This window comes from Antribacter gilvus, assembly GCF_003946865.1.
Lineage (GTDB): Bacteria > Actinomycetota > Actinomycetes > Actinomycetales > Cellulomonadaceae > Antribacter > Antribacter gilvus.
In genome coordinates this window covers 1-55181 of sequence record NZ_QXTH01000015.1, presented here as the reverse complement: position 1 = coordinate 55181, position 55181 = coordinate 1, and the positions used below count along the sequence as shown (strand labels likewise).

Sequence of the window (55181 nt, the reverse complement as noted above, 5' to 3'; positions counted from 1 at the left end):
GCGCCCGGACCGTCGCCGCCGGCCACGACGACAAGGTCGGGCAGCCCCGCATACGGCAGCAGCCCGCCGCCGGTCCGTGCCCGCGAGTCCGGGCGCAGCGACTCGAACAGCACCAGCGCCGCGTCGACCGCCTTGGTCGAGACCGGAGACAACCGCAGCCCCGTGATCGACCGGGAGAACAGGTCCATCGCGATCGTCAGCTCGACCCGCACCCACCGCAACGTCACCGGCTCCATCGCGAACACGTCCAACACCGTGGTGTCCAGCAGCAGGTACTCACCCGGTCGTGTCGGACGCAACCGGCCGTAGACGCCCTGCGGGCGCCCCGCGACCGACCGCTTGCCCTTCGTGCTACCGGTGAACGCGTTCGAGCCCCGGGTGATCTCACCCAGCACCACCCGCGCCCTGCTGCGCCCCGGCTCAGGCACCACGCCCTGCCCGTGCTCAGCGGCCAGCCGGGCGCTCACCCGAGCCAGGACCAGGTTCCGGGTCGGGCGGGCGGCGTCGGTGTGCTCGGCCAGGACCATCCGGCACATCGCCAGCCACCGCTCGTCCACCCCCGCCAGCGGATCGGTGACCCGCCGGCCGCGCCCGTCGAGCAGCCCCGCAGGCCCGGCCTCCCGGAACGCGGCCACCCACCGCTCCAACGTCCTGACCGTGACGCCCACCTCGGCCGCCCGGGCGGCATACCGGTCGGCCATCGCCAACCCCGGGTCGAACCCCGATCGCGGCTCACCGTCCCGCGCAACCGACGCCGAACCCGACGCATAGCCGGTCAGCAGCTCGTTGACATGAGCCAGACGCTCATCCAGCTGCGCCCGCTGAGCGGCCGTCAGGTTCTCCAGCACCGGCCCCAGCGCCTCGACCGGCCCGCTGTCCCCGCCCTCGATCGTCGTCGACGGATCGGCGAGCAACGCCGCGGTGCCCCTCAGCACCACCCGACCACCCCGGCCCCGCAGGCGAAGCACCTGGTCCTCGATGCCCAGCACGACGAAGGCCTCCCCGTCGTGCCTCAGCCGCGTCCCGACCGTGATCGCCGTGGTCGGACCCAGCGCGCTCACCCGACCCGCTCCAGCCTCGTCGCCGCTGAGAACGGCGTCTCCAGATCGACGCGGAACACACCCCGCCAGACCAGGTGCAGCGCCGCAGCCCGCACCCGCCCCGCCCGGTCACCGGCCTCCAGGTCGCCGAGCAGCGCACCGGTCCTGACCTGCCCGGCCAGCCACGACACCGTCGCCGCGTCGACCCGGTCCGGATACCGGTAGCCCGCCAGGAACCGGACGTTCGCCAGCACCACCGCAGGCGCCCCCGACCACACCTCGTGCCTCCAGCCCCGCCCCGCGAAGACCTCACCGGCCCACCCCAGCGCCTCGGCGACCTCGGGACGGTCGAGCTGGTCGGCCGGCTTGACGTTCACGACCGTGACCACGCCGTCGGACCCCAGCAACAGGAAGTCCGGCACGTGCCGACGACGGACGCCCTCGACCTCGGCCGTCACGCAGAACGGCTGCGCCGCGATCGCCACGACCCGCCGATCCAGATCGGCCAGCAGCAGACGCGCCAGCTCCAGACGGCTCTCGTAGACGACATGCCCGCCCGTCGTCGCCGACCAGTACCACCCCGAGTAGTGCGCCTGCCCACGCCGCCACCGGAACACCCGGAACGGTGAACCCGCAGCAAGGACGCCCGGATCGACCACCCCAAGGTCCGCCGACGACTCCCGGCCAGCCGCGTCCTTGAACCTGACCGAACTACCGGCGCCCATGGCCAGTCCCTCCGTCGCGAGACCGCCCACACGGCGGGATCCGCAACGTACCCAGACGGGCGAATCGGCCCTAATCACCGGCAGTGAACCGACACGAAGACCAGCCGACCGACAACTCGCCGACAACTACGCAGGTCGAACCGACATGTTCAACCGGCCCCTACAGTGCAGACCATGGTCACACCGACTGCCCGACGGACCAGAAGAAGTTCACTGCGGTCACCGAGGCGCCGCAGATGATCGCGGCGCCGAGCGCTACGAGCACGCCGGTCTTGCCGCGGCCGGCGAGCTGCGGGTTGGAGGAGTTGGCTCCGAGCGCCCAGACGATCGCGGAGATGATGACGCCGAGGACGGCGCAGATCAGGCCGACGGTCATCAGAGCGCCGACGATCGTCTGGAGGGCGCCGATGCCGGGCAGGCCGTTGGTGTTCGGGTCGATGTTGATTGCCGTGTTCATGGTCGGGCCTTCCGTCTTAGAGGTGGTTGCCGAGCTTGAGGAGCCAGGTGCCCCAGCCGAGGGCGGCTCCCGCGAGGGCAGCGCCGCCGAGGGCGACGAGGACTCCGGTGCGGGCCTTGGCAACGGTCTGCCAGCTGCCCGCGGAGGCCGCGACGGCCCAGGTGATCGCCGAGGCGATGAGCACCGCGACGGCGGTCAGGAGCGTGAACGTCAGCAGCGCGCCGACGACCTCGCCGAACCCGGTGCCCGCGACGGCGGAGAAGTCCGGCCTGACGGCGCTCATGCCCGGGCCCCGCGGGGCTCGGGCTCGGTTTCGGGCTGGTAGGTCACGCCGGTGAGCTCGACGGGCGGCAGGTGCGGCCCGGTCGTGGTAGCGGTCCACCCGTCCTGGCCGCGGTGGAGTTCGAGCCCGAACAGCGCGTCGTCCGGGCTGAGCCGGACGGTGGCGCCGTCGTGCTCGCCGGCTGTCGTGGTCTTCGTGTTCATCGGGATCCTCCGCTCGAGCAGGCCGCCGGGGTGGCGTTCGTCAGGTGCTCCGGGCTATGGGCGGCGAGCCATGGTTCGGGGTCCGTGGGGGAGTACCAGCCGCCGGGGTGGACCTCGAGGTGCAGGTGTGGGCCGGTTGCCGCGCCGGTGGAGCCGACGGCGGCGATCTGTTCACCGGCCGCGACGACGTCGTTGACCTGGACGGTGACCGACCCGTCCTGGAGGTGGGCGTAGGCCGTCTCGAACATCTCGCCGCCGATGTAGTGCAGGAGGACGACGACGTTCCCGCCGCGTTCGTCGCGCAGCACGTGGGTGACGATCCCGTCGGCCAGCGCCAGGACCGGTGTCCCGGCCGGGGCGGCGTAGTCGACCCCGGCGTGCAGCATCGTGGTCCCGTAGACGGGGTGGACCCGGTGCCCGAACCCGGAGACCCGCCGCCAGCTCCCCTCAGGGAGCGGGAACACGATGGGCGAGGCCGGGAATGCTGTGGCGAATGCGGCCTCCACAATCCCGGCCGGCGGGGAAGCCTGGGATGCTGTGGCCGTCGGGGTGGTCAGTGCGGTCAGGATCGCTTCGGCGACCGGCTCGTAGGCGGCGTACCGGTCGGGGTGGGCGGAGACCTCCACGGCCTGCGCTGCGGCGCCCTTGGGCATCGACTCCCAGCCGGGGATGTCGAGCAGCCCGCGCGGCGAGCCGTCGTTCGGGCCGGGGCGCCCGCCGAAGAACGCCCGGGCCTGGTACACCGGGTCCATGAGCTCGGCGACCGAGCCCCACCCGGCGGCCGGGCGCATCTGGAACAGGCCGAGGGAGTCGTGGTCGTGCCCGACGCCGTCGTGCGGGTACGTCGCCGAGTCCGGGTAGACGGTGTTGGCGAGCATCCGCAGCCGCGACTCGGTCAGCGCCGCCATGAGCGCGATCACGACGCCGTCGCGTCCCACACCTTCGGTCGCGGCGCCGATCCGCATGATGGTCGCGGCGTGGGTGAGCTGGACCTGGTCGAGCCGGACCGTGATGCCGTCGGCCGTCGTCGCTGAGAGGGTGCCCGGGACCGTGGTCACGGCCGGCGCGCAGGCTGTCGGTCGGGCCATGGCGCTGACGATCGTAATGATGACGAGCCCGACGGTCGGCCCGATCAGCAGGACCGGGAAGACCAGGTAGGGGAGCAGCTTGCGCATTGTGGCCTCACTCCAGGACCTTGCCGGGTGCGCCCAGGCGCAGCAGCCGGCAGTCGTCCGTGGCCGGTTCGCACAGCACGAACACCGTGAGAACGACCGGGTGCGTCGTGGCTTGGGTGCGTCCTGCGACCGTGCCGGAGCGGTGACGGACTCCCCGGACGGTGACGGCCGTCGTCCCGGGCCGCAGGTCGCCCAGCTGCCCGGCGCCTGCTGCCGCGGTCCACGCGGCCGGGACCTCGGCGACGTCGATGTGCAGCCACTGGCGTGTCTCGTACTCGCGCAGCCGTTGCCACCACGCCTCGTCGGGCAGGTACGCGGGCAGGTCCGCGAGCAGACCGGGGGTCTCCTCACCGGTCGGGTCGGCGACCGCCAGCAGCTGGGTGGTGACCGATTCCGGTGTGTCGGCGGTCGTGTCCCAGTCGAAGACGATCGACACGGCACGTCGCGCGAACCCCTCCGCCTGCCGGGCCGTGCCCGACGCCGGGTCGTTGCGCATGGCGTGGGGCGTCGGTGCCCGCGGTGTCGACCGTGTGGTTGCGGGCGTCGACGCCGCGGTCGAGGAAGGCTCGGCCGGTCCGGCCTGCGGCCCGCCCAGGACGAGATGCAGCAGTACGGCGACGACTACGGCTCCTGCGGCGAAAAACATGACGGCCAGCCGCCACTGCTCGGGCATCGTCCGGTTCATGACCGGGCTCCGATCGCGATGACCGGTGCGAGGGGCTCGGCGGTCTTCTCGGTCGTGGAGTGTTCGCGGGCTGCGCGCATCTGTTCGACCATCGTGTCCAGCCGTTGGCGCATGTCGCAGATCGCCTTCCAGTCGTCCGGCGGCAGGGCAGGTCCGAGGATCGCCGGGTCGTGCCGGTCGAGCAGCTGGGAGACGCCCTCCCACGTCGCCGCCCACGTCCGCAGCGCATAGAGGCTGACCGGACGCGCGACGACCGGCTCGCTCGGTTCGGGCGCCAAGTTGCTGTGTGCAGCGGGATCGGTGGTCACGCCGTGCTCGCGCAAGGCGGCCTGGACGGCGTCCCATTCGGGGGCGACCTTGCCGCCGCCCTCGATCCGGTTCACGGCATCCGCGGCGAGGTCGCGCACCGTGGCCGGGAGGCCGGGTTCGACGGCGAGGTCCATGAGCTTGCCGATGCGTTCGAGCGCCTGCCAGGACTTCCGGCCGGTGGCGAGCATGGCGGCCTGGTCCCGGGTGTCACCATGGCTGGCGAGTGCCTCCGGTCCCGTTGAATCAACGAGTCCCGGAATGGTCGAAGCGTCCGCCTCCGTGGCGCCGGTGTCAGCACCGCCGTCGTTGGGCTCGGGGCGGAACCTGGAGGCCTCCTGACGGCGGCGGGCCTCGCCGGCCAACACCTCCTTGAGCTCCCGGTACAAGGTGGCCTGTTCGGTGCGGGTGTAGGCCTGACGCAGGGCGTTCTCGTCGTGCTCGGCCAGGAGGCGCCCGGCCTCGTCGGACAGCCCGGAACGGACCCACACACGCACCTCGTCCCACCCCAGGCGCTTGACCGCCTCCAGACGTCGCCAGCCGCAGACCAGGACCCGCGCGGGAGTGATCGTGATCGGCTGCAGCATGCCGAGCTTCGCGATCGATGCGGCCAGCGCGTCGAGGTCGCCGACGTCCTTGCGGTGCCGGACCCCGACGATGATCGAGTCGACGGCGACCGACAGCGCTCCGATCCGCTCCCGGGCCTCAGGCATGACGCACCCCCTGCGCAGGTGCCGTGCGGCCGAGCGCCGCCATCAGGCGGGCGTCCGCCAGGAGCAGTACCGGGCGGGCACCGAGGACCGCGCGCTCCAGCAGGCCGGGGCGCCCGGGCTCGCCGAGCAGGGCCCGGCACAGGTCGGTCCAGGCGCGGTGGCTGATGTCCAGCAGGTGCAGGGGAGTGATGTCCCGGCGCAGCGCATCCAGGGCGGAGACGGGGTTGCCGTGCTCGGACAGACCGTGACAGACGTACTCGACGACGACCCGCGCGTCGTCGGGATGCCAGCTGGCCATCGAGAGCAGGGCGCGGGCGGTGATCATCCCGAGCCGCACGTCCCTGCTGGTGAGCGAGTCCCGCGCGGAGGCCGCACCCGGCACGGGTTCGGTGCCCTCAGAGGCTGCGTGCGCGAGCCCCGCGGCTCGTTCGACAGCGACAGGGACCGCCATGTCCTCGGCCAGGTCGCTGAACCGCTCGACGTGATGGTCCAGGTCCGTGGCGCGGCGGGCGCGGTCGACCGAGCAGAGCAGCCGGTCCGCACGATCGGCGGCCTGCATGGTGCGCTGCACCGCGCGGGTGACCACGGCCCACGGGTCGTCAGCGTCCAGCGTGCTCGGCAGGCGCAGCACCTCGAACGCCGCCACAGCGGCGTCCCCGGCCGTCTGCCCGTACCGGCGCGCCAGCAGCTCGTACTTCTCCTCACAGTACGCAAGCAGCGCCGGGACGTCCGGTTGCGTCCGCCAGCCCACCCGGTAGACATCCAGCAGCAGACGCCGGATGCCGTGCGGGCAGGCGAACCACGGCTGCGGCCCGCGATCGGAAAGCCCGCTGGAGACGCCGGACGGGACGGCCTGAGGCGTGGTGGTGTCGGCGAGCGCGGTCATGACGGCTCCACCTCCTGCCGGGTCGCAGCGCGGACGGTGCGGTGGGCCGGGACCGCAGGGGCCAGGCCGCGGGCAGCAGCCTTCGCGGCGCGGACCGGTGCCCGGCGGATGCCCCGCATCAGGTGCCCGTACAGGTCGACGCCGCGGACCAGGCCGCCGACGACCTTCGGGTCATGGTGCAGGTCGGTGAGCCGGGCCCACCGCAGCCCGCGGCTGTTCTCACTGCCGGGCGCGGCGTCGCGCCGCCCGGACGGGTCGCCGTGGACGGCGAACGGGTTCGGCCCGTCCGGGACCAACGCCTTCGAGATCCCGGTGCGGGACACCGGGGTGTGCTCGTCGTTCATGAGATCGCCACCTCAGGAGGGTCCAGGCGGCGCCCGCCGCCCGAAGGATGCGGGGAACCGGCCCGGTCAGGAGCCGGGTGTGCGGCGCGCGTAGCGCGTCGGAACGCCGACCGGATCGTCGCCTCGGTCTCGCGGGCACCAAGTCCCGCATGCAGGGCGGCATTGCCGATCGTGGACAGTGCGGTGCCGAAGTCGTGCCCGTGCTCGGCCAGGCGGCACGCGGCCCAGAAGAGGCCGGCGTTGCGTCCGCCCTTCGGCCGGGAAGCGACCCAGTCCGCGAGCCTGACTGGGTCAGCTCCCCGGCGGACCCCCAGGGGCGCGGTCCGGGGAAACGCGGCCACGTCGTCGCGCGGATCGAGGAAGGCGCGCAGTGCCCGCCCGTCGACCGGGCCCGGGATCTGATTGGCGACCTCGATCACCTCGTAGCGGCCCGATGAACCGTCCTCGTAGGTGACCCTCGACGGCGGCACAACGACGTAGCCGCCGTCGGTCCGGAAGTCGACATGCCTGCCCGGCACCTGCCAGCAGGACTGCCGGGTCACGTTCGGGAACCACGCGTGCAGGCCGCCCGAGGGTGTGCGGACCTGCAGCGCCCAGCGCGCCGACAGGCCCCGCTGGACGGCCTGGGCGAACGCCGCGCGGCCGATGGACTCGTCGTCGTGGACGTCGACGTCCACGACGTCCCAGCCGGAGGAGGCGCCGGTCGGGATCGCGACGTTCGCCTCGGGCCAGCTGCGCCACCACCGGGCGAGCTCGACCGGGTCCGTCGTCGCGTCGTGGAACCCGTGCTCCGTCGCCGGCCGCTTGGTCAGCGGCACGCAGGGGAAGACCGGCACCCCGGCACGGGTCAGGAGCCGGACCGTCTCGGCCACGGTCGGCGCAGCGAACGCGGCCACCAGCCCACGGGTGCGGTGGCCCAGACGGGACGACTGTCGCGTGTCCATGCCAGCCACGCTGACGCCCGGAAATCGAGCCAATCGCGCGCGCGAAACCGCGCACGAGAAACGCGCCCCAGCCAGCACCGCAGGTCAGAAACGCGCAGTCCGGATCATCTCAAGCTGTCGCGGATGCTCTCGCCGAAAGTTCGGGTCGGGCACACCCCGCACTGGGCCAGCGAACTGAAACAAATCTCGGGCACACATTGCCCGATGGCGGGCGGGTTTGTACAGTTACGCCCGCTATGTACCCAATGTAGGGGGAAGCATGCGCTGGAATCAGCGACCGTTCCGAATGGCTGTGGCAGCTCTCGCCACCACGGCCTTGATGACACCGTTCGCGGCAGGTGCTGTGGGCGCCAACGAGCTGCCCCTGTGGCAGACGGAGATCGCGAAGATCCCCTCGACCCAGTACAGCCGCGACGCGTTGGCTTACATGACGGAGGGCACCGAGGCGCTCAGGCCTTGGATCGACGAGGAGGGCCTGGCTGCCAGCCGGTTGGAGCCGGTACTCGGCGACGTCGCGTCGGCCTACTTCGACGGTGCGAGGTTCACGGGGCGTGCCCAGGCAGAGGCCGCGTTTGGCAACTTGGGGCACTTCGAGCAATACCTGAAGTCCCGTATGACCGGTGCGTCCCCGCCCAACGGTGATGCCGAGGCCGGGCATGTGACCGCGCTGGTCAAGTCAATGACCGGTATCCGGCTTCTCGCGGATGCGACGGTCCAGGACGGCCATGCGGTCATCGATCCCTTCGACTCGCCGCATCGCCCTGCCGACCTCAAGCTACCGGCCGGGCTTGAGGCGGCACGCGCCCAGCTCGCCGACTCCGAGGCGAACCTGGCCAAGACTGACGAGTTCTTCATCAAGGCGAACATCCAGCCCGCCACCATCAACGCCCAGCGCGCCTGGTCCAGCGGATTCGCGGTCCTGGAGACCTTCGGGATCGTCTACGACGGCGACCACGACGGTGACGGCGTGATCGACGTGGTTGAGCTCCGGATGGGATCCAGTCCGCTGCTGGCCGACTCGGATTTCGACGGGTTGACCGACGAGTTCGAGATCAGCGAGCTGGCCGGCTGGACCTGGCCCGCGAAGTTCGACTCGGACGGCGACGGTGCCGACGACGGGGCCGAGGACGTCGATGGCGATGGGCTGTCCAACCTCCGGGAGCAGGAGCTCGGTACGTCGCCGACGAATCCGGACACGGACGGTGACGGCGCGAGCGACGGTGCAGAGGTCGCCCAGGGGACGAACCCGCTGGTCAAGGATCAGCCGGTGGTCATCGTCACTCCGCCGGCTGGGTCGCTGCCGCCTATCGAGTCCACTCCGACGATCGTGGACAGCGATGGTGACGGTCTCGAGGACTATGACGAGACCACCGAGTGGCTGAGCGACCCGGCCAACGTCGACACCGACGGTGACGGGCTCGGTGACGGTGACGAGATCGACATGGGGATCGCTCCGATCACCACGGACACCGACGGTGACGGGCTCGGCGACGCATACGAGGTCCTCCACGAGGAGGACGAGGGCCTCGACCCACGCGTCTTTGACGAGAGGATGAGCGCATGGGACTACGCCACTGACGCCGCGATCGGTTTCGTTGCGGGCGAGTTCATGCCCCGAGACTCAATCGCTTGGCTCGCCGGAAACATCTGCTCGGGGGCGCTGAGCTTCATCCCGATCTACGGCTGGATCGCCGGGGCCATCACCGACCTACGTGACACGATCGGCGCGGCTATCCACGGGGACTGGGTCGGCGCCGGCCTCAGCATCATCGGCATCATCCCTTATGCCGGAGACGCTGTCTCCATCCCGGGCAAGATCGTCAAGTGGGTGCTCGGGTTCGGCACCTCCTCGGTCCAGGCCACTGCGTACAACCCGAGGAAGCTCAAGCAGGCCCTACGACTGTTTGCCAAGAGTGACGTCTTCACCGTGGCGCAGCGCGCCACAGTCATCAAGGCGGTCATCGGTACGCTAGGAATCTCCGTCGAAGCGTTGACCAAGGCGGGCATGACCGACGAGGCGCTGGTGACACTCGCGAAGTACGCCACGAACGACCTGGAGGTCCTCGCGCGAGCGGTCGACAACACGCTGCACCAGGTCGGTGCAACGGCCCCTTGGATCGTCAAGTCCACGAACCCGACGGTCGCGGCGAAGACGAATGCCGAGAAGTGGGTCGCGCAGACAGTCGGGCCGAACGCGGTCCACAAGGGTTCGCCGTTCAAGCTTGACGGACAGGCTGAACGGCGACCGGACGTCACCGAGACCCGTGCAGACGGGAGCAAGGTGATGCATGAGTCGAAGCTTGGGGTGATCACGCATCCGGTCTACAACAACCACGCCTTGGACGAGTGCGCCCGCGACGCTGCGCTGAAGGCTGCAGGCAAGCTGGGCGACGTGGTGTGGCACTTCGTGCCTACCGACAGTGGCAAGAGCCTCGGTGCTCAGCAGGCCATCTTCGACTGCCTGCAGAACAACGGGATCAAGTACACGATCCACATGCCGAGCATGACGACCTGGCCGTAGACGGGCGATTGCCCGTGCCCCTGCCCCCGCCCAGCGAGGGCAGGGGCACGGGCAGTCCCGATCAGGGAGAACTCTGATCGGTGAGCCCCGCGAGGCCGGCGATGACCTGCAGGAACGCAACCTGCGTGTCTACAAGGCTCAGGTCGGTCCTCAGCTCGAAGTACCAATCGTCGAGCATGTCCAGGTCGTCATGAAATCTTTCGAGAATCGACGGGTAGAACGACTCGGCGTCGAGACCGGTGGCGGCCTCGACCCGCTCGTTGATGAACACCATCGTGTTGTAGTACTCGTGGTCCTCCGGCGTCTCGAGCACGGAGATGGCATCGGCGATGGCCCGCAGCCGTTCCCGTGCTCCCGGCGAGTTGGCGATCCGGTCGATGGCTGACCCGACCGGGTCGTCGCCGGTGGGGGCCATCCTGACGGGCCACGGAACTCCCTCGGTATAAGGCATACGAAGGACCCTACTCGGCACGCCACCGGGCCGGCCGTTCCGCTGTGGAAGCCCCGCCCCCTCTCGGGGCAGCGGTGCGCTATACAGACCCGTTGCGGCGGGCACGACGGTGGGCGGCGTCGATCGCACCGCTGCGCTTGCCGGGGCCGCCCGGGCCGGTCTCGTCGTCGAGCCGGGTCAGGAGTTCGTTGGCGATCTCCTTGGCCTTCTCGGGGTGTTCGTCGGCGAGCTCGACGAGTGTGTGGTCCTTGGCGAGTGCTTCGTTGCCGGGGTCGGCGAGCCTCCAGGTCTGGATCGCGCGTCGTGCGAGGGGGACGTCGTCCTGCCGGAGCGCGCGGGTGATAACCAGGTGGGCGACGTCGCCGACCAGGGCGGTGTACTCGTCACGGAACCGCTCGTGGTGGAAGGCCCAGACCCATTGGTCGTACTTTTCCTCGGGCACGGTGAACGGTACGCCTTGGACGAGCTCGAGGGCGGCGACGAGGTCCTCGAGCCCGTCGGCGCCGCGTCGCAGGGCTCGTTCGTAGAGCCGGCGGAGCAGGTCGGTGTCCAGGAGGATCTCGTCGATCTTGTACAGGTGGCGCGTAGGCGGCGCGCCCTTGCGAGGCCGTCCGGGGGTGCCCCGGCCGAGGCGCGGCTTGCCGTCGGGTCGGTTGCCGACGTAGCCGCGCAAGACCGAGAGCCTGCTGCGCACGTCACCGTCGACGTTCTCGTTGAGGACTGCTGAGACGTCCTCCAGGGTGACGCCCTGGGGGTGCAGCGCGAGGTAGGCCGCGAGCATGACGAACAGCGGCTGGAGCCCGTTGCCTTCCTGCCCGTCGGCGGGCCCGGGTCCCCAGAGCGTGACGGGTCCGAGGAGCTCCAGGCGCGGGCGCCGGCACGCCGGCTCGTACCAGTCGGCCAGGTCGTCATCCAGCCTCGGATCAGGGTCGGGGTCCGTGTCGGCGGCATCGCCGGGGCGCTGGACGACCGGTGCGAGCCGGGCGACGTCCTCGCGGGTGTTCGCGGTGCGGGCTGTGTAGACCTCGTCGGGCTCGGGCAGCAGCGACAGATCACCGGCCGCCGTGGCGGCGTCGGCCGGCCGGTCCGTCGTCCGAACCAACGGGGGGTCCTCGGTTCTGGGGGCCGTGGTGGCTGGCTGATCTGCGGTGTCCCGGCCGGTGGCGTGCTCGACGAGCGAGTTCGGGACGTCGGCGGGGTTGCGGGTGAAGGCGACGATTCTTCTGCACGCCTCGAGCTCCTGGACGCTCATCCGTGCGGCGTCGACGTCGATGCCCAGGACGTCGACGCGCAGCCGCCCGCCCTCGATCCGCAGCTCGACATCTTCGGCGCGGGGTGGCTGGGCGACCCTTACCACGGCCGCGCTCGACCGCCCGGGGTGCGTGCCGATTTCGTCGGCGAGCTCAGTGATGCCGGGCAGCGGGGCGGCGGCCACGACGATGTGGAACTCCTCATGGTCCTCGCCGTCCGGGGCCGCCTCGGCCGACTCCTTGACGTAGACCCCGATGTCTGTCGCGAAGGTGTCGTCGTGCTCCTCGATGACGCGGTGGAGTGACAGTGCTCCGGCGCCCTCGGCGACCCCGACCACGTGGGTCGTGAGGTTCGCGGTCCAGGGGTTGAGCGCGAGCTCTGCCACGACGTGACGGGCGAAGGCCGAGACCTCCTCGGCGTCACCGGTGACCGCAACGGTGCGCAGGTGTTCCAGGTCCAGGAGCACCGCGGTGCCGTTCTCGCGCTGCCCGACGGCGGTGAGCATCGGGTACGGGACCAGCTCGTCCGAGCGTCCGGGAGCAGACGGGAGCGGTGCCGACCAGCGGACGCCGTCGCCTTCCCAGGGCTGGGGAAGGTGCGCCGGTGTCGCGAGGTGCAGGGTCGCTGTGTCGTCCGTGAGCTCCACGGCGACCAGGGCCGGGCGTGGCGTGTGGTGGCGCAGGTTCGGCCCGGCCAGCTCGCGCAGCAGGTTGTCGAGCCGGCGGACGTCGGGTGCGCGCCGGCCGCCCACGACCCGGGCGCTAACCGCCGCGCTGACGGTCTCTTGCGGGATCGGGGCGACGGCCCGTCCTGGGCTACGTAGTCGTTCCTGGCGTGCTCGCCCTCGAGTGATCGCCAGGTGCAAGCCCGCGGCGAGGACCGAGCCGCCGGATGCCAGACCGGGCAGGAGCCACGACGGAGCCTGCGCAGCCTCGTCCGTCGCCGGGGCGTCGTCACTGCCGACCGTCGTGTCCAGCACCTCGGTGCTTCTCGGCGTCTCCTCGCCTGCGTGCGGCGAGGGGTCTGCCGACGGTGCACCCTCTTGGCGTGCGGTCCCCGTGGCGGTCGCGGCGCCGGCGGTCCCGCCGTTGCCTCCGTCATGGTCGCTCGGAGCGTCCGCGTCCGCGTCCGCGTCGGCGTCGGCGCCCGTGGGTGCGTCGACGTCGGCGGGCGGCGGTGTGGCCGAGCTGGCCGCCTGCCCCGTGACGCCTTGGAGAGGGTCTGATACCGGTGTTGCGGCGCCCGGCACGGTCAGCGTCCAGCCAGGTTCGATGTGGTCGGGGTCGGTGAGCCGGTCGCCGTCGGGCTGGACGGTGTCGGAGGAGGCGTCGGCGATGTCGGGGTAGCGGTCGGCCTCGCCGAGTGCGTCCAGGGCGATCTGGGAGAGAGTGTCGCCGCGCTGGACGATGTAGGTCGTCGCTGAAGTTGCCTCAACGCCGGCGACGTCGGTCGAGGACGCAGGCGAGGTGGGGACCCGGACGGTCTGGCCGGGGGTGAGGAAGTCGGGGTCGGCGAGGTGTGGGTTGAGGTCGGCGATCTCGGTCCAGCGCCGGGCGTTGCCGAGCTGTTCGCTGGCGATGCGCCACAGGGTCTCGCCGGGTTGGACGACGTGGTCGACCGACGCGGAGGGCTGCGTCGGTGGGGCGCCAGCAGCGGCATTGCCCGACGGCGTGGCCTGGTCGCCGTCGGTCACCGGGCCGCTGTCAACGACGGCGCCGGCCGCCGTAGAGAGCGACCGACCGCGATGAGCGTCGCGCGCGTCATCAAGCATCGTGGGGACGATCACCGTGGGCACGGGCGCCGCGGCGCTACCGGCGCCGGTCTCGGGTGCGGTGTGGACGACGGCGTGCGCCGTGCCTGGGGACTGGGTCACGGCCGGGACGGCGGCGAGGGCGAGGGCGGTGGCGACGACGCGGCGGGCGAAGGCTTGGGGGAGCCCGGGCAGGTGGGGCGCGGGCGCGTGCCGCAGGGCGGCGATGATCTCGATGAGGACGGTGACGGTGAGCCAGGCCCACAGGCCCCAGAGGACGACGATCAGGCTCATCGCGAGCAGGGTGCCGTTGTCGGGTGAGTCCAGGCGCAGGCGCAGGTCGTCCCAGGTGGTGACGGTCCATAGGTACCGGTGCGCGACGACCAGGAGATAGGGGATCCCGGCCAGCAGCCCGGCCAGGCCGAGCAGCGCGAGCACGGCGGCAGCCCGCCCCCGCCGGGCGGCGGCGGGCGCTGGGCGCTGGACAGGCTGGTCAGGTCGGGGGCGGGTGGTGGTCATGAGCGGTTCCCTCCGACGGTGCGGACCAGGTGCGCGGAGGCCGTGGCGCTGACGTGCAGCGGGCCGATGCCGACGGCCCCGAGGATCACTGGCTCGTAGGTCTCGTGGACCGTGACGGTGACCTGGTCGGTGCTGGTCTCGACGGTGCCGGTGACGCCGGACGCGGTGAGGTAGTCGGTGGCGGCCCAGTAGGCACCGGCGGGGTCGACGGTCAGGGGTCCGCCGGTCATGGCGCCTGGGGCGACCTGTTGGGCGCCGGTGCGGGCCGCTTCGGCGGCGATGTCGTGGGCGCGCTGCTTGGCGTGGATCTGCCCGCCGAGGTCGACGGCGAGCCCGACGCACAGCGTGAGCACGACGGCGCTGAGCACTGCCCAGGTGCTGATCGACCCTTCCTCGGAGCGCTCACTGGGTGTCATGGTCGTTCCCGGTGCTGGTCGACAGCCGACGTCATGGTTGCGGTGATGGTCCGGCTGCCGGGGATGGGCAGGCCGAGGTCGGACACGTCGAGGTGGCAGGTCACCGTGGCGGACACGCTTGACGGGGTCCCCACGGGTGTGGTCAGCCCGGTGGTGTCCACGGTGACGTCGGTCGCGGTGCACCGGATGTCCTGGTCGGCCAGGCTGGCCTGTGCTGAGGTCACGGAGTCGTCGTGCGCCTGGATCGGGTCGCGGGCCAGGGACGCGGTGCGTGCTGCCTGGAACGCGGCGGTCTGGACGGACTGGTGGGCGATCGCGACCCGCCCACCGAACACGATGAGCATGATCATGAGCCCCAGGACGGGCACGATGATCACCGCTTCTATCGTCGCCGACCCGGACTCGGGGTCGTGGACGGGTCGTCTTCTCATGGGGCGGTGACCTCCTCTCGGGCGACGGTGGAGCTGTGCCGGATCTCGGGGGTCCAGAACGGCACGATCGACAGGGAGACCCCGGTGACTGTGACTCTCGCTGTCGTGTCGGTCATGGTCGCCTCCACGGTCCAGGTGCTGAACGCGTCGTCGCCGGTCCCAGCGAGGAACGCCTCGGCGGCGGCGATCCCGGCGCCGGCGGTGCCGTGCTCGGCTCCGGCAGCGCGTGCCCCGGTGGAGGCAGCGGCGATCGACAGGCTGCGTGCCTGGTGCAGGAGCGCTGTCTGGACGCCGAGGAACAGCAGCACCAGGAGGATCGGCAGCAGGACTGCCATCTCGACCGTGGCGGAGCCGGCCTCGGACCGGCTACTGGATCTTGCCGACCTGGGCATCGAGGTAGGTCCTGATCGCGCCGGCCACCAGGGTGACGAACCCGATGGCGATGCCTACCCACATGACCTGCTCGAGCGTGATGGCGCCCTCCTCCGGGTCGCGGTCGGCGGCCCGGGCGCGCTGGTAACGGTCGGTGAGGCTGTGGTGGAACCGGTGGCCGAGGAGGGCCAGGGTGGTGAGCAGGTACAGCATGGTGATCACTCCTTGAGTGGGGGGTCTGTGGTGGTGGGCCGGGGCTCGCCACCGGTTCTCGGCGTGGGGGCTCCTTCCTGTCAGGTGCTCGCGGCCATCCGCAGAAGGAACGGCGCCATGACCAGGACGATGAACACCGCGCCGAGCAGCGAGCCGGGGATGGCGAGCTGCTCGCCGAGGCCGTTGGCGCGGGCGAGGTCGTCGTTGAGGATCGCTGACCGCAGCCCCGCCGATCGGGCGGCGAGGGCTTGGTAGGCGGCTGAGCCTTCGGCGCCGGACAGGCGCAGGACGTCGGCGATGTCGTGCAGCTCGGGCAGCCCGAGCTCGTCGGCGAGCCCGGCCAGCGCGTCCCACGGTGGCAGCCCGGACCAGCGTGACCGGGCCAGCTCCTCGGCCAGGCGGGCGAACACGCGGGTGTCGGTGGCCCTGGCGGCGTTCTCCATCGCCTGGCGCACCCCGGACCCGGCGGCGCGTTCGAGCGCGACCAGGTCGGCGAACGCGGCCAGCGCGACTCGGAACTCGCCGCGCAGCGCGGTGGCGCCGGTGTGTGCGTTGTAGTTCGGCGTGAAGAACAGGATCACCGCCAGCAGCAGCCCCGCCCCGACCGGGACGACGGCCGCCACGGGTAGCCCCGCGACCGTGGCGCAGGCAGCGATGACCTGGGGCATCAGGAGCCCGACGACGGCGAACTGGACCTTCTCCCCGTAGAACCGGGCGAGGGGGATCTGCAGCAGTGCGAGCTCACGGCGCGGCGTGCGCGCCCAGACGGCGGAGGGCAGGGTCCGCGCGGCCCAGGCGCCGAGGCGTTCGGTGCTGTCCGACGGCGTACCGGCCGCCTCGGTCGACGTGGCCCGGCCCGGGTGCCGGGCCGGGGTGACCCGGCCGATGGCCTCGGCCAGGTCGACGTGCGCCGGTAGCAGCCGCACCACGAGCACCGCCAGCGCGAGGCCGACGAGCGCACCGGAGCTGATCGCCAGTGCCAGCGGGCTCATGACCGGCCCCCGTCCGCCAGGAAGTCATGGGAAACCCTGACCAGGCGGACGGGCTTGGGCCCGGCCGACAGCCGTTTCATCCACAGCAGCGCCGCGACGTAGGCGGCGAGCAGGAGCAGGAGGAGGAGCTGCCCGGCGGGGGTGCGGTACGGGTCGATGAAGTCCCCGGTCAGGGTCAGCGCGCCGAGGATGATCGCGGAGATCAGGGTGACCCAGCGGGCGGATGCGCGGGACTTGGCGCGTTCGGCCTCGACCTGGCGGCGTGCCTTGACCTGGTCGGCGACCGACTCCGCGATCCGGGTCAGCAGGGCGACCAGGCCGCCGCCGCGGCTGCGGGAGGCGGTGATGAGCTGGAGGGCGACCTGGTCGGCGGTGGTGTCGTCGAGCTCTTCGGCGAACGCCCGCAGCGCACCGGCAGTGTCGTGCCGGGACGCGATCCGCCCGGCAAGGCGCTGCACCTCGCCGGCGATCGGTCGCGGCGCGGACCGCACCGTGGCGATCAACGCGTGCTCCAGCCCTTGCCCGGACCCCAGCACCCCGGACAGGGACCGGGTCCACTCCTCGAGCGCCTCGAGGCGGGCGATCTGCTGGGCCGGTACCGGGTCGGACAGCAGCCACGGCAGCCCGACCGCCGCCAGCGGCCCCACGACCACCAGGACCGGCAGCCCGGTGACCTGCCACCCGACCACCCCCGCCGCCAGTCCTGCACCCGCCAGGACCCAGGAACGCTGCGCGACCCGGGCCATGCGCGCGGGGCGGCGGCGGGCCGCATGGCGGGGGACGAGGTCCCACCCGTACCACCACGCCACAACGAAGAAGACGGCGAGGCCGAGCAGGGTCCCCGACAGGACGGCGAGCTCCATCAGGACACCTCCTGCTCGGCGGTGAACGCGGCCAGGTCGAACCCGTCAGTGGCCAGCACCCGCAGCGGGTCCGGAAGGACGTGGGGGCGCAGGACGCCGTCGGGCCCGGCCTTGAACACGTGCGTCGTGGCCGGTGTCCCGGGGGAGTCCCCGGGCTCGACGGCGACGATCTCGGCGACCCGCCGCACCCGCTTCTTCGTGCCGTCCGGGCCGCGGACGACCTTCATCTGCAGGTGGACCACCAGGTCGATGGTCGCGGCGAACGCGTCGGTCAACGTGGCGTGGGAGTACTGCGGCCCGGCGGTCTGTGCGCAGTTGACCAGCTTGGGGATCACCGCCCCGGCGTCGCGGGCGTGGGTCGTGGAGATCGACCCCGTCCCGTTCTGCATCCCCAGCAGCAGCGGCAACGCCTCCGGTCCGCGGACCTCGCCGACGATGGTGCGCTGCACGTTCAGCCGGACCGCGGCCATCACCGCCTGCATGAGGGTGTACTCCCCGGCCTGACGCCCGTCCGGGCCGTACTCCCCGGTGCCTTGCCGGGCTTCGATCGGCAGCACGTAGGGCAGCCGCTCCTGGAGGAAGAGTTCGGCCTCGGACTCGGCGGTCACGATCTGCTCGTCGGGGTCGATCTCGGCGCACAGACCTCGCACGACCGTCGTCTTGCCCGACCCGGGCGACCCCGACACCACGATCGAGAGCCCTTGCCGCACCGCCGCGGCGAGGAATCCCGCGGCCAGCCGGGGCATCAGGTCCAGGCGCACCAGGTCGTCCAGATCCACGACCACCAGCCGGTGGCGGCGGATCCGCAGCTGCGGGCGCGGGGTCACCCACGCGATCGCGGTCAGCCGCGACCCGTCGTCCAGCCGCAGGTGCAGCTCCGGGCTCGCCTCGGAGAAGGCCCGGGCGCTGGACTCGGACCGCGAGGAGAGGAAGGAGACGAACTCGACCAGCTCCTCGTCCGAGTCGGCCACCGCGAGCCCCGGGACCAGGGTGCCGTCGGTCAGCTCCAGGATCACCCGGTCGTGACCGAACACGAGGATGTTCTCCACCCGGTCGTCCTCGATCAACGGCTGCAACCGGCCCAGGCGGAACACCATGTCGAACGCGGCCCGCGCCAGCCCCTGCTGGGCCGGTGCCGTCGGGCGCGGGCGACCGGAGGCGACCTGGTCGGCGACATGCTCACCGATGAGGTCGACGATGATGTCCTTGCCCGCCTGCTCCTTGTCCCGGGCGCTCATCGCCGGGGACGCCGTCGACACGACGTGCGACAACCGCTCCGAGACTCGCGTCCGCAACAGCTGGACCAAGCCCCAGTCGACCGGCGGCCCGAGACGGATCACGCCCTCGGCGGCAGGCGTGAGGTCCCCGAACGGTGAACCCGGCCCGGCGGCTCTCGCTGGTGCGGGGGCTGCGGCGCTCCAGGGGTTCGCGTCCGGCTTCGTCCGGCCAGCAGCCGTGGGCACCTCGAGCGGGGCCGGGGTGCGCAGGAACGGAACATCAGCAGGGTCGACGCCGGCGAAGTCTGCGTCGGCGAGGTCGACGTCGGTCAGGTCGCCGGGGTCCTGGATCGTCGTCACGCCCGCGCCTCCTCGTTCTCGTCCGGCCTCGACGGGTCCGCGCCGTCGTCGGCCCGGCCGCCACCGCGCAGCAGGGCGGCACGCTCGAGCAGAGCGGCGACGACCGGGCCCTTGACCGACGGCGCCTGGCCGCGGCCGCGAGCCACCGCGGCCAGCAGCACGTCCGCCGCCGCAGTCAGTCCACGCCGGTAGCCGCTGGTCTCGAAGCGGCGCGGCGGGGCAGCCCCGCGGTGATAGACGGCGGCGCCGCCCGGGTCATCAGGCAACGTCGCCAGCACCGGCAGCCCCAGCACCCGGGAGACTTCCCGCGGCCCGTACGGGTCACCAGGGCCCACGACGAGCAGGCCGGGGTTGGCCCAGAGCCGGTCACGACGCACCAGCTCCGCCCACGCCCGCGCACCCGCCACCGCGGGCAGGTGCCCACGCAGGACCAGCGAGGTCAGGTCCGCGCCGGCCAGCAGTGGGTCAGGGGCGCCCGGCGCGCCCAGACGACCCGCGTCGACGAGCACGTCCTGCCCCGTCTCGTCCAGACCGGCCAGCGCACCGGCCAGCGGCGACCACAGGTCACTCAGACCCCGCGCCTGGACGTGCGACCGCGGGCCTGCGACGAACCGTGCCCGTGCCTCGGGGTCGGCCTCGTCGAGCGGGACCGCGACGCGGGGCAGCAGGTCGGCGACCGGCTCGGCGGTGAACGCCAGCTCGATCAACCCTGCCTCGTAGTCCCGGGCGCCCTTGAACCAGCCTGTCAGAACCCCGGACGCACCGGTCGGGTCGGCCTCCACGAGCAGCACCGGACGCGGCCACGCCAGCGCGAGACCGACCGCCGTCGTCGTCACCCCAGGTGAACCCTGCGCGGAGCACAGCGCGATGACGGCCATCTCAGCCCGCCTCCCGCGAGTCCAGGATCAGCTGCGCCGTCCCGGCCGCCAGGCCACCGGTCAGCTCCAGCGCCTCGCCGTGCGGGAGCAGGACGTCCACCACCGTCTGCTTGGTCGCCTGGTCCACGTGCACAGTGACCACCTCCCCGTCGGCGAACGCCGGCAGGCCACCGGGCTCGGTCTGCGGTGTCGACGGCGTCACCACCACCCGGACCTTGTCCCCGGGCGCCAGGCGCGTGCCCAGCTCGGTCGTCAGCGGGACCGCGACGATCGACTCACCAGCCGCCGGGACCACGACATCGGTCACCGCGTCCGGCGAGATCGACGAACCAGCCGCGATGTCCAGAGCGGCACGCATGCCCACCACCGACCCGGCCGCATCAGCGCCGACCGCCGACAGGCCCGTCCCGGAGCCCACACGAACCCGGCGCAGGTCGTCCGCGTCGATCACGGTGCCCCGCGGGATCGTCCGGGCGGCGACCAGCACCTCCCGCGCGTCCGACGTCGCCGACCACGCCAGCCCCGCCCCGACCGCTCCGGCGACCGCCAGGGCAGCGGCAACCAGGAGGGCGATAGGACGACGTCGGACCTTCGGAGGCGGCGCAGAGCGGGCCGGGGGCGGCACCTGTGGTGTCGCCTCAGGTCGGGTGGCTGTGTTCGTCATAGGTCGCCCCCTCCGCGCCGGGCCCGTCAGCTCACGAGCACCTGCGCCTCTCCGATCGTGACGGCGACCTCGCTGGTCAGACCGTCGAGCGTGATGGTTCCCTGCTGTCCGGCGCCCTCCCACTCCACGACCCAGTGCGAGGTCGCGGACACGGTGAAGGTGCCATCCGGCTGGTCGCCGGAATCCTGGGTGTAGGTGTGCCCGCAGTCCGGGCTCCCGTTCTTGCCGAACCGGGCCTCGTACGGGGTGCCCGCCGACGCACACCTCACGACCGCCCCGTCGCCCATGTCCCACACGACCTCACGCACACGCGCAGTAGCGGTGACCGAGACACCCCGCACGGTCGCGGTCCGCGTGACCGGGCCGAACGTCGTCGCGTCCACGCCGTCGGCCCACAGCCACGTCGGCAGCCCCACGATCCCGACCTCGCCCGGGCCCGGCGTGATCCCGATCCGGATCGCCTGGAGATCCATCTGGGCCACCGCTTGGCGCGCGACCTCGCCCGGCGAGGGCAGCGGCGGGCCCGCCTCGGGCGGGTTCGGCGAGTAGACCAGCGACACCTGGACGCCCGCCACGTCGAAGCACGGGTACACCGCCCCCGTGTCAGGGCCGCTGTTGAACTCCCGCTCGAAGTGCTCCCACATCGCCGTGCCCTCCGCCGGCTGCGGGTTCGCCGGCGTCGCCGAGATATAGCACCCAACGTCCTGCCGCCAGAACCCCTTGTCCGTCGAGCAGGGCACCGGCTGACCGGCGTTCAGGCACACGGGCGTGCCCACTTCGTCGGGCGCGGCAGCGCTCCCACGGTCGGCGCCAGCCTCCGGCCGCCGCGTTGGGTCGCTAGCCGGAGCGTCGTTGCCGACGCCACCGACGCTTCCCGGGCCGACCGCTTCCACGACGCACGTGCCCGTCGTCGGGTTCACCAGCGTGCACGACGCAGGATCCGCCGAAGCAGCGTCGGCGCAGAGCACCGTCGCCGCCAGTACGACGAGGGCTGTCGTCACGGTTCCGCGCACGGTTCCTTCTCCAGGGTCTCGCCCGCGGTGACGCGCCAGTCGTCGTCGGCGAAGTTTGTGCTGGTCATCGTCAGACGGGACCAGCCGCGGTCAGGACGCTCGGCGGGAACTACCGAGGCGCCCGACGCGTCGACTACGTCGACCTCGCTCACGTCGTAGCAGGTGTCGAACACGGCGGTCGCGCTGCCGTCGGGAGATGTGGTGACACCCTGCGTCGTCACCGAGACGACGCGGGTCCCGCCCTTCTGGGTCCAGCCGTTGTTGCGACTGCGCTCAAGCTCGGCACGCCAGGCCTCGAGATAGCCGCCAGTGAGGCCCTCGTCGAGACGGGAGAGCGGCTGAGACCCATCCGAGGCGAGGTCGTCGAGGAGTGCGTAGTACCTGTCGACGGTCGCCCGAGCGCTCTGCTCGGCACGCTCGCGATCTGAGGTCGGGCTGGGGGCAGGTGATGGGGAGACAGATCCAGAGACCGTCTGGGTCGGATCCGAAGTCGGATCGGTTGGACCGGTGCAGGCGGCCATCAAGGACAGCAGCAGCGCTCCGGCCACGACTGTGGCCAAGCGGTGTGCGACTCGCATGACGGACCCCCTCGCCAATGGTGCGGGCGCTCGTTTCGCGAAAGTTGTTGCCGTCGTGAAGCACAGCAACTGTCTTTCGGCGATTCCAAGAGTGCACCAAGGTTTTGCCTGCTGACAACCGCATTGGTCGGAGCTCCTCGAGTTAGAGCTCTCCGAACGCGGACCAGGTGACGCCGGCCCGACGGTGCCCAGACTGCCACGCACGCCGATGGATACCGCGCAGGCGGGAAACGCGCACACGGAGCGGAGAACGTTCCGGTGCAGGTCAGAAACGTGCACGTGCTCGCCGGGCGGGCCTTGTGCGCGGCCGCACTTCCATGTGCAGGGTCCCGGGTCACGTCACACGGGATCGGCCTCGATTGCCAGATAACGCCTGCGGAGCGTGTCGAGCGTCGGATGGGTCGTCTTGTACTGTGCCGCGTCGATGGCCGAGATCGCCCGCACTCCGACTGCGGCGTTGGTCGCGAATGCGAGATCGAACGCCTTGAGGTCATCGCAGGCTATCCGCCGGGTGGGGTGACCTCCTTCGAGTGCGAGGAGGTCCAGCGTCACGCCGTGGAGCATCTTGCCTTCGGGCCAGATGACGTCCGTCCCCACGACGAAACCAACGTTCCAGGTGGCACCTTCGGTGATCGTCCCGTCAGGTGTCGTGAACAGTGCATCGTCGTACCCGTCGAGACGAGCCGCTCGGCGGTGCGCGATGGTTGCGAACAGCCCTGTCGACTTCGTGGCAGGCAGGTCGCGCTCATAGATTCGGGTCTGAACCCGGAGAGGCGGCAGATCTAGCGCCCCCGCGGGACGCGTCGTCACGAGTACACGTGGCCGACGGACCTTTTCGGGCTCGCCAAGGGTCAAGTCTGGGTCGAAGACTGTCACCCTGACCACGACCGATCCGTCCGGTGGCGCAGCCTTCCGGACGAGGCGACGCACGTGGTCGATGTCGAGGTCGGTCCCGAACAGGGTCTCGGCGTCACGAGCGAGGCGCTGCAGGTGGAGCGTGAGCCCTCGGACTCGTCCGCGGTCGACGCGCATCGAGGTGAAATGCCCGTAGCCAGTCAACGCCAGCGCTTGAAGGTGCTCCGCAGTGACCGGGTGTCCGTCGAGTTCGGCTGCCATGCCGCCAGTCTGCCGTCGTGTGTGACCTGAAGTCAGCGCCACACGATTTGGCCGTTGGCGCTCCCCGAACTCATCTCATAGCCACTTGACGCCGCTCGTCCAGGCGTGGAGTCAGGAGCCCTGCCGAGCGTGGTCGACGAGGGCACGCGGTCCGTGGGTGGCTACGCGAGTTCGTCTCGGTCGTGGTTGATTGCTTGCTCGACGAGGCGGGGTCCGGGGAAGTCTGCGGGGATGGCGTCCATGAGGATCTCGTCGGCGGGTTGGCCGAGCCACATGTTGGACTGGCGGCGGGTGCCGATGGTGCGGAATCCGGCCTTCTCGTAGGCGCGGACGGCGGCGGTGTTGTTGGCGATGACGGACAGGTATACGTTGCGCAGCTGGGTGACGTGGAAGGCCCAGTCGAGGACCATCGTGGTGGCTTTCGTGCCGACGCCGTGGCCGCGGGCTTCGTCGCCGAGGTAGATGAAGAACTCGGCGGTGCGGTAGCGGTGGTCGATGACGAGTGAGGTCATCCCCACGGGAGTCCAGGTGCCGTCCTGCTGCCGGTAGACGGTGAAGCGGGTCTGTCCGTCGGTATAGCGCATCTGTGACTGGAGGCCGTCGGTGCGACCGGTCAGGGACTCGGGGGTCTGGCGGCCGTAGCCGGCCATGACGGGCAGGGTGTTCTCCCACCGCCAGTAGGTCTCGGCGAGGTCGGCGCGTAACGGGCCGAGTCCGACGCCGTCGTGGGTGAGCCAGAGGTCCGGCTCGGTGATGTCGGTCATTCTGTCTCCTGATGGGGTTCGGGGATGGTGCGCAGGGTTGTGAAGCGGCTGGTCGAGGCCGGTTCTGCGACAGGGGTCCCGTCGCATTCGATCCAAGCGTGGAGGCTGTGGGGGTCGGTGGCAACGCCATGACACCAGGTCACCCCGGCGCGCGCGAGGGCGAGGGCGATGACGGCCGCGACGGACTCTTCCAGGCAGGCGACGCGGACGGGGACCCAGCGTGCGACAGCGCGGACGGTTTGCACGGCCGCGGTCGCCTCGGCGGGGGTGGCCGGGCGTCGTGTGGTGCGGTGCGCGCGCTCGACCAGGCGGAGGAGGCGGGCCATCGTGCCCGGCGTGGGTCCGGCGCCGCGGACGGTGAGCGTGAGGATGAGCGCCAGGACGGCTCTCAGGCCGAGGGCGGTGGGGGCTCGTCGCTGGTGTTCTGCGGTCCCGGCTTGGTACTCCTCGGCGCCGAACGACAGCTCGGTGGCCTTGCCCGGTACCGGTGGGCGGCGTGATCCGCGCTCGGTGAGCAGCCCGGCGTCGGCCAGCCGGGCGTGGGTGGCGGTGATCGTCTCGGCACCGTCGGTCGCGGTCGCAGCCCAGATGCGCGCGGTCTGCCCGGTCAGGGCATGGACCGTCCCATGGCGGTAGTCGACGACAAGGGTGACGTGGTCGAAGCGGGCGCCCCGGAAGTGCTCGGGGACGCCGAGTCGTGCCGGGCTCACGGGGTCGTCACCGCCTGAGTGCTGTGGGTGGGAGCGGACCAGGTAGGGGCGGGCTCGGACTCCAGGGCGCTGATCCAGGCTTCGATGCCGAGGACAGTATCGAGCCTGTAGAGGGGGACGGCGGCTCCGGTGGCGGCTGACCGGAGAACGGCGCGGAGCCGGGCGGCGTCGACCAGACCGTGGTCGGCCAGGCGGCCGCCGGCGAGGTCGAGCAGGGCGGGAAGGTTCGCGCGAAGGCCTTGGAAGTAGTCGGAGGTGAAGGCGCCCTTGGTCGTCCGGGCCCTGAGCGACTGCGGGTACAGGCCTGCCAGGGCGTCTCGGAGGACGGGCTTGTACTCGCTCGGTCCGGGCAGATCCGGCACGGAGACCGAGAGGCAGGCGTCGAGGACGCGGGAGTCGACGAACGGGTTGTGCAGGGTGATCCCGTGGTGATCGGCGAGCTGCGCGTCAGCGAATGCCGTCCGTCCGACGTCGGCGGCTGCGTTCGCGATCAGGTGGCGACTAGCGTTCCCCGGCGCAATGGGTTGAGCGTCATAGGCCGCCTGGTCGGCGATATCTGCCGCGAGGCGGCGGGTCTCGTCGGTCAGCCAGGCTGGGGTGAGGGCCGGGGCGATCCATTCCCGGGCGGTGCGGGAAGCTCGGGCGGAGACGCGTTCGCCGCGCCAGATCCGGGCCTGGACGCTGAGAACATCGCCGGGCTGGGGTCGTACGTAGGCGGCCGCGCGCTCGAGGATCGCTCGCGGTGTCGTCTGCCGGATCCGAGCGAACCGCACGGCTTCGGAGACCGCACGCGCGATGAGGCCTCGGCTGAGCAGGTCGCCGATCCAGGCGAGCGGGGTCATGAGCACGGCGTCGCCACCGTCGCCGGTCAGGTGCGCGTCACTCGCCACGAGGTCGTGCATGGCGTCGAGCTGGAACGCGAACCGGGCGTAGGCCTTGGCGGACGGTGCGGGTTCGTCCGTGGGTGGCAGCTGGTTGAGCCGACCGTAGGGCTGCTGGTCGGCGGGGAGCGGGAGCGGGTGGTGCCGGATCCCCGGCCGCGTCGCGGCGTCGAGAGCATAGAGCAGGTCACCGGCGGGGGTGTGGGTCTGCCTGTGCACGGTGAACGCTGCGACCGACCGGTCGGGGCTCAGTGCCTCGGCCGCGAGGAGCGTCAGGGCGGTCGAGTCCAGCCCGCCGGACAGGTCGGAGCTCGGAGACGTCGCGCCCGTGACGCGGAAGCGCACGGCGCTGGTGAGCTCGCGGCGTAGGGCCACGGCGGCGTCGACCGGTCGGGTGATCGGAGCCCAGACCGCGCGTCGATGGGCCGTCCGGCCGGAGACTCGTGCCCGGTGGCCGGACGGGAGCAGGCGGACGTCGTCGAAGTACGACCGGTCCGCGGACAGCAGGGTCGAGGCCGGTGCGAGGAGTTCTGCCGCGATGCGGGGTAGGTCGAGCCGCCCGGTGGTCAGGCCGGCCAGGTGCCGGGAAGAGGTTGCCCAGTACAGGCCGTCATCGGCCTGGTGAACGTAGATAGGGACTGCGTTCGTGAGGTCGGTCCAGATGGTCGTCGCAGCAGCGGTCCGCTCCACGACGGCGTACGCGCCCGACCAGCGGGTGACGACATCGTCTGGGACACCGTGCGAGGCGAGCCTGTCGAGGTCATCGTGGCCGGCACTGCAGGCGCCGATGATCAGGACATCCCTCACCGGGGTCGATGCCGCTTGCAAGACTGCGCCCGGGAAGGCGCCGACCGCCCAGGCGCACGAGTCACCCACCGCCCAGAGCTGCTGGCCGTCGAGCGGGCGCCTCGGCTCCGGTGACGTCCCGTGAAATCCGGCGAACCAGCGCATAGCGTTCCTCCCTCCGAGTGGTGCGGTGGGGCCCGGCGTCGCGGGGCCCCACCGGGCCTGTCACTTGTAGGCGTACCGCTTGTCCTCTGTGCCGGCCTCCGGCGAACCGCCGAGCGTCAGCTCCACGACGTCACCGATCACGGTGACCTCCTCGAGGGTGCTCGCGGTCTCGGGCTGGTGCTTGATGTGTCTGGCGGCAGGGAATCCCGCCCGCCTAGGGTGTGACCAGCCGTTCTGCACGACGCCGGGCGGTCCTGGCGCCACCGGAGCGGCCGTTTCGAACAAGTCGATTCAAGCCGTACGAGACCCGCGGTCCCATGCACCTGCGATGCACTCGCAGTGCACCGGAGCCGCACCAGGGATCTGCCGACAGGGAGGCCGGATGACCGTCGTCGCCGAGTGGACCGGCCAGCACGCGATCACATTGCGGCGTGCGCTACGCCTGACGCACGAACGGTTCGCCGAGGAGCTCGGCACCGCGGTCCGGACCGTGGCCAAGTGGAGCGCTGAGCCCACCGTCGTCCCCACCCCAGAGATCCAACGAGCACTGGACACCCTGCTGAGCAGGTCGTCCGACGACGACCGGAAACGCTTTGCCCTGCTCGTCGCCAGCGCCGAACCCATCCCAGTCGGCGAAGTCCCGATCGAGAACCTCGCCGCGCTGGACCGCCTAGACACCGACCCCGGCCTTCGCGGTGCACTCGACTGGATCGACCGCCTCACAGGTAACGCGAGCGGCAGCGCGAGACGACTCGTGATCGGCGCCATGAACGCCGGACCCCGACGATCCGGCGATCGGGCCGCGGCTGTGACCCGGGAGCAGGTCGCGTCAGCACTGACCGGGTACTACGGCACGGACGGGACCCACGCCCCCTATCGCGCTCGTACCGTGACCGGACCACTGCAGACCAGCATCCTGACGACCACCGACTGGCTCGACCTCGCCCAGCCGATCGGCCCCGACATCGACGACCTGACCCTCCGCCCTGCTGCCGTGGCCTACCCAGTCGAGCTCGATGCCCGGGCGGCCGTGGCCCGGCTCGCGCATGTCCTGCGATCGGATACCCAGCTCGTGAACGGGACCCTGTACCGCCTGACCGGGTACACCGCAGACGACGGCGGGTTGCGTGGGACGGTCGCACCGACAGAGTTCGTGCCCTACGCGCTCACCCTTGACCTCATGGACGGCGAGCTGACCGACGCGATCGCCCGCGACGACGCCACGACACGCGGCTTCCTGCCCCTGCGCGATCGCTACCTCCCCGACCTGGACAGAGTGCTCGACGTCCGCTCACGGCTCTGCGTCGGCGGAACCCTGGCCCTGACCGCGATCGCCCGACCTGCCAGCCGCCGACGACCTGCCGACTACGTCCTGCTCGTCCAGGAACGCTCGCAACGGGTGCTCAACGCCAACGGCCGCCTCGCCGTAGTCCCCAAGGCCTTCCACGGCCCCCTGGTTGACCACGCCGAGGACGCCTCGATCGGGTCCACGCTCGTGCGCGAGATGGAAGAAGAACTCTTCGGTCGCACCGACGTCGACTCCACCCTCTCCCACCCGGTCCAGGCCGACCCTTTCCACCCGAGCCGCCTCTCAGCACCGATGGCATGGCTCACCCAGCACCCCGACGCCTGGCACATGGAGTGCACCGGATTCGGCTTCAACCTGGTCAACGGGAACTACGAGTTCGCCGACCTCGTCGTCATCCACGACGACGAGTGGTGGGCACGGTTCGCCGGCCGGATCGAGGCGAACTGGGAGTCCAGCGCCCTGCGCCGATACTCCAGCCTCGACCGGAACCTCCTCGATACACTCGCCCACAGCCCCGGCTGGAGCAACGAAGGCCTCTTCGCCCTCCTCCAGGGCTTTCGCCGGCTCGCCGACCTCGGCGGCAGGCGTGTCGATCTCCCTGACGTCGATCTGGAGCTGTGAATGAGTGACAACTGGTACGCCGGCAACGCCAACGACGACGCCGACCAGCACCGTGGCTGGCTCCTTGGGCACTTCATCGCTCCCGAGACCCCCGGCTCCACCGTGCGCCAGACCGGCGACCTCGAGATCAAGTGGGGCATCCACCCCGAAGGACAGCAGCGACCGGAATGGACCGCAGACGACCAGCGCACCACCCTGCTCCTGCTCGTCAGCGGACGATTCCGCCTCGACCTGACCACCAGCAGCACCGTCCTGGAACGCCAGGGCGACTACGTCGTCTGGGGCCCCGGCATCGACCACTCCTGGCACGCAGAAGCCGACTCCGTCGTCGTCACCGTCCGCTGGCCCTCCATCGGCTGACGACCGGTACGACGGTCACCGGCGCGGCACCGGCATCGTCGTGAAGACCAGCGGACTGACCGAGATATGTCGCAGGGCACAGGCTGCCCTGCGCGACGAGGGGCGGTAACCATGCAGACCAACCACCTGACCCGCCCGGCTCTCGTCGTCATCGACATGCAGAACGGCTTCCTCAACCACCACAGCCGGCACGTGACACCGGCCGTCGTGGCCCTGGTCCAGGAGTGGACCAGCCGCGGGCTGCCCGTGGTGTTCACCCGGTTCTTCAACGAAGCGGGCAGCGCGTACGAGAAGTACTTCCGGTGGACCCGGCTGGTCGACTCGCCCGAGACCGACCTCGCCCCGGAGATCGCTGCACTCACCTACGGCAGCCCTGTCGTCGACAAGCTTGGCTACACGCTCTTCACCCCAGAGGGTGTGGCCCTGGTCGCCGAGCACGGGTGGACCGACCTCGTCTTCTGCGGGGTCGCCACGGAGAGCTGTGTGCTCAAGTCCGCTGTCGACGCGTTCGAGCACGGGTACGGGCCCTGGATCGTGACCGACGCTTGCGCAAGCGACGCCGGCACACCCGTGCACGACGCCGGCCTGACCGTCGCCCGGCGGCTCATAGGGAAGCACCAACTCCTCACCGTCGACGACCTGCTCTCCCGGCTCACTCCGACCGACGCCCCCGCATGACTACGAGCGTCGACCTCGTCGTGATCGGAGGCGGACCGGCCGGGTGCGCCGCAGCGGTCATGGCCACCTCCGTCGGCATGACCGTCACGCTCGTCGACCCCGGCTTCCAGCTCGGGGGCGCCCTATGGCGCATCCCGACGATCCAGAACGTCCTCGGCGGGCACAGCACCGGCCCCGACCTCGCCAAGGCGATCATCGCCGACGTCGACCGCACCCACGCCACCGTCATCCAGGCGACAGCGCAAGCCATCCACCCGTCCGACCAGGACGTCACCGTCGACCTCGCCGACGGCACAATGATCGTGGGCCGGCACGCCGTGATCGCCACCGGAGTGCGTCCCGCTCAGCCCGACGACGTGGACTGGCTCTTCGCAGCAGCCGGAACGGTCCTGACACCGCTCTGGGCAGCCGACCCGGCATACGCGGATGGGGCGACGTGGCAGGTTCTTGGCGCTGACAGGCCACTCGGGACGTTCCTGCGTGCCCACCCCGATCTCGACGTGCGGTTCGAGGTCCTGTACCCGCCCGCCGACGAGTACAAGACCCACGAAGTCAGGGACGACGCGCGCGTCACTCTTACACGGGTCGAACGCCACAGCCTCGACCCGGACGTGGCGAGCCGGAGCGTGGACCCCGGAAAGGCAATGATCTTCGCGAACCTCGGCGTCATGCCAGCCACGATCCAGGGCACCCAGCCCGCCGACGACGGCTACTGCCCACCCGATGCCCAACACGCCCGCATCCACATCGGAGGCGACCTGCGATCAGCACGGGGGCAGCGGATCCAGACCGCCATGGGATCAGGAGCCGAGGCAGCGCTCAGCGCGTACTACGCCAGTCGACGGATCACCTGACCACATCGGCTGATGGTCAGCGATCAAGGAAGGACGAGGTGGATGACGATGATCCTGGAACCGTTGACTGTCGGTCGGATTGAAGCAGTAATGGCTTTGACCGTCACGGGTGCACCGTTCGTACGGACTCGGTCCCGGTCGGACTACTGGTTGTTCGCGACGCTCTTCTCGTCGACCTGCCCGGTCATGGTCGTGGATCACGATGTCGTTGGTTCGGTCGTTGCCTTCGTCAGCCAGGAAACGCCGGCGGATCTGTACGTCCAGGACGTCGTCACGAGCTCAGGGCATCGGCGTCGTGGGGTGGCGGGGAGGCTGTTGAGTGCCGTCGCGGAGCGTGGCCGAGAGCTCGGCTGCAGTCGGATGTATCTGACGTCGGAGCCCGAGAATTACGGGGCACATGCTGCGTGGTTGTCGCTGGGGTTCGAGAACGTACCAGCGTCGCGGAAGGTCGAGGGCATGTTCGTCACGCCCGATTTCAAGGGGGCGGGGTACGACCGGGCTGTGTACCAGCGGTTCCTCTGAGGGCGGGCACGATCGGGCGCTCGGCGGCGCAATACGCCTATCGACAAACGCGATGATCCCGGCGGCTGGCGGGTTCGAGATGCTAGAAGGAACGCACACGGGCCGGGACCGCCCAGGGGGCAGGCCCCGGCCCGCGTCCCGCCGAGGGGCTCGGCGGGCTCACAGCCGGGCTGGGGAGTGGGGAGGGGTCCCGGCCGCGAGTTTGTGGGCGACGGTTCAGTCGCGGTACAGGGGGAGCTCGTAGGACGTGGGTCCGTCGGTGAGGGTGGTGCGTCGCCAGCGGGCGCGTAGTGCGATGTCCGCGGCGGGGTACGCGAGACGGGCTTCGGTTGCGGCGTTCTCGACGTCGCGCATGGTGGCTCCGGTGCCGGCGGGGATGGGGGCGTGGGTGCGCCAGGGGCCGTCGTCAAGGAGCCAGGCGGTCACGCTCGTCAGGGCGGGCCCGGTGCCGTGCCACACACGCAGGGTCATCGCCGAGGGGCTGGAGTCGACGGCCGCAGCGAGCTGCGCCGCCAGGGGCGACAGGCCGGAGTCGAGCGCTGTGGTGGGGACCAGGGAGCGCAGGACGGTTGCGGCGCCGTCGTCGGTGAGGCTTCCGGTGGTCTCGTCGGCGGCGTGCCGGACGCGGGCTGCGGCGTGGCCCATGGCGACGCCGCGTCCGGCCCAGGTGAGCATGTCGCAGTCGTTCATCCCGTCGCCCACGGCGACGGTGGCATCGACCGGGAGGTCGAGCTGCTGGCGGATCTGGTCGAGGGTGGTCGCCTTCGAGACCCCTGGTCCGACGACGTCGAGCCAGTCGGACCCGGCCGCGGTGACTGTGGCACCGGTGGCGGCTAGGGCGTCGGTGAAGCGTCGGATGCCGGACCCGACCAGGGCGACCCGGGTGGCCGGGGTGGCGCACAGGTCGGCTACGGAGGTGAGGGTCTGGGGTCCGTTGAGGGCGCCGTCGGGCAGCCTGCGGGAGACCCGCCAGCCGACGCCGACGTCCTCGATGGCGATCACGACGCCGCGGACGAGGTCTTGGGCGCGGCGGATGACCTGGCGCGGTTCGAACAGGTGCGCGTCCTGGACGATGTATCCGCTCGGTGCGGTCGGGTCGAGCCGGACCAGGAGCGCGCCGTTGGACCCTGCCGCCCACCCGTCGGTCAGGCCGAGCTGTCGGGCGACCGGCATCAGGCCGGCCAGGGACCGGCCGGTGGCCAGGACGAGTTCGTGCCCGGCTGCGCGGGCCAGGTCGACTGCCTGGTGGGTCGCGGCGGAGGCCAGCCCGTGGGTGTCGACGAGGGTGCCGTCGACGTCGAGCGCGACCAGGCGCCTGGTGATGGTGGTGGTCTTGGTGGTCATGCGTCGGCCCGCCCTTCGGTGTCGCTGCCGGTGGGCACGACGACGCAGGTTGCGCCCATCTTGGCCAGGGAGTGCTGGATCCCGCGGCGAGCGAGGCATAGTGCCGCGTCGTCGGGCAGCAGGAGCAGCTTCGCCTCGTGCAGGGCTGTCGCCTCGACGATCTGGGTGATCGTGATGGTGTCCGCCCGGTCGGTGATGACCTCGGCCAGGGCGATACCCTCGGCGGCGGCGTAGTCGGCCAGTGCCTTGCGCTGGTCGGCGGTCTCGGTGCCGGACACGTAGCCGACCGCGACCGATGCCGGGGCGCTCATGGCCTGGCTCCTGGAGTGTTCTGCACGTTCATCGCTTCCCCTTCGAGACGAGGGCGGCGGCGCCGTCCGTCAGTTCCCGGTCCGCGGGTGATCGCGGGCCGCCACAGTCCTGCTCGTCGGAATCCAGATGGTCGACATCTCGCGCCTGTCCACGCATCCGATCCCGATGATCAGCCACGGCCTCGTCACGGTTGCTGGCCAAGGGCCCAAGGACTCCAACGGCGCCGGGAAGTCCTCCCTGATCGCCGCGATGAGCCTCCTGCACGCCGACGAGCAGTGGCGACTGGCCAGCGGCGCGGCCGGCGCAGCTGACCTGCTGTTCACCGCCGAGCTCGCCGCCCAGGAGACACGGGCCTCCAACAGCGACCACGGGTACGTCATCGGCGTGTACGCAGACCCCCGCGCCACGACGATCGACGACCTGTCCGCAAGCACCCTGACAGTGTGGCTGCGCATCAACCGCAAGGCCCCATACCTGAACCTGCGCTGGTCGCACAGCCTGCACGTGCCCCACGGGGCGACCGAGTACGAGCGGGCAGCCGGAGTCAACGCCCTGTGGGACGCACTGCCCCGCAGCAACGGGCGCGACGACTTCCACGCCAACCGGATCAGTGAGGTCCTGTACGGCAGACATGTCCGGTGCGTCTCGTTCCTGTCGACCTCGGTACGCTCGAGCGCGGCGGCGAACCTGCTCGCCCAGCCGCTCAACGAGCTGAAGCCGCGGCAGATCTTCGACGCGATCGCGACGCTGACGGGCCTGGCCCGTGACCTGGAGGCCGAGCAGGCTCACCGGTCGAAGGAGCACCGCCACCGGACCCGGGCGCGCGAGGCACAGGAGGACCTCGAGCGCTGGCAGATGGAGACTGCGGTCGTCGAGGCGGGTATCGCGAAACGAGCCCAGGCCCGTACCTGGCTGGACTTGGCGCGTGACTCCTGGAGAGCGCGGTGTGCCCGGCATCTTCACGACGGTGTCGTCCGCGCCGAGGAGATCGGCCCGGAGGTCGAAGCCCTGGAAGAGCAGGCGGCAGAGCTGGAGTCGACGGTGGAGACGATCGAGCAGGAACTGGCCGGGCTCAGCGACGACGAGGAGTTCGACAGGAAAGCCAGGGCGGCCGAAGAGCTGTACAAGAGGCTCGACAAGCGCGACCGCGAGCTCGAGTCGGACCAGGGCGCTGCTCGCCTGAGGCTGGAGGAGCTCGCCCACGACCACAGGACTCTGTCGGAGCAGTCGCGCGCATCCGACGGGCGCAGCCTTGAGCAGGCACGGGACGAGGAGAGCACCGCCCGCCTGGCCGTGGAGGACGCCGTCGGGGAACAGACCCTGGCAGGCGTGGCTGTGACCGATGCCCAGAAGCATCTGGCAGCAGCCGAGGCCGGAGAGGACATCGCGACCGAGGCACTCGCGACGCTGCGAGAGTCCGGCATCACGGCAGCCGCGCTGGTTGATGTCGTCCACCTGGGTACCGACGAGCGCACGGTGTGGGAGCCGCGTCTCGTGCCGTACAGGAACGCCGTCGTGGTGCTGCGGGCGGACGAGAAGCGCGCCCTCGGTCTTCTGACGGGACGCGCGGCCGTCGTCCTGGTCGCCGCAGATGCGCCCGGATCCGTCCGAACCGGTGCAGGAAGCAGTGTGCCGGGCAGCGTCGACCTGAGATTCGATCTCACGACGTTCCTGGCCGTTCTCGCCAACCGTGCGGGCGGGCAGCCGGCGCACGTCGACGACGACGCGGGCGTTCACGTGCCAGGGCAGTTCCCCGTTCCGGTCACGGGGAGGGCTGCGCGGATCGTCGCAGCGCGCGACGACCACAAGACCAAGATCAGGCTCCGCGACGAGGCTGACAGGCTGCTGGAGGTGGAGCGCGGCAAGCTCAAGCGAGCTGAGGAGCGCACCGCCGGAGCACGCGCAGCCGAGCACGCGGCCTCGGTCCTGGCGGAGATGGAGAGGCTGCGCGCCGCGAACCAGAAACGTGTCGAGGAGCAGGACCAGCAGCGACCCGCACTCGACGAGGCAACGGAGGCCTGGGACAGGGTTCGCAGCGCCCGCGAGACCCGCGAGACTCTGATCAAGAACCACCGCGATACCAAGAATCGCGTCACCGGCGAGATCAAGGACAAGCGCAGGGCCAAGGAGACCCTCGAAGGCGAGCTGGTCGGCCTCGACCTACCGGCCCGGGAGGCGCTGTTCGGAGACTCGCCACAGGCAGCAGAACGTCTCCTGCTCTCGCTCGACGAAGACCAGGCGAGACGTTCGATCGCCGAGTGGAATGAGACTGCCTGCAGCGAGCTCCAGGAAGCCGTGCGGCGTTGCTTCCCCGAGGACGCGCCGGAGGAGGAGATGCCCGCCGAGATCCGCGAGCTGCTGATCGAACAGCGCTGGCGCGTCGGGCGCCTGGAGGTCCGGATCGGGCTGTTCCCTTCCATGCACCGCGCACTGCGGACCCACCTGAAGCAGACCGAGGAGTACGACCAGCACCAGAAGGCCCAGATCGACCAGCAGCGTTCCCAGCGGTCCAGCGACCTCCGTGCGGCGCTCGAGGGCCTGTCGGAGGCCGAGCTCACCTCCAGGACCCACCGCGCGTCGGTTGCCCAGGGGATCAAGACGACGCTCAAGAAGGTCGCCGAGGAGTTCGACCGCCTGGACCTGAGGTACGGCGGTTACGGAGCGGACCTGGATTTTCCCGAGCCCGAGCCACCCGCTGAGCCGGACCAGCCCTGGCAGTGGACCGTCACACCCAGGTGGCGTCGCGCAGAAGGCCAACGCATGTCCGGCTACGACCTGCGCAGCAACACCGCCCAGCTTGACGAGAAGGCCGTCAAGCTGGTCTGCGCCGCAGCGCTCGCCGGCGGAGGTGACCGACCCCTCTTGCTCATCCTGGACGAACTGGGCCGCAACCTCGGCAAGCAGCACCGCCGCGAGGCTGTCGCGCTGTTCGAGCAGATCGGCAACGACCGCAACATCACGGTCGTCGGCGCCCTCCAGGACGACATGGAGCGCTACGCCATCGAGGCGTCCGGCCTCTACGTCAAACTGCGCCGACGTTCCGACAGCATGCCCTACAACGAGGCACCCGTCGTCGTCGGAGACGAGACGAACCGCAGCCGCGTCGAGATGCTCCAGGCGTGGCTGACGTCCTACCGCCAGGCGGACGAGGCAACCCTGGAAGAGGTCGTGGCGTGAACGACCAGCTCCGTGTGACCGGGGAGTACCCCCTGCCCGGCCACGCCGGCGTACCCGACGGGCTGCGCGCCCACGCACGACCGACCCAGTCCGATGGCACGTTTGCCTACGACCGAAACGACATCCCCAAGGTCCGACGGGTGGCCCTGCGCGCGCACCCCGGCCGGAAGCCGCAGCGCCCCGCTGGGCTGCTCACCGACACCCAGTGGAGGTGGGCCACGAGCGCCCCGCGCTTATGGAGAACCGTGGTCAGTGAGCTCGGAGACCGCGCAGGCGAGGTAGCGATCGAGTTGGCTCGCGCCGGCTGCATCGCGCTCGAACACGACTACCGCGCCGGGTCGATCGCCCAGCTGCCCCGGCGGTGGATACCGCACCCTGACCTAGTGACGCAGCACACGGACCGTCGAGACCAGCAACGGTCCGCCCAGCATGCGCTCAACACGTGCGCAGAGCAGCTGAGCGCACTGCTTACCGACGAGTGGCCGGGAGTCGCTACGGCGTTGACGACACCGACGACGGAGGTCCGGCTCACCTGGCTTGTCCGCGCGGCAGAGGACCTGATGGCAGGACGTAGCCACGACGGCCCACGGGCATTCGTGCAGCATCACGTCGGCAAGACCAAGGAGCGGGAGGACCTGACCCGTCTCCTGGCCGACGCCGGCTTCGAGCAAGAGGCCCTGGCCGAGCTCGGCGTCAACCGCAATCCCTACATCGGTCTCGGCGGACCGGTCCGCGCTCACTACGATGGACGGGTCCTCGACTGGACCGGGTGGCCCGGCCCGCACGACATCCGCCTCCCCGGACACCGCGACATCAGAGTTGAGGTGCAAGCGGGCACGGAGGCGCTCGTGGTCATCGAGAACCGCCAAGCTGCCGAGACGATCTGCGACACACACCCCGACCTGGCGGTGGTCTGGTGCCACGGACAGGTTCCCGAACAGGTGCTTCGGTTGATCAACCAGGCTGCCGAGACCGTCCGAACCGTCGTCATCTGCCCCGACGCCGACCTCGGGGGAGTCCGCATCGCCTCCCGTATCCATGACAACCTGCCGGTGGGCACCGACGCCAAGATCGTGGACATTGGGATGAGCGAGCACGCCGTCGAGGGCGAAGCCTTCGGTGAATCCGCCCGTGACCAGCTTGCCGTGGCTGCGCGGCGGGACGACGCCGTTGGCCACTTCGCTCGTGCGTGCCTCGAACGCGGGTACGCCATCGAGCAGGAGGCTCCAGCGAGAGCGGCGATCGAGACGTTTTTGCGGAAGGAGCGCCCGCGGTGGCCTGATTCAGCCGACCCACCGTGAACCGGCACCGACATCCCGAGCCGAAAAGGACCGGGGGGTACGGGCTTAGCCATCGCGGCCCGTCTACCCGGGTACCCTGAGAATTGCGGGCGCGCTGCGGCCGCCGACGAGACCCACGACGACCCGTCACGGCTCTCACCGGCTCCCCACCAGCGGGGGAGCACACTCGACCCTTCCCGGCCGCTCACCGATGCCGAGCTGGCCCGGCTCCAGGTACCCGTCCTCGCAATCTTCGGAGCCGACTCCGTCCTCAGCGAGCCCGACGCCGCCGCCCGCCGCTTGTCGCTGCACGTGCCGAGCGCCGAGGTCGAGATCTACCCCGGCACCGGGCACGGCGTCCGCGGCCAGGTCCCCGGCGAGGTCGCCGCCAGGATCGCGGGGTTCCTCCGCCGGAACGACGACCGGCCGCCGCCCGCTGGTCCCTGACGCGCCGCCGGCCACCGCCTACGATCTCTCCATGGGACTCCCGGACCGGCTGCACGACGACGGGCCCGACCCGTCGCTGTCCGACCACCTGGACACCTTCGGCCGGTTCGTCGGCTCGTGGGACCTCGAGTGGTCCCGGCCCGGCGACCCTGCGGCTCCGGCCCACGCCTCCGGCGAGCTGCACTTCGGGTGGGTCCTCGCCGGACGGGCCGTCCAGGACGTCTGGATCGTCCCGGGTCCCGGTCAGCCTGGAGCCGGGGTCCGGCCCTACGCGTTCCACGGCACGACGATCCGCTTCTACGACCCGGACCTGGGCGCCTGGCGCTCGACCTGGGTCGATCCGGTCAACGGCAGGGTCCGGAAGTTCGTCGGACGGCCCGTCGGCGACGAGGTGCACCTCGTGAGCACGGACGAGGTGCCGTTCTTGCGCTGGCGCTTCACGGAGATCTCCGCCGACCGGTTCGTCTGGCTGGGCGAGCTCTCCGCCGACGAGGCCCGCACCTGGATGCTGGAGGAGCGGATGGTCGCGACGCGGCGCGCCTGAGCGGCAGTGACGTCCAGCGAAGCCTGGTCGGCGTCACGGTCCAGAGACCAGCGGTCAGCCGAGCTTTTGGGCAAGTCCGATGAGGATGCCTTCGGGCCCACGCACGTAGCAGAGCCGGTACGCGTCTTCGTACTGGACGACGTCGTTGCTGACGAGCTCCGAGCCGTGCTCGCGCAGGCGGTCGAGGGTCTCGTCGATATCGTCGACCGAGAACATGACCCGCAGGTATCCGAGGGCGTTCACCGGGGCGTTCCGATGATCGGCGACGACGGTCGGCTCGAGGAAACGCGAGAGCTCGAGCCGGCTGTGGCCGTCCGGCGTGCGCATCATCGCGATCTCGACGCGCTGATAGCCCAGGCCTGTGACGCGTCCGGCCCACTCTCCCTCGACAACGGCTTGCCCTTCGAGCTCGAGCCCGAGCTCGCGGAAGAACTCGATCGCTGCAGCGAGATCCTCGACGACGATGCCGACGTTGTCCATCCTCACGGTCATGGCGCCACCCTACAGAGAGGACGCTCACCAGGGTGGTCGAGGGCCGCGCCCAGCAGCGCGAGCCGCTGCAGAGCGGCAGCCCTGACGATCCGTCCTCCGGACCGTCAGGGCTGCCGCGACACCACCTACGTGATGGTCACCCTGATGACGTCCTGGTCGCTGCCACGGCCGACGTCGACCTTGATGTCGTCGGTGTTGGTGCTCGTCCCGCTGTACTGGTTCCACCGCTCGGAGATCTTGATCGTCCCGAGCGGGACCGTGCCGATGTTGACCTCGACGTCGAAGCTCGAGGTCTCGCTGGCGCAGGTGTCGCCCCCGGTGGAGCTGGCCTTCACCTCCACGTACTGACCGTTCGCGTCCGGGAGGACCGAGGCGACCGGGACGGTGAGGTTGTTGAAGTACGACACGTTCGAGCCTTCTGCGCCGTGGTCGTACATGCACTTCTGGTTGGAGACGAACAGGGTGAGCGGCTCCGCCCGGTTGTTCGTGACCGACATGTATGCGCCTTTGCCCATGGTTGTGCCCTTCTGTGTGAGTGCGGGGACCTTCAGGCCTTCTCGATCGCCACGATCAGTCCGTAGAAGTACGCGCCCTCGGTCTCGCCGTGGAGCGCGTTGATGCCCATCGTGACCGTGTAGTCGCCGAACGTGGCGCTCTTGCTGAGCAGCCCGTCGGGGTCGGTGTTCTCCTCGTAGATGGTTCCGGGGTCGTCGTCGGAGCTGCCGACCCACATACCGTTGTCGCCGGCCCACGGCACGGCGACGGCGACCTTCGCCGTCTTGCCTCCGCCGGTAGGGGCCAGGCTCAGCACGTAGCCGATGGAGCCCAGGTCGCTCGAGTTGATGAACTGGAACTGCGCCTCGTAGGCCACCTTCACGGTGGTCTTGTCACCCCAGGAGTCGACGTTGTAGTCCATCTTCGGGATGACGTTCTTGGAGTCCGGGGAGGGCAGCACGCTCGCCTTCCCGTGTACCTGGGACAGCAGCTGCCACTCGAAGTCGGTGTCCGTCAGGTTGTTGATCACGACGCTGTTGATCATCTTGTGCCCGAGGAAGCTCACGATCATCGGGATCGCCATGATCGCGCCGAGCCCTGCCCCCTCGAGCACGACCGAGCCCCACTCGATGGTCAGATACTCGGCGCCCTCCTCCGCGAGGTCGCCGCCGATCTGCTCCTCGACCCCCGAGGCCTCCTCGAGCGGGTCCTCGGCCGTGTCCTCCGGGTCGATGGACGGGTCGGTGACCTCCGCCTCCTGCTTGAAGGTCTCGGCCAGCTTGCCGACGGCCGTCTTCAGGTTCGAGTAGACAGGCTTGATGAGGTCGCCGAAGAGCGCCTTGGACAGGACGATCCCGGCCGGGATCCCCGTCAGGCCCAGCCCGAACGTGATGTCGGCCGAGACGTTGCTCGTGGTGTTGTGCGTCTGGATGGTGGCGATGCCGACGATCGGCGGCGGGCCGTCGCCGGTCAGGTGCTCCGCGGTCAGCCCGTCGGCGGACGCCCGGTAGAACGCCCCCATCCGCATGTCGAGGTTGCCGTTCGACGACATCTCGATCGGGTTGCCGTCGGGGTCCGTCCCGGGAGCCCAGGGGTCCTCGCCGTTCCCCTGGGTCGAGGTGAACCAGCCCCAGTAGTCGGCGGTCTGGTTGGCGGAGTCGAAGTACTGCTGGGTCGCGGTACCGCCGGCCTTGGCCGAGTCGATCGCGGCCTGCAGCTTGTCGTCGTAGATGTTCGGAGTGCCGGGGGTGATAGGTGTGAGGGAGACGCTCAGCGTGTTCGTGGGGTCGGCCATCGTCATACTCCTGTCGGTTGCGGGAACGAGGGATCAGGCAGGCTCGATCAGGACCATCGAGCAGTAGAAGTAGTCGCCGTCGGTCGTGCCGGAGAGGCGGTTGATCGAGTGGGTGACCTTGAGGTTGCCTACGGACGCGGTCTGGGTGAGGTGCTCGTTGGGCACGGACCTCTGCGCGTAGAGACTCCTGGCCGGAAGGTCGGACTCGCCGACCCAGATGGCGTTGTCCCCGGCCCAGGGGACCGCCGTGACGACGCGCACCTGGGCGCCGCCGTCGCTCGGCGTGAGCGTGAGCACGTGCCCGATGTCGCCCAGGTCGGTGGAGTTGATGAGCTGGAAGTACGCGTCGTACGAGTAGGTCACGGTGGACCCCGGGTTGATCGGGTCGTCCTGCGTGGACAGCCCGGGAAGCGTGGTGCTGGCCGGCGCGCACGCCTGGTCCCCGTGCACGAGCGCCAGGTCGAGCGTGAGCTGCTGGCCGGTCAGGTTCTGGACGACCAGCGAGTGCTGCATCTTGTGCCCGAGGAACTCCACGAGCATGGGCAGCGCCATGAGCGGGGCTATGCCCGCGACGTCCAGCGCCACGGCACCCCACTCGACTGCGAGGTACTCGATGCCCTCCTCGCCGACGGTCTCGAGGGCGCCCTCCTCCTCGAGGATCACCTCGTCCGCTGCGGCCGTCGGGTCGATCGACGGCGACTCGACCTGGGCGGCCTTGCTGATCTTCGCGGCGAGCGCGCCCAGCACCGACTTCGCGTTCTGGTACGTGGGGACGAGGAGCTTGACGAACAGGTCGTGCGTCAGCGGCAGGTAGGCCGGCATCGTCGCCAGGCGCACCCCGACGGCGAAGACCTTCGAGATGCTCGCCGTCGTGTTGCGGGTGTCGATGGTCAGCGTGCCCACGACGGGATGGTCCTGCGGCCCGACCCCGTCCGGCGGGCCGGTGTAAGCACCGATCATGCGCAGCTCGACGTTCCCGCTGCTGGCCATCAGGACCGGTTGACCGGACGGCGCGACCCCGGGGGCGAACGTGATCGTCTTGGCCGCCACCAGACCCCAGAAGTCCGAGGTCGCGTTGAGTGCGTCGAAGTAGCCCTGGGTGTGCTCCCCGCCCCGGACGGCTGACGCGAGAGCGGCACGCAGCTCGTCGTCGACCAGCGCGGGATAACCGTCGGCCTGGGGCTCCAGGGCGAAGGTCACGGTCGTGGGGTTGTCCTCAGGCATGTGCGGCTCCTTGCTCGGTGGGCGGGACGGATCGGATACGCAGCGCGCAGTGGTAGGAGTCCCCGTGGCCGGACACGGCGTCCAGGCCCATGTCGACGTACAGCTGGCGTGTGCCGTGGTTCACCGCCAGCGGCCCGCCGCCACCGCCGTGGTCGTTCCAGAGCTGCTGCCAGTCGGTGCCGGGCCCGGCCGCCCCGAGCCAGATCGAGTTGTCCGAGGCCCACGGCACCGAGAGCACGACGGCGATGTCGCCCTCGTCCGCCAGGTCAGGCACAGACAGGCGCAGGACGAACCCGGTGCCTTCGAAGCCGCTCGCGTTGGTGAGGGAGAAGTCCGCCTGGTAGGCGACGTCGACGTCGGTGGTGTCGCCCCACGCGTCGATGGCTCGGCCCATCTTCGGGATCGTCGGGCTGGCCGGCTGAGCGGTCATCGCCCCGTCGTAGGAGTACTCGACGGCCCACTCGACGTCGTGGTCGGTGAGGTTGTTGATCTCGAAGTGGACCTGAAAGTCCTTGGCGAGCATCTCGATGAGCAGGGGCACCGCGATGAGCAGGCCGAGGGCGGCCAGCGGCGGCGCGATCGCCGCGAGATCCAGCGAGACTTCCGCGACGACGGTCTCCTCGACGACGATCTCGGTGGTCTCCTCGGCGATCTCCCCGGCGACGTCGGCGGCGGTGTCGGCCAGCGCGTCCGCGATTCCGTCGAGCTCACCGACGTCGGCCTCGAGCCACGACGAGATGGTGTCCTGCACGAAGCTCGACAGGCGATCGAGCAGGGGACGGAACAGGGCCGCCATGAGCGCGTCGCCGACGGCGAGGCCGGCCGGGATCTCGGCCAGGGAGATGCCGAGCTCGGTGTACTTCACCACGTCGAACGGGTGCGACGTCGCCATGCGCACCGAGGCGACCCCGCGGACCGGGACGCCGCCGAAGTCGGTCTCGGCCAGGTTGTCGTTGAGGGCGACGCCGATCGTCATCGACGTGCCGGCGTTGCTCGCGTACGCCTGCATCGAGCCGGCCGGCCCGTCGCTGGTCGTGAACGCGTCGTCGCCCGCCTTGGCGAGATAGCTGGCGAGGGTCGCGAACTCCAGCATGCGGCCGAGGTACTCGGACGTGCCCGCACCGCCGGACACTGCGTTGTCGAGCAGGATCGTGTAGTCGTCGTTGACTTCTGTAGGGATGCCCAGCGACGAGATCGGACTCACCAGCGTGAAAGCCAGCGCCGGCGTTTGCGAAAGGGCTGAGTTCATGACCGTCATCATGCTTTGGCCCTGTCTGATCCGCTGGCTCAGGTGTGGCGTTTATCGGGGCGCGTATCGCTGTACGGATAAGGACCACCTGATTTGTGGCGCTTTATAGGCCCGTTGAAACCGTTTATCGCGGCCGGAATTCACCCTGGTGAGTTTTGTCAGCAGGTGGAGGTTCAAGGGCATGCATTTCGGTCGATCATGGGGCACTCCGACCAGGTCTCGAACCTTGTCACAGCGGGGATCGGTCGGTTCTCGATATCCAGGCGAGTTGCACATATCAGTTCATCTGACCGACCCGGGTGGGCGATTCATGCTATTCAATTCTGTCAACCCGGGGTTGTGATATCACCGGGCACCGGAATGGGCGAACCTATGGTTCTAGGCTCGGCCATTCCCTGTTTCCAAGTGGGTCGGGCTGGGCGTCGCCAGCAATAACTCAGGCGGCAGACGAGGAAACACGATGAAGCTGCGCGCACGGGGCTCGCCGTCGGTCAGGAGATGAGCCTGTCGAGCAGGTCGAACTCGGTCAGGTCCCAGCGCTCTCCCTCGAAGTGGTCGTCGTCGCGAATGACCAGGGTGCCTCCGAGGTGGTCGAACATCGTGCGCCCCTGGATGGCGTCGCACCCGTACCGGTCGGTCACGGAGTTGATGAACACCAGGTCCCGGGCGTGGGCGCGAATCGTGGCCCAGTCGTAGGAGTCCTGGAGCACGGGTTCGTCGTCCTCGCCGGGCCGGGTGGAGTACCCCGCGACGAGGACGGCTTGGGCGACCGTCACATCCAGGTGCTCGAGGACGGCCAGAAGCAGTGCGGCGCCCCCGGAGTGGCCGACCAGGATCGTGTCGGGTCCGAAGGCGTGCGCCTCGAGGACCTTGGGCAGGAACGTGGCGATCGGTTCGATGTTGATCCCCGGATGGTGCGGCACCTCGACCGCGTAGCCACGCTCACGGAGGCGCCGGGCCAGCCACGGGTACCAGAGGGCGTCGGGGTGTGCGCCAGTGCCGTGGAACAGGATCACCGTGCGCCGGGCCGTGGGGTTCATGACCGGGTCCCTTCGTTGAGGTGCAGCCGCGCGGGGGAGCGCACGGGGGTCGGGGAGGGCGCCCCGCAGGCTGACACTACGGCCGAGCTCAGCAGCCCTGGACACGTGAACGCGTAAGTAGTAACTTACGTGTTGTGGAGATGGTGACTGTTGACCCGTGGCATGCGCTGGCCGATCCGACCCGCCGGAAGGTCTTCGCGCGTGTTGCACGCGGCCCGTGTTCGGTGACGGAGATCGCCCGCGACCTGCCGGTCAGTCGGCCGGCGGTGTCTCAGCACCTGCGTGTCCTGCTCGACGCGCAGCTGGTCGACGTCCAGCAGCGAGGCCGCGAGCGTCTCTACCAGCCGCGGCTCAGCGGTCTGGAAGTGCTTCGGCGCGACCTGGAGTCGTACTGGAGCCAGACCCTGTCCACGTTCAAGGAGGTGGCCGAGCAGAGCTACGAGCCGGATACCTCACCGACGGAAGGAGCCTCACGATGAGCACCACATCGCAGGATCGGACCCGGCTGCAGGCCGAGGTCCGGGTCGACGTCCCGGTGGAGCACGCATTTCGCGTGTTCACCGAACGCTTCGACGAGATCAAGCCTCGGGAGCACAACCTCATGGCGGTACCGATCGAACGGACCGTCCTGGAGCCCTACGCCGGCGGGACCATCTACGACGTCGGCACCGACGGCAGCACGTGCACCTGGGCGCGAGTCCTCGTGCACGAGCCACCCCACCGGCTCGTGATCAGCTGGGACATCAGCCCGCGGTGGCAGGTCGAGGCGGACCCCAGCCGCACCAGCGAGGTCGAGATCCGGTTCATCGCCGAGACCCCGGAACGGACCCAGGTCCTGCTGGAGCACCGGCACCTCGACCGGCACGGCGAGGGCTGGGAGAGCTTCACCAGCCTCGACGCGGGCGGGGGCTGGCCCCTCTACCTCGAGCGTTTCCGCGCGACGGCCGAGCGGCCCGCCACCGGCGCGTGACACGCCGATCGCGCCCTCGTCACGGGGGCGCGATCGGCCGGCGAAACGTACTTTCGGCCGGTACCGCGCCCCGGCAGGCTCGCCGAGCATGGGACGCATGACCCGCCTCGTCTCCCTCGACGTCATCCGCGGCTTCGCGCTGTGCGGGATCCTGATCGCCAACGTCATCCCGATCAGCGCCTCCGTCGCCTCCGACACGGCCGTCGCTGTCGCGGTCACCACTTCCGGGAGCGGTGGAGCCGACTGGCTTCACCTTCTCGTCGACCTGCGCTTCGTCCCGATCTTCTCCCTGCTCTTCGGGGTGGGGTTCTCGCTCCTCGTGGACTCGGCGGCGACTCGCACCGCGAGACCGCGCCTGGCCCTGCTGCGCCGTCTCCTCGTGCTGCTCGCCTTCGGTCTCGCGCACCTGTTCCTGCTCTGGCCCGGCGACATCCTGACCGTCTACGCCGCCGTCGGGCTGCTCGTGCTGCTGCCGTCCACCTGGCTGCCCCGACGGGTCGTGGCGGGACTCGCCGTCGCCTGCCTGGCCGCCGCGCTGCTCCTGGGAGCAGGGCACTTCGCCCTGGTACCGGGCCTCTTCCTGCTCGGTTCAGCCGCCACGCGGTACGGCGTGACGCGCCGCATCGAGGACTCGACCGGGGGGCCGGCCCTGCTGGCGCTCGGGCTCGCGGCGGGGGCTGTGCCCGCCCTCTGGGCCCAGGCCTCGTACGAGCGTGCCGGCGACGTGGGCACGCTCGGCTACCGGATCGTCTACCCGCTGGCCGGGCTGCTGCTCGCCGGTGTGTACGTCTGTGTGCTGCTGGTCCTGCTGCGGTCGCCGGCCCGCCCGGCTCTCCGGGCCGTGTTCGCCCCGCTGGGCAAGCTGGCGCTGACCAACTACCTGACCGCGACGATCGTCGTGCTCGGCGTGGCGACCGTCGTCGGGCATCCCGAGCGTTGGACCTCGACAACCGTGCTCGTCATCGCGGGCACGGTCCTCGCCGCCCAGTGGCTGTTCTCCACGCTCTGGCTTCGCCACTTCGAGCACGGACCTCTCGAGTGGGCCTGGCGCTGGGCCACGTGGCTGCGGCGACCCGCGCCATCCGCCGTAGCCTGAGCGACGTGCACACCACCGGGCGCGGGGCAGCGCCGGCCAGGATCCTTGGAGACGTACTTCTCGGCCTCGCGCTCGCCGTCGTGCTCCTCGTCACCGCCGCGGCACTAGCGGCGAGCTGGGGCGGGTTCTCCTGGATGTTTGGCTTCGGCACGGCGGCGGCGGTCGGCGCGCTCGCCCTCCTGCGTCGTCGGCACCGGTTCTGCATGGCGCTCGCAGGCCTGGGCGTGGCGCTCGCGGCCACCGTCGTCGCGCGGTTCACGGGGCTGCCTCAGGAGCCTGCGCCCGCCACGGCGCTCGCCCTGGCCGTGCTGGTCGCGTCCGCGGTCCGCACGCTCTCGGCCCGGCAGGCCGCGACCGTCGTGGTCGGAGGCCTTGTCGTGGTCCTCGCGACGTGGCTCGCGGAGACGCCGGTCACGGCGGAGCTGACCGTGGTCTCGATGGTGAACGCGGTGGGCTGGCCTGCGGCCGTGGCGGCAGGCCTCGGGGGACGGCTGCTCGTCGCCCGCCGGGAGGCGGCGGTCGAGCGGGTGCGCCGGGACGAGCGGCTCGCCCTCGCGCGCGAGCTGCACGACGTCGTCGCGCACCACATCACAGGCATCGTCGTCCAGGCGCAGGCCGCCCAGATCCTGGCACGCAAAGGGCTGGGCGAGCCCGGGCGGCTTGCCGGCTCTCTGGCGGACATCGAGGCGGCCGGGTCGGACGCCCTCACGTCGCTCCGCCGGGTCGTCGGCCTGCTGCGTGACGCCGAGGACGCGTTCCCCGTGGCGCCCGGCCCCGAGGCCCTCGGCGCGCTCGTGAAGAGGTTCGAGGGCCGCGGCCCGGAGGTGCACCTCCGCCTGCCCGACGACGACCGGCCCGCGTGGCCGCCCGAGGTCACCACCACCGTCTACCGGGTGGTCCAGGAGGCGCTCACGAACATCACGCGCCACGCGCCGCACGCCCGGTCCGTGACGGTCAGCGTGACGAGCACCCCGGAGGCCGTCACCGTCGCGGTGTCCGACGACACGCCGCGCGCCGCCCCCGGACTCCACCCGGGAAGGAACCCCGGTGGGTACGGACTGATCGGGATGCGGGAACGGGTCCAGACGCTCGGCGGCACCCTGCACGCCGGGCCGCGCCCCGGTGGCTGGACGGTCCTCGCCACCCTGCCCGTGCTGGTCCAGGAGTCCCCATGACGATCAGCGTGCTCCTGGCCGACGACCAGCCGATGGTCCGCAACGGCCTACGCGTCATTCTCGAGGACCAGCCCGACATCGCTGTGGTGGCCGAGGCGTCCGACGGCGCGGAGGCAGTCACGCTGGCCCGGCGCCTACGGCCCGACGTGTGCCTCGTCGACATCCGGATGCCGCGCCTGGACGGTATCGAGGTCACCCGGACCCTTGCCGGGCCCGACGTCGCGGATCCGCTCAGGGTCGTCGTGGTCACGACCTTCGACCTCGACGAGTACGTCTACGGGGCGCTGCGCGGAGGGGCGGCCGGCTTCGTCCTCAAGGACGCCGGGCCGGCCCTCCTCGTCGAGGCGGTCCGGGCGGCGCACGCGGGCGATGCCCTGGTGTCGCCGTCGGTCACGGTGCGGCTCCTACGGCACCTGACGACGACGGCGCCCCCCGCCGCCGGCGTGAACCCGCCTGGTGGCGGTGCGACCGCCCGGACGCTCTCGGAGCGGGAGACTGAGGTGGTGCGTGCGATCGCGCACGGACGCACCAACCTGGAGATCGGTGCGGAGCTGTTCATCGCACTCAGCACCGTCAAGGGTCACGTCGCCGCGGTCCAGGCCAAGCTGGGGCTGCGGAACCGCGTGGAGATCGCCGCCTGGGCCTGGGAGAACCGGATGGTCGGGCGCTGACCTCCGCCGCCGGTCGCCGCTGCGGGAATACCCCCGGTGGGTATGTGGTTCGAGACCGACGAACGTATGACGCGCGCGACGAGGAGAGCTGTCATGACGCACGACCACGCAAGGACGCACTCGGCCGACCATCACGCCGGTCACAGTGCGCCGGCTGCCGAGACGGAACACGGCACCAGCCACGAGCACCATGACCACCACCAGGGGGGCCACGACCACGGGCACGTCGATCATGGGCATTCCGATCACGGGCACTCCGGGCACGAGGCCGCCGGCCACGGTACGCACGCAGGACATGAACCGGGCCACGAGGGCCACGAGGGCCACGGCGGCCACTCTGACCACGTCGGCCAGTTCCGTCGCCTGTTCTGGATCATGCTCGCTCTGGCGGTGCCCGTGGTCCTTGCCTCGCCGATGTTCGCGATGGTCCTGGGCTACGACCTGCCCGACGTGCCCGGCCTGGCCTGGGTGTCGCCGGTGCTCGGCACGCTCATGTACGTCTGGGGCGGTCGCCCGTTCCTGACGGGCGCGGTATCGGAGGTCCGGACCCGTACCCCAGGCATGATGCTCCTGATCGGCCTGGCGATCACTGTCGCCTTCGTGGCGTCGTGGGGCGCGAGCCTCGGCGTGCTCGACCATCAGCTCGAGTTCTGGTGGGAGCTCGCCCTGCTGATCGTCATCATGCTGCTCGGGCACTGGATCGAGATGCGGTCCCTCGCCCAGACCACGTCGGCCCTGGACTCGCTCGCCGCGCTGCTGCCCGACGAGGCAGAGAGGGTCGACGGCGACACGGTCGTCACGGTCGCGCCGTCGGACCTGCGTACCGGTGACGTCGTGATCGTGCGGCCAGGTGGCCGCGTGCCCGCCGACGGCCGGGTTGTCACCGGTGCTGCCAGCATGGACGAGTCGATGATCACGGGGGAGTCGCGTCCCGTGCAGCGGGCGGTGGGTGACCCGGTGGTCGCGGGCACCGTGGCCACCGACTCCGGACTGCGCGTGCAGGTGACCGCCGTCGGGCGGGACACGGCCCTGGCGGGGATCCAGCGCCTGGTCGCGGATGCACAGGCCTCGACGTCCAAGGCGCAGCGGCTCGCGGACCGTGCCGCCGGGTGGTTGTTCTGGTTCGCCTTGGGTGCGGCGGCGGTCACGGCGGTCGTGTGGAGCCTCGCCGGGCTGCCCGACGACGCGGTGGTCCGAACCGTCACCGTCCTGGTGATCGCGTGCCCCCACGCGCTCGGCCTCGCGATCCCGCTGGTCGTCTCGATCGCGACCGAGCGCGCGGCGCGCGGCGGCGTGCTCGTCAAGGACCGGCTGGCGCTGGAGACCATGCGCACCGTCGACACCGTGCTCTTCGACAAGACGGGCACCCTGACCAGGGGCGAGCCGGTCGTGACGGCCGTCGAGCCGGCCGAGGGCCAGGCGTCCGAGGAGGTGCTGCGCCTGGCGGCGTCCGCCGAGCAGGACTCCGAGCACCCGCTGGCGCGGGCGATCGTCCGGGCCGCTGCGGACCAGGGCATCGTCCTGAGCCCGACGCAGGACTTCGCGTCCTCACCGGCGGTCGGCGTGCGTGCGACCGTCTCCGGCCAGGTCGTGGAGGTCGGCGGTCCCACCCTCCTCGAGGAGCGTTCCGCCCGCGAGCTCGACGTGACCGCCGCCTGGCGGGAGGACGGTTCGATCGTCCTGCACGTCCTGGTCGACGGCCGGGTCGCGGGCGCCCTGCGCCTGGCCGACGAGGTCCGTCCCGAGTCGTGGGACGCCGTCGCCGCGCTCCACGACCGGGGCGTCCAGGTCGTCATGATCACCGGCGACGCCGAGGCGGTGGCCGCCTCGGTCGCTGCCCAGCTGGGCATCGACCGGTACTTCGCCGGGGTGCGACCCCAGGACAAGTCCGCCACGGTGCGCCGGCTGCAGGACGAGGGCCGCACCGTGGCCATGGTGGGCGACGGCGTGAACGATGCCCCCGCCTTGGCCCAGGCCGACGTCGGCATCGCGATCGGTGCCGGGACCGACGTGGCCATCGCGTCGGCAGGTGTGATCCTCGCCAGCGACGACCCGCGGTCCGTCCTGTCGGTGATCGAGCTGTCCCGCGCCGGATACCGCAAGATGCAGCAGAACCTGTGGTGGGCGGCCGGCTACAACCTGATCTCCGTGCCGCTCGCCGCGGGGATCCTCGCCCCCGTGGGGTTCGTCCTGCCGATGTCGGTCGGTGCGGTCCTCATGTCCGCCTCCACGGTCGTGGTCGCCCTCAACGCGCAGCTGCTGCGCCGGCTCGACCTACGCCCGGGGGCGGTCACCCGACGCCGCTAGTCCTCGGCGGCCGCGAGAGGTGGGGACCTTCGCGCGGATCAGGGCGCTGGTCGCGTCCTGGTCCGCGGGGGTTAAGAGTCGGACACCGTGGTGGCTTCTCTCGTCTGGACGGCCATCCTCGTCGGCACCGCCTGACGCTGGTCCCTCGACGTGGTTGCCGTCGCGGACGACCAGCGTGACCCCGAGGTGGTCGAACATCTGCGATCAGTCTTCCACTGGCGCGAGCGGCCCGTGCGGGCCGATGTGCACGGGCGCGGCCGAATGGAACGCCAGCCGCTCGTCGGAGTCGCCCGCAAGGTCCTCGCAGAGCTGGTCGACCGCGAGGAAAACTTGCCACCGGTCCTTGCCGGTGAGCTCCGCGATCATGTCGGCGACACGTTCCTCCAGCTCACTGATGCGTTTGCCCTTCCAGACCTTGTCCGCGACCGTGACGAGCAGGTCCTCCAGCCGGCGGTCGGGTGAGTCCCAGGTGCCATGCGTCGCGGCGAACCGCGCCAGGTGCTCGTCGTGCCCCATCGTGAGCAGCATCTGGCGGCCAGCCTCCTCGTGATCCGACCCCGGGCCGGTCAGCTCCGAACGGTGGACGATCTTGCCGATATCGTGCGTCGCGGCACCGAACTCCACCGCTTCGCGATCGACGCGCAGATCCGGGTACGCCTCGGCGAGTCCGTCGAGCAGGCTCACGGCGACGTCGTGCACGAGCCGTAGGTGGACCGCGAGTCGGACCGGCGTCTCATGACCCGACAGGATCAGTGAGAGCCAGTCCGGAAGCGGCCGGACCTCGGGCAGGCCGAGCAAGAACTTCGCCTCCGGATCTGACTCCCCGGTGTGTGCGCCGAGTCCATCCTCTGAACGACGACGGTCCTCGCGCCACCCGATGTAGGGGCCGCGGTTGCCCCACGCCGAGTCGTTGCTGCCCGGGATGTCGTCCAGGTCCGCGGTGACCAGACGCCGGAGGAACTCGACCATCCCCATGTCGAACCGGACGAGCTCCGGCCCACGGTGGCGCCGCCACACCACGACCGGCCACGTGTCCGGGTCGTCGCCGGTCATGATCCATCCGTACAGGTCAGGGTCGTGGTGTCCGACGCCCCACGCCACGAGCTGGTCGGCCTGCCTCAGCCCTTCCGGCATCGGGTCGTCGTGCCATGGGTGCTCCAACGTGTGGCGGAGGTTCGCCGTCTCCTCAGCGATGCCCCCGCTGGTATACGGGTACTCGTCTGGCAGGACCGGCGGCTCGATGCTGAGACCGGGTAGCGATCCGCTCCCGTAGACGTCCATGAACGTCTTGTAGTCCGTCGGCAGCCGATGCCCGAGCGAGGCCTCGACCACCGGCCAGTCGAACCCCTCGCCTCGCCCGTGCTCGGCGGGCATCACTGCCAGCAACGCGTCGATCTCTGGGTTCCCCGTCGTCATGGGCCCGAACGATATCCGCCGCCCCTGACACCCGACGTGCTCCGGCGTCGAAATGACTCGGAGGCGAAAGGCCCGGCATGGCAGTCTCGGCGCGTGCCTCGAACGTTGCTGCTCCCGCCCCGGCTGACGGCCTCCGCCGAGTCCGTCAGCCGGGCCGCCGAGGGACGCGGCCTCATGCCGGTCCAGCTGTCGTCGCCCGCCGACCTTCCGGAAGGGCTGAAGGCCGAGCACCTGCATGCCGGCCCGACGTTCGCCGACGCCGTGGCCCCAGCCCTGGGCATCGCCTGCCTCGAAGCTCCGGCGACGTGGCTCGCGGACCTGCCCCGCGCCGTCGTCGGGCGGGCGATCCGCGCTCTGCCGATCCGGGACGCCTGGAAACTGCGCTATCCCTCGTTCATCAAGGCGCCGAACGACAAGTCGCTGCGCGCCATGATCTATACCGACGGCGCCCGCCTGCCTGGCCCCGACGCCGTCGACCCCGACACGCTTGTCCTGGTGGCCGACATCGTCACGTTCACCGCCGAGTACCGCCTCCACCTCCTGGACGGCGCGATCCACGCAGCCAGCCAGTACGCCGCCTCCGGCGGCCTGCGTCCCGCTCCGATGCCCGACGGCGTCGCGGCCGACGCAGCCGCCCTCGTCGCCGACCTGGCGGGGACGCTGCCGACGGCGATCGTCGTCGACGTCGGCGCGCTCGACGGCCGGCTCGTCGTCATCGAGGCCAACGCCGCCTGGGCCTCGGGGACCTACGCCTCCGACGTCGACCGGGTGCTCGACGTCGTCCTCCGCGCCGCGGGTCCCGCGGCCGAGCTGCTCCCTCGCGACCGGGCGTTCGTCCGGCCGGTTCTACCGCTGCGCGTCGACGTATAGTGGGCGCGGCGGCTCCGTCCGCCTGTCCTGATGCGGCCCACGCCCGCATCTACTACCTGGGCAAAGGTGACTCGAGTCATCGCGGACTCCGAGGCGACGTTCACATCAAGGTCGCCGGTCGGATCACGCGTGGGGAACGATCGACCGGGCGCCCGGAATGTGAATGAAGATGACTGAACGCAAGGCGTTCAAGGCCCGGGTCCGCGCACAGATGGCGGAGACGGGCCGCAGCTACGCGCACGTCGCTGCCCAGCTCGAGGCGAACAATCCTGCACGGCCCGACGACACCCATCCGGCGTCGGCGCTCGTCGTCGCACTGCTGCGCACGGCGGGACTGGAGCTGCGCCCGGAGGTGGCGTACGGCATCGGCGGCGGGATCGGCTTCATGTACGCGCTGTTCAGCTACAAGGAGGTGGGTCACCCGCTCCTGACCCTCGTGTGCCAGCACCATCCGGCGCCGTGGGCGCCCGCGATCCTCGATCGGCTCGGCGTGCGGCACGAGTCCGCGACGACGAAGCGCGAGGCGACACGACTGCTAGACGCGGGCAAGCCCGTCATCCTGCCGCTCTCGCGCGGCTCGATCCCGTGGCTCACGTCGACGGCGCTCGATGCGAACGAGGAGCACATCGTCATCGCGCTCCCGCACGAGGAGGAGGGCTTCCGGGTGCTGGACGGCACGGGCGCGAGCGCGGTGCTGGCCCGTGAGGTCGTCATGGGCTCGTACGGTCAGGCGCGACGAAAGCACCCGGTCCTCGCGCTGCTGGACCCGCTGCTCCCCGCGGACGTGAGGCCGGCGCTCCTGGCGGGGCTCGCCGCGACCGTCGACGGAATGACCCGCCCGGTGCTGGGCAACTCGTTCGACGTCAACTTCGGACTGTCGGGACTCGCGAAGTGGGGTCGGCTCGCCGACGACCCGGGCCGCCAGGGATGGCCTGCGCTCTTCCAGGGCACCGAGGTGTGGCACTCCCGTCTCGTCGCGTGCATCGATCGCGAACACACTGCGCCCGCCGCGGGACGGCCTCTCTTCGCGCGGACCCTGCGGGCGGCGGGCATGCTCGATGCGGCTGAGACCTTCGAGCGCTCGGGTCGCCAGTGGCGGGAGATCGCCCACCGCGCCGCTTCGCGAACCCTGACCTTCGACGCGCTCGGCGACCGCGTCCGAACGATTCACGACCTCGAGAAGCAGGGCATCGACGAGCTCGCGGCGGACCTCGGCGGGGCGGGCACCAGCCCCTGAGCGGTCAGGCCTCCGCCTCCCGGGCGGCCGCCGCGGCCCGCTCGACCCACTTCGGTGTGTCGCCGTATCGCTGGAAGGGTACGAGCCGACCGGCCGCGCTGTCCTCGATGAGCTGCGTGAGCCGCCGTTCGCGGGTGGCCTCCTGCTTGGCGGAGAGCGCCCAATGGGTGACCTGCCGGCGGTAGGTGGTGGTGGCGGCCTTCCAGAACGCGGAGGCCGCGGCGTTGGCTGCCAGACGCGCCGCGGCCTCCGGCGGCAGCTCGCTGTTCGGGTTCTCGTGCGAGTACACGCCCGACCGGTCCTCGCGGCGTCGCTCGAACGCAGCCAGGCCCGCGGGATGCATGCGTCCCTCGGCGGTGAGCCGCTCGACGAGCGCGATGTTCACGCTCGACCAGATGCTCGCGGGCTTGCGGGGTGTCCAGCGCTGACGGCGCGCGTCGTCGTCGATGCGCTGTGCCACCGAGTCGATCCAGCCGAAGCACAGCGCCTCGGGAACCGCCTGCGCCCAGGTGAGGCCCTGGTTGGGCACGTGCTTCTTGTAGAGGCCCATCCACAGCTCTGTCGCGGTGGCGTGGTTGGCCTCGAGCCAGGCGCGGAACTCCTCGGGCCCCGCGAAGAAGATCGCGGGCCGATCGGGTGTGCCGCCCGCGGTGCCGATGCTCGTGGTCATGATTCGAGTCTGCCAGCAGCCACCGACACGCACACGTGTACGTGTCCGTGGCTGCAGCACTTCGAGGTCGCGACGTTCATCGAGGTGCGCGACGGCTCGTCGCCGAGATGACCGAGGTATGGACCGACGTCGACCAGGTTGCGCCGGAGGGCACGCGGCCGTGACGGTGCCGGGCGCTCCGGACGAGCGCCCGGCACCTGGTCCCTCACAGGCCCAGGAGGTCGAGCAGGTCCTCGAGGAGCGAGCCGAGGACGCTGGGCAGCCGCCTCTGGAGAACGACGGATCCCTCGGGCGGGCTGTCGTAGGTGACTGTCAGGGCGACGTCGCCGTCACCGTCCCCGTCGCGGTACACGGGCAACGACAAGACATACCAGCGGCCGGTGGCCGGATCCTTGACGACCCGGTCCAGCGCGGCGGAGGCGGTGACGGAGATGATCGTGGCCCCGTCTCGCGGGACGATCTCATAGACCGCCAGAGCGGCATGAGCCTGGCCGTTGAGGTTCGCCGTCAACGACAGCCACGGCGCGGGGCTGGTCGGCGCGGGGGCAGGTGCCGGTGTGGGGCCGGGCGCGACCGGGTTTGGTGCGGCGCCGGGCGCGGGTGCCGGGTCCGCCGCCGGGCCGCCCGCCGCGGGGGGCGCGGGCAGAGGTCCGGCCGCGTGCGCGGGCTCCATGCCTGGCGTTGGCCGGCCCGCGGGTGCGGGTTCGTCGGTGGGGGTGGCTGGTTCTGGTGTCGGCGCGGGTGCGGGTGGTGCGGGTGGTGCGTGGGGTGGTGCGGGGGTGGTGGCCGGCTGCTGGGAGGTGTCGGCCTGTGCGGGGGTGGGTTCGGTGGGTTGGGTCAGGACGAAGGCGGCGG

General features: G+C 70.8%; 58 protein-coding genes (1 of these 58 running past the window's edge). 18 read left to right on the top strand and 40 right to left on the bottom strand.

Going from position 1 to position 55181, the window contains the following annotated elements; translation table 11 throughout:
• The 11 genes from D1350_RS20975 to D1350_RS20925 all read right to left on the bottom strand — a co-directional run.
• Window positions 1-1061, bottom strand: the 5' portion of a protein-coding gene (locus tag D1350_RS20975) for a helix-turn-helix domain-containing protein (protein WP_206074630.1). Its footprint begins 1045 nt before the window's first position; 1061 of the gene's 2106 nt are visible here — the first part of the coding sequence; it begins with the start codon at window positions 1059-1061; its stop codon lies beyond the left edge, outside the window.
• Window positions 1058-1765 carry a TnsA-like heteromeric transposase endonuclease subunit gene (locus D1350_RS20970; protein WP_206074629.1) on the bottom strand — a complete coding sequence of 236 codons (708 nt, stop codon included), beginning with the start codon at window positions 1763-1765 and terminating at the stop codon, window positions 1058-1060. The genes D1350_RS20975 and D1350_RS20970 overlap by 4 nt, the downstream gene beginning before the upstream one ends.
• Window positions 1766-1943: 178 nt before the next feature.
• A complete protein-coding gene (locus tag D1350_RS20965) occupies window positions 1944-2222 on the bottom strand; it encodes a DUF6112 family protein (protein ID WP_125777997.1) in 279 nt (92 codons plus the stop codon).
• Window positions 2223-2238: 16 nt separating this feature from the next.
• Window positions 2239-2505: a DUF6112 family protein gene (locus D1350_RS20960; RefSeq protein ID WP_125777996.1), complete on the bottom strand. Its 267-nt coding sequence runs from the start codon at window positions 2503-2505 to the stop codon at window positions 2239-2241.
• Window positions 2502-2708 carry a hypothetical protein gene (locus D1350_RS20955; RefSeq protein WP_125777995.1) on the bottom strand — a complete coding sequence of 69 codons (207 nt, stop codon included), beginning with the start codon at window positions 2706-2708 and terminating at the stop codon, window positions 2502-2504. The genes D1350_RS20960 and D1350_RS20955 overlap by 4 nt, the downstream gene beginning before the upstream one ends.
• Window positions 2705-3883, bottom strand: a complete 1179-nt coding sequence (locus tag D1350_RS20950) for a M23 family metallopeptidase (RefSeq protein WP_125777994.1) — start codon at window positions 3881-3883, stop codon at window positions 2705-2707. Before D1350_RS20950 ends, D1350_RS20955 begins: the two co-directional genes overlap by 4 nt.
• Window positions 3884-3890: 7 nt before the next feature.
• Window positions 3891-4568, bottom strand: a complete 678-nt coding sequence (locus D1350_RS20945; RefSeq protein WP_125777993.1) for a hypothetical protein — start codon at window positions 4566-4568, stop codon at window positions 3891-3893.
• The gene (locus tag D1350_RS20940; RefSeq protein WP_125777992.1) at window positions 4565-5587 is read right to left on the bottom strand and encodes a ParB N-terminal domain-containing protein; all 1023 of its coding nucleotides are present in this window, start codon (window positions 5585-5587) and stop codon (window positions 4565-4567) included. The genes D1350_RS20945 and D1350_RS20940 overlap by 4 nt, the downstream gene beginning before the upstream one ends.
• Entirely contained in the window at window positions 5580-6473 is an 894-nt protein-coding gene (locus D1350_RS20935; RefSeq protein ID WP_125777991.1) for a hypothetical protein, read from the bottom strand. Before D1350_RS20935 ends, D1350_RS20940 begins: the two co-directional genes overlap by 8 nt.
• Window positions 6470-6817 (bottom strand): hypothetical protein, encoded by a 348-nt coding sequence (locus D1350_RS20930; RefSeq protein WP_125777990.1) that lies wholly within the window; start codon window positions 6815-6817, stop codon window positions 6470-6472. The genes D1350_RS20935 and D1350_RS20930 overlap by 4 nt, the downstream gene beginning before the upstream one ends.
• Window positions 6814-7761, bottom strand: a complete 948-nt coding sequence (locus D1350_RS20925) for a bifunctional DNA primase/polymerase (RefSeq protein ID WP_125777989.1) — start codon at window positions 7759-7761, stop codon at window positions 6814-6816. Before D1350_RS20925 ends, D1350_RS20930 begins: the two co-directional genes overlap by 4 nt.
• Before the next feature lie 292 nt (window positions 7762-8053).
• On the opposite strand from D1350_RS20925, the gene D1350_RS20920 reads away from it, so the two are divergent.
• Window positions 8054-10282, top strand: a complete 2229-nt coding sequence (locus D1350_RS20920; protein ID WP_125777988.1) for a hypothetical protein — start codon at window positions 8054-8056, stop codon at window positions 10280-10282.
• Window positions 10283-10343: 61 nt separating this feature from the next.
• On the opposite strand, the gene D1350_RS20915 is transcribed toward D1350_RS20920, so the two are convergent.
• The 18 genes from D1350_RS20915 to D1350_RS20830 all read right to left on the bottom strand — a co-directional run bounded on the left by D1350_RS20915 (window position 10344) and on the right by D1350_RS20830 (window position 26936).
• Window positions 10344-10733: a hypothetical protein gene (locus tag D1350_RS20915; RefSeq protein WP_125777987.1), complete on the bottom strand. Its 390-nt coding sequence runs from the start codon at window positions 10731-10733 to the stop codon at window positions 10344-10346.
• A 79-nt stretch (window positions 10734-10812) separates the two neighbouring features.
• The gene (locus tag D1350_RS20910; protein WP_125777986.1) at window positions 10813-14253 is read right to left on the bottom strand and encodes a LysM peptidoglycan-binding domain-containing protein; all 3441 of its coding nucleotides are present in this window, start codon (window positions 14251-14253) and stop codon (window positions 10813-10815) included.
• On the bottom strand, window positions 14250-14669 hold the full coding sequence (locus D1350_RS20905; protein WP_125777985.1) for a TadE/TadG family type IV pilus assembly protein: 420 nt from the start codon (window positions 14667-14669) through the stop codon (window positions 14250-14252). Before D1350_RS20905 ends, D1350_RS20910 begins: the two co-directional genes overlap by 4 nt.
• Entirely contained in the window at window positions 14666-15100 is a 435-nt protein-coding gene (locus D1350_RS20900) for a TadE/TadG family type IV pilus assembly protein (protein WP_125777984.1), read from the bottom strand. Before D1350_RS20900 ends, D1350_RS20905 begins: the two co-directional genes overlap by 4 nt.
• The gene (locus D1350_RS20895; protein ID WP_125777983.1) at window positions 15097-15492 is read right to left on the bottom strand and encodes a TadE/TadG family type IV pilus assembly protein; all 396 of its coding nucleotides are present in this window, start codon (window positions 15490-15492) and stop codon (window positions 15097-15099) included. Before D1350_RS20895 ends, D1350_RS20900 begins: the two co-directional genes overlap by 4 nt.
• Window positions 15467-15685, bottom strand: coding sequence for a hypothetical protein (locus D1350_RS20890; RefSeq protein WP_125777982.1), 219 nt, complete (start codon window positions 15683-15685; stop codon window positions 15467-15469). The genes D1350_RS20895 and D1350_RS20890 overlap by 26 nt, the downstream gene beginning before the upstream one ends.
• An 80-nt stretch (window positions 15686-15765) precedes the next feature.
• Window positions 15766-16677, bottom strand: a complete 912-nt coding sequence (locus D1350_RS20885; RefSeq protein ID WP_125777981.1) for a type II secretion system F family protein — start codon at window positions 16675-16677, stop codon at window positions 15766-15768.
• Window positions 16674-17540: a type II secretion system F family protein gene (locus tag D1350_RS20880; RefSeq protein WP_125777980.1), complete on the bottom strand. Its 867-nt coding sequence runs from the start codon at window positions 17538-17540 to the stop codon at window positions 16674-16676. The genes D1350_RS20885 and D1350_RS20880 overlap by 4 nt, the downstream gene beginning before the upstream one ends.
• On the bottom strand, window positions 17540-19117 hold the full coding sequence (locus D1350_RS20875; RefSeq protein WP_240644260.1) for a TadA family conjugal transfer-associated ATPase: 1578 nt from the start codon (window positions 19115-19117) through the stop codon (window positions 17540-17542). The genes D1350_RS20880 and D1350_RS20875 overlap by 1 nt, the downstream gene beginning before the upstream one ends.
• Entirely contained in the window at window positions 19114-19995 is an 882-nt protein-coding gene (locus tag D1350_RS20870) for a CpaE/TadZ family protein (protein ID WP_206074628.1), read from the bottom strand. Before D1350_RS20870 ends, D1350_RS20875 begins: the two co-directional genes overlap by 4 nt.
• A 1-nt stretch (window position 19996) precedes the next feature.
• Window positions 19997-20659: an SAF domain-containing protein gene (locus D1350_RS20865; RefSeq protein WP_125777979.1), complete on the bottom strand. Its 663-nt coding sequence runs from the start codon at window positions 20657-20659 to the stop codon at window positions 19997-19999.
• A gap of 26 nt (window positions 20660-20685) precedes the next feature.
• Window positions 20686-21672: a hypothetical protein gene (locus D1350_RS20860; protein ID WP_125777978.1), complete on the bottom strand. Its 987-nt coding sequence runs from the start codon at window positions 21670-21672 to the stop codon at window positions 20686-20688.
• Window positions 21657-22220 carry a hypothetical protein gene (locus D1350_RS20855; protein ID WP_125777977.1) on the bottom strand — a complete coding sequence of 188 codons (564 nt, stop codon included), beginning with the start codon at window positions 22218-22220 and terminating at the stop codon, window positions 21657-21659. The genes D1350_RS20860 and D1350_RS20855 overlap by 16 nt, the downstream gene beginning before the upstream one ends.
• A 369-nt stretch (window positions 22221-22589) precedes the next feature.
• Window positions 22590-23366, bottom strand: coding sequence for an aminotransferase class IV (locus D1350_RS20850; RefSeq protein ID WP_125777976.1), 777 nt, complete (start codon window positions 23364-23366; stop codon window positions 22590-22592).
• Window positions 23367-23527: 161 nt separating this feature from the next.
• Window positions 23528-24130 (bottom strand): GNAT family N-acetyltransferase, encoded by a 603-nt coding sequence (locus D1350_RS20845; protein WP_125777975.1) that lies wholly within the window; start codon window positions 24128-24130, stop codon window positions 23528-23530.
• Window positions 24127-24840: a lasso peptide biosynthesis B2 protein gene (locus D1350_RS20840; protein ID WP_164545258.1), complete on the bottom strand. Its 714-nt coding sequence runs from the start codon at window positions 24838-24840 to the stop codon at window positions 24127-24129. Before D1350_RS20840 ends, D1350_RS20845 begins: the two co-directional genes overlap by 4 nt.
• Window positions 24837-26672: an albusnodin/ikarugamycin family macrolactam cyclase gene (locus D1350_RS20835; protein ID WP_125777973.1), complete on the bottom strand. Its 1836-nt coding sequence runs from the start codon at window positions 26670-26672 to the stop codon at window positions 24837-24839. The genes D1350_RS20840 and D1350_RS20835 overlap by 4 nt, the downstream gene beginning before the upstream one ends.
• Window positions 26673-26732: 60 nt before the next feature.
• A complete protein-coding gene (locus tag D1350_RS20830) occupies window positions 26733-26936 on the bottom strand; it encodes a hypothetical protein (protein ID WP_125777972.1) in 204 nt (67 codons plus the stop codon).
• Window positions 26937-27054: 118 nt separating this feature from the next.
• Here D1350_RS20830 and D1350_RS20825 point away from each other — a divergent pair, with 118 nt between their 5' ends.
• The 5 genes from D1350_RS20825 (at window position 27055) to D1350_RS20805 (ending at window position 31016) form a co-directional block, all read left to right on the top strand.
• Entirely contained in the window at window positions 27055-28602 is a 1548-nt protein-coding gene (locus D1350_RS20825) for a transcriptional regulator (RefSeq protein ID WP_125777971.1), read from the top strand.
• Window positions 28603-28962 (top strand): signal peptidase I, encoded by a 360-nt coding sequence (locus D1350_RS20820; protein WP_125777970.1) that lies wholly within the window; start codon window positions 28603-28605, stop codon window positions 28960-28962. It abuts the gene before it with no gap.
• 111 nt (window positions 28963-29073) lie between these two features.
• Complete coding sequence (locus tag D1350_RS20815) at window positions 29074-29640, top strand: cysteine hydrolase family protein (protein WP_125777969.1); 567 nt, start codon at window positions 29074-29076, stop codon at window positions 29638-29640.
• Window positions 29637-30494 carry an FAD-dependent oxidoreductase gene (locus D1350_RS20810; protein WP_125777968.1) on the top strand — a complete coding sequence of 286 codons (858 nt, stop codon included), beginning with the start codon at window positions 29637-29639 and terminating at the stop codon, window positions 30492-30494. Before D1350_RS20815 ends, D1350_RS20810 begins: the two co-directional genes overlap by 4 nt.
• A gap of 42 nt (window positions 30495-30536) precedes the next feature.
• Complete coding sequence (locus D1350_RS20805; RefSeq protein ID WP_206074627.1) at window positions 30537-31016, top strand: GNAT family N-acetyltransferase; 480 nt, start codon at window positions 30537-30539, stop codon at window positions 31014-31016.
• A gap of 216 nt (window positions 31017-31232) precedes the next feature.
• Here D1350_RS20805 and D1350_RS20800 read toward each other — a convergent pair whose 3' ends face one another.
• The gene (locus D1350_RS20800; protein ID WP_164545257.1) at window positions 31233-32360 is read right to left on the bottom strand and encodes an HAD family hydrolase; all 1128 of its coding nucleotides are present in this window, start codon (window positions 32358-32360) and stop codon (window positions 31233-31235) included.
• Complete coding sequence (locus tag D1350_RS20795; RefSeq protein ID WP_125777966.1) at window positions 32357-32671, bottom strand: hypothetical protein; 315 nt, start codon at window positions 32669-32671, stop codon at window positions 32357-32359. The genes D1350_RS20800 and D1350_RS20795 overlap by 4 nt, the downstream gene beginning before the upstream one ends.
• Window positions 32672-33113: 442 nt before the next feature.
• On the opposite strand from D1350_RS20795, the gene D1350_RS20790 reads away from it, so the two are divergent.
• The 4 genes from D1350_RS20790 to D1350_RS20780 all read left to right on the top strand — a co-directional run bounded on the left by D1350_RS20790 (window position 33114) and on the right by D1350_RS20780 (window position 38120).
• Window positions 33114-35849: a coiled-coil domain-containing protein gene (locus tag D1350_RS20790; protein WP_125777965.1), complete on the top strand. Its 2736-nt coding sequence runs from the start codon at window positions 33114-33116 to the stop codon at window positions 35847-35849.
• On the top strand, window positions 35846-37150 hold the full coding sequence (locus tag D1350_RS20785; protein ID WP_125777964.1) for a toprim domain-containing protein: 1305 nt from the start codon (window positions 35846-35848) through the stop codon (window positions 37148-37150). Before D1350_RS20790 ends, D1350_RS20785 begins: the two co-directional genes overlap by 4 nt.
• Window positions 37151-37441: 291 nt before the next feature.
• Complete coding sequence (locus D1350_RS24790) at window positions 37442-37576, top strand: hypothetical protein (RefSeq protein WP_276313780.1); 135 nt, start codon at window positions 37442-37444, stop codon at window positions 37574-37576.
• Between the two features lie 31 nt (window positions 37577-37607).
• Window positions 37608-38120, top strand: a complete 513-nt coding sequence (locus D1350_RS20780) for a hypothetical protein (protein ID WP_125777963.1) — start codon at window positions 37608-37610, stop codon at window positions 38118-38120.
• Window positions 38121-38174: 54 nt separating this feature from the next.
• On the opposite strand, the gene D1350_RS20775 is transcribed toward D1350_RS20780, so the two are convergent.
• The 6 genes from D1350_RS20775 to D1350_RS20750 form a co-directional block, all read right to left on the bottom strand.
• Window positions 38175-38600 (bottom strand): VOC family protein, encoded by a 426-nt coding sequence (locus D1350_RS20775; RefSeq protein WP_240644259.1) that lies wholly within the window; start codon window positions 38598-38600, stop codon window positions 38175-38177.
• A gap of 137 nt (window positions 38601-38737) precedes the next feature.
• Entirely contained in the window at window positions 38738-39127 is a 390-nt protein-coding gene (locus tag D1350_RS20770) for a hypothetical protein (RefSeq protein ID WP_125777961.1), read from the bottom strand.
• Window positions 39128-39159: 32 nt separating this feature from the next.
• Window positions 39160-40401: a hypothetical protein gene (locus tag D1350_RS20765; protein WP_125777960.1), complete on the bottom strand. Its 1242-nt coding sequence runs from the start codon at window positions 40399-40401 to the stop codon at window positions 39160-39162.
• Window positions 40402-40434: 33 nt separating this feature from the next.
• On the bottom strand, window positions 40435-41625 hold the full coding sequence (locus D1350_RS20760) for a hypothetical protein (RefSeq protein WP_125777959.1): 1191 nt from the start codon (window positions 41623-41625) through the stop codon (window positions 40435-40437).
• Entirely contained in the window at window positions 41618-42874 is a 1257-nt protein-coding gene (locus tag D1350_RS20755; RefSeq protein WP_125777958.1) for a hypothetical protein, read from the bottom strand. Before D1350_RS20755 ends, D1350_RS20760 begins: the two co-directional genes overlap by 8 nt.
• A 491-nt stretch (window positions 42875-43365) precedes the next feature.
• Entirely contained in the window at window positions 43366-43914 is a 549-nt protein-coding gene (locus D1350_RS20750) for an RBBP9/YdeN family alpha/beta hydrolase (protein WP_125777957.1), read from the bottom strand.
• 140 nt (window positions 43915-44054) lie between these two features.
• Between D1350_RS20750 and D1350_RS20745 the strand changes: the two genes are divergently transcribed.
• The 6 genes from D1350_RS20745 to D1350_RS20720 all read left to right on the top strand — a co-directional run bounded on the left by D1350_RS20745 (window position 44055) and on the right by D1350_RS20720 (window position 50133).
• Window positions 44055-44393: an ArsR/SmtB family transcription factor gene (locus D1350_RS20745; protein ID WP_125778042.1), complete on the top strand. Its 339-nt coding sequence runs from the start codon at window positions 44055-44057 to the stop codon at window positions 44391-44393.
• Window positions 44390-44884 (top strand): SRPBCC family protein, encoded by a 495-nt coding sequence (locus D1350_RS20740; protein WP_125777956.1) that lies wholly within the window; start codon window positions 44390-44392, stop codon window positions 44882-44884. The genes D1350_RS20745 and D1350_RS20740 overlap by 4 nt, the downstream gene beginning before the upstream one ends.
• Window positions 44885-44981: 97 nt before the next feature.
• Window positions 44982-45980 carry a DUF418 domain-containing protein gene (locus D1350_RS20735; RefSeq protein WP_206074626.1) on the top strand — a complete coding sequence of 333 codons (999 nt, stop codon included), beginning with the start codon at window positions 44982-44984 and terminating at the stop codon, window positions 45978-45980.
• Between the two features lie 5 nt (window positions 45981-45985).
• On the top strand, window positions 45986-47155 hold the full coding sequence (locus D1350_RS20730) for a sensor histidine kinase (RefSeq protein WP_206074625.1): 1170 nt from the start codon (window positions 45986-45988) through the stop codon (window positions 47153-47155).
• Window positions 47152-47826 carry a response regulator gene (locus D1350_RS20725; protein ID WP_125777954.1) on the top strand — a complete coding sequence of 225 codons (675 nt, stop codon included), beginning with the start codon at window positions 47152-47154 and terminating at the stop codon, window positions 47824-47826. Before D1350_RS20730 ends, D1350_RS20725 begins: the two co-directional genes overlap by 4 nt.
• Window positions 47827-47919: 93 nt before the next feature.
• Window positions 47920-50133 carry a heavy metal translocating P-type ATPase gene (locus tag D1350_RS20720; protein WP_125777953.1) on the top strand — a complete coding sequence of 738 codons (2214 nt, stop codon included), beginning with the start codon at window positions 47920-47922 and terminating at the stop codon, window positions 50131-50133.
• Window positions 50134-50337: 204 nt separating this feature from the next.
• Here D1350_RS20720 and D1350_RS24205 read toward each other — a convergent pair whose 3' ends face one another.
• Window positions 50338-51549: an HD domain-containing protein gene (locus D1350_RS24205; protein ID WP_206074624.1), complete on the bottom strand. Its 1212-nt coding sequence runs from the start codon at window positions 51547-51549 to the stop codon at window positions 50338-50340.
• A gap of 93 nt (window positions 51550-51642) precedes the next feature.
• Between D1350_RS24205 and D1350_RS20710 the strand changes: the two genes are divergently transcribed.
• Both D1350_RS20710 and D1350_RS20705 read left to right on the top strand, forming a co-directional pair.
• Entirely contained in the window at window positions 51643-52419 is a 777-nt protein-coding gene (locus D1350_RS20710) for an ATP-grasp domain-containing protein (protein ID WP_240644257.1), read from the top strand.
• Between the two features lie 169 nt (window positions 52420-52588).
• The gene (locus tag D1350_RS20705) at window positions 52589-53656 is read left to right on the top strand and encodes a BtrH N-terminal domain-containing protein (protein WP_125777952.1); all 1068 of its coding nucleotides are present in this window, start codon (window positions 52589-52591) and stop codon (window positions 53654-53656) included.
• A gap of 4 nt (window positions 53657-53660) precedes the next feature.
• Here the strand turns inward: D1350_RS20705 and D1350_RS20700 are convergent, their stop codons facing one another.
• Complete coding sequence (locus D1350_RS20700) at window positions 53661-54326, bottom strand: YdeI/OmpD-associated family protein (protein WP_125777951.1); 666 nt, start codon at window positions 54324-54326, stop codon at window positions 53661-53663.
• 205 nt (window positions 54327-54531) lie between these two features.
• Window positions 54532-55181 (bottom strand): hypothetical protein (locus D1350_RS20695; RefSeq protein WP_206074623.1); only part of this gene is annotated, 650 nt, incomplete at its 5' end.

Excerpts from the sequence above, each read along its gene's own strand:
- D1350_RS20870 (WP_206074628.1), bottom strand. The coding sequence starts at position 19,995 with ATGGCCGTCATCGCGCTGTGCTCCGCGCAGGGTTCACCTGGGGTGACG.
- D1350_RS20740 (WP_125777956.1), top strand. The coding sequence starts at position 44,390 with ATGAGCACCACATCGCAGGATCGGACCCGGCTGCAGGCCGAGGTCCGG.
- D1350_RS20955 (WP_125777995.1), bottom strand. The coding sequence starts at position 2,708 with ATGAACACGAAGACCACGACAGCCGGCGAGCACGACGGCGCCACCGTC.
- D1350_RS20835 (WP_125777973.1), bottom strand. The coding sequence starts at position 26,672 with ATGCGCTGGTTCGCCGGATTTCACGGGACGTCACCGGAGCCGAGGCGC.
- D1350_RS20755 (WP_125777958.1), bottom strand. The coding sequence starts at position 42,874 with ATGAACTCAGCCCTTTCGCAAACGCCGGCGCTGGCTTTCACGCTGGTG.
- D1350_RS20910 (WP_125777986.1), bottom strand. The coding sequence starts at position 14,253 with ATGACCACCACCCGCCCCCGACCTGACCAGCCTGTCCAGCGCCCAGCG.
- D1350_RS20825 (WP_125777971.1), top strand. The coding sequence starts at position 27,055 with ATGACCGTCGTCGCCGAGTGGACCGGCCAGCACGCGATCACATTGCGG.
- D1350_RS20820 (WP_125777970.1), top strand. The coding sequence starts at position 28,603 with ATGAGTGACAACTGGTACGCCGGCAACGCCAACGACGACGCCGACCAG.
- D1350_RS20815 (WP_125777969.1), top strand. The coding sequence starts at position 29,074 with ATGCAGACCAACCACCTGACCCGCCCGGCTCTCGTCGTCATCGACATG.
- D1350_RS20750 (WP_125777957.1), bottom strand. The coding sequence starts at position 43,914 with ATGAACCCCACGGCCCGGCGCACGGTGATCCTGTTCCACGGCACTGGC.
- D1350_RS20850 (WP_125777976.1), bottom strand. The coding sequence starts at position 23,366 with ATGGCAGCCGAACTCGACGGACACCCGGTCACTGCGGAGCACCTTCAA.
- D1350_RS20900 (WP_125777984.1), bottom strand. The coding sequence starts at position 15,100 with ATGAGAAGACGACCCGTCCACGACCCCGAGTCCGGGTCGGCGACGATA.
- D1350_RS20950 (WP_125777994.1), bottom strand. The coding sequence starts at position 3,883 with ATGCGCAAGCTGCTCCCCTACCTGGTCTTCCCGGTCCTGCTGATCGGG.
- D1350_RS20700 (WP_125777951.1), bottom strand. The coding sequence starts at position 54,326 with ATGACCACGAGCATCGGCACCGCGGGCGGCACACCCGATCGGCCCGCG.
- D1350_RS20960 (WP_125777996.1), bottom strand. The coding sequence starts at position 2,505 with ATGAGCGCCGTCAGGCCGGACTTCTCCGCCGTCGCGGGCACCGGGTTC.
- D1350_RS20940 (WP_125777992.1), bottom strand. The coding sequence starts at position 5,587 with ATGCCTGAGGCCCGGGAGCGGATCGGAGCGCTGTCGGTCGCCGTCGAC.
- D1350_RS20720 (WP_125777953.1), top strand. The coding sequence starts at position 47,920 with ATGACGCACGACCACGCAAGGACGCACTCGGCCGACCATCACGCCGGT.
- D1350_RS20780 (WP_125777963.1), top strand. The coding sequence starts at position 37,608 with ATGGGACTCCCGGACCGGCTGCACGACGACGGGCCCGACCCGTCGCTG.
- D1350_RS20760 (WP_125777959.1), bottom strand. The coding sequence starts at position 41,625 with ATGCCTGAGGACAACCCCACGACCGTGACCTTCGCCCTGGAGCCCCAG.
- D1350_RS20905 (WP_125777985.1), bottom strand. The coding sequence starts at position 14,669 with ATGACACCCAGTGAGCGCTCCGAGGAAGGGTCGATCAGCACCTGGGCA.
- D1350_RS20805 (WP_206074627.1), top strand. The coding sequence starts at position 30,537 with ATGACGATGATCCTGGAACCGTTGACTGTCGGTCGGATTGAAGCAGTA.
- D1350_RS20890 (WP_125777982.1), bottom strand. The coding sequence starts at position 15,685 with ATGCTGTACCTGCTCACCACCCTGGCCCTCCTCGGCCACCGGTTCCAC.
- D1350_RS20885 (WP_125777981.1), bottom strand. The coding sequence starts at position 16,677 with ATGAGCCCGCTGGCACTGGCGATCAGCTCCGGTGCGCTCGTCGGCCTC.
- D1350_RS20795 (WP_125777966.1), bottom strand. The coding sequence starts at position 32,671 with ATGAGCGCCCCGGCATCGGTCGCGGTCGGCTACGTGTCCGGCACCGAG.
- D1350_RS20965 (WP_125777997.1), bottom strand. The coding sequence starts at position 2,222 with ATGAACACGGCAATCAACATCGACCCGAACACCAACGGCCTGCCCGGC.
- D1350_RS20945 (WP_125777993.1), bottom strand. The coding sequence starts at position 4,568 with ATGAACCGGACGATGCCCGAGCAGTGGCGGCTGGCCGTCATGTTTTTC.
- D1350_RS20895 (WP_125777983.1), bottom strand. The coding sequence starts at position 15,492 with ATGCCCAGGTCGGCAAGATCCAGTAGCCGGTCCGAGGCCGGCTCCGCC.
- D1350_RS20735 (WP_206074626.1), top strand. The coding sequence starts at position 44,982 with ATGACCCGCCTCGTCTCCCTCGACGTCATCCGCGGCTTCGCGCTGTGC.
- D1350_RS20745 (WP_125778042.1), top strand. The coding sequence starts at position 44,055 with ATGGTGACTGTTGACCCGTGGCATGCGCTGGCCGATCCGACCCGCCGG.
- D1350_RS20930 (WP_125777990.1), bottom strand. The coding sequence starts at position 6,817 with ATGAACGACGAGCACACCCCGGTGTCCCGCACCGGGATCTCGAAGGCG.
- D1350_RS20845 (WP_125777975.1), bottom strand. The coding sequence starts at position 24,130 with ATGACCGACATCACCGAGCCGGACCTCTGGCTCACCCACGACGGCGTC.
- D1350_RS20800 (WP_164545257.1), bottom strand. The coding sequence starts at position 32,360 with ATGACCACCAAGACCACCACCATCACCAGGCGCCTGGTCGCGCTCGAC.
- D1350_RS20765 (WP_125777960.1), bottom strand. The coding sequence starts at position 40,401 with ATGGCCGACCCCACGAACACGCTGAGCGTCTCCCTCACACCTATCACC.
- D1350_RS20925 (WP_125777989.1), bottom strand. The coding sequence starts at position 7,761 with ATGGACACGCGACAGTCGTCCCGTCTGGGCCACCGCACCCGTGGGCTG.
- D1350_RS20770 (WP_125777961.1), bottom strand. The coding sequence starts at position 39,127 with ATGGGCAAAGGCGCATACATGTCGGTCACGAACAACCGGGCGGAGCCG.
- D1350_RS20705 (WP_125777952.1), top strand. The coding sequence starts at position 52,589 with ATGACTGAACGCAAGGCGTTCAAGGCCCGGGTCCGCGCACAGATGGCG.
- D1350_RS20775 (WP_240644259.1), bottom strand. The coding sequence starts at position 38,600 with ATGGACAACGTCGGCATCGTCGTCGAGGATCTCGCTGCAGCGATCGAG.
- D1350_RS20880 (WP_125777980.1), bottom strand. The coding sequence starts at position 17,540 with ATGGAGCTCGCCGTCCTGTCGGGGACCCTGCTCGGCCTCGCCGTCTTC.
- D1350_RS20915 (WP_125777987.1), bottom strand. The coding sequence starts at position 10,733 with ATGCCTTATACCGAGGGAGTTCCGTGGCCCGTCAGGATGGCCCCCACC.
- D1350_RS24205 (WP_206074624.1), bottom strand. The coding sequence starts at position 51,549 with ATGACGACGGGGAACCCAGAGATCGACGCGTTGCTGGCAGTGATGCCC.
- D1350_RS20865 (WP_125777979.1), bottom strand. The coding sequence starts at position 20,659 with ATGACGAACACAGCCACCCGACCTGAGGCGACACCACAGGTGCCGCCC.
- D1350_RS20725 (WP_125777954.1), top strand. The coding sequence starts at position 47,152 with ATGACGATCAGCGTGCTCCTGGCCGACGACCAGCCGATGGTCCGCAAC.
- D1350_RS20810 (WP_125777968.1), top strand. The coding sequence starts at position 29,637 with ATGACTACGAGCGTCGACCTCGTCGTGATCGGAGGCGGACCGGCCGGG.
- D1350_RS20970 (WP_206074629.1), bottom strand. The coding sequence starts at position 1,765 with ATGGGCGCCGGTAGTTCGGTCAGGTTCAAGGACGCGGCTGGCCGGGAG.
- D1350_RS20935 (WP_125777991.1), bottom strand. The coding sequence starts at position 6,473 with ATGACCGCGCTCGCCGACACCACCACGCCTCAGGCCGTCCCGTCCGGC.